The following is a 57122-nucleotide window of genomic DNA, read 5'->3' as shown; positions in this document are numbered from 1 at the left end:
GTGCCTTCACGTGCCCGTCCTCCTGTTGTGAACAACGGCACGCCACCTGCCCCTGCGCTGCTGCCCAACTCCGCGCCTGTCGTGCTAGTTTTCCAAGTGATGCATTTCGTCGAACCGTCCCGAGAAGTCCTGGCCGAAACCCTGCTTGCGGCCGGCCCTGATGCGCCCACTCTGTGCAAGGGCTGGCGTACCAGGGACCTTGCCGCGCACCTTTACCTGCGCGAGCGGAAGGCCGCCGTCGGGCTCGGTTTGATCATCAAGCGCCTGGCCAAGGCCTCGGACCAGGCAACCGCCAAGCTGGCAGCCAAGCTGACCACCAACGAGGACTACGCCCGGCTGGTCAACACCTTCCGCGCCGGTCCACCGGCGCTGTCGCCGATGAAGATCAAGGCACTGGACGAAAGTTCCAACCTGATCGAATACTTCGTGCACACCGAGGATGTCCGGCGGGCCGTGGACCGGTGGGCGCCCAGGGCACTTGATGAAGCGTACTCTGACGCACTGTGGGACGAACTGGTCAAGCGTGCCGCCATCCTCTACCGCGGCGTGGACCTGGGCATTGTCCTGGTCCGTCCGTCCGGTCCGCGGCATGTTGCCAAGCGCGCCCCCGTTTCGGTGGCGATCGTCGGCGAGCCGGGCGAACTGCTGATGCACGCCCACGGCCGGACACGCCACGCGCTGGTCACCTTCGAAGGCCAGCCCGACGCCGTCGCCCTCCTCCAGTCAGCCGAAGTAGGCCTCTGACCCAACTGGGTCGCAGTTGTTGTCGTTATGAGCGTTCATAACGACAACAAATGCGAGTCAGTCGGGTTAGCGGACTTCGAAGCCGGCTTCCCGGATCGCTTCCTTGACCTGGGACATCATGTTGTCCGGTCCCCAGTGGAAAATCGAAGCCGCCAGGACGGCGTCCGCGCCGGCTGCGACGGCCGGCGGGAAGTGTGCGGGCTCTCCGGCACCGCCGGACGCGATGATCGGGACCCTGACGGCCGCCCGGACCAGCTTGATGAGTTCGAGGTCGAACCCGTCCTTGGTGCCGTCGGCGTCGATGGAGTTCAGCAGGATCTCCCCCACCCCGCGGTCAGCCGCTTCCCTGGCCCACTCAATGGCGTCGATGCCGGTGCCGGTGCGGCCGCCGTGGGTGGTCACTTCGAATCCCGACGGCGTGGGCTGGGACCCCGGGCGGGTGCGGCGGGCGTCAACGGACAGGACGAGCACCTGGGAACCGAAGTGCCGGGTGATTTCGTCGATGACGTCGGGCCGGGCCACGGCCGCGGTGTTGATGGAGGCCTTGTCGGCGCCGTAGCGCAGGAGCTTGTCCACTTCCGCCACGCCGCGGACGCCGCCGCCCACCGTCAGCGGGATGAATACTTCTTCGGCCGTGCGGCGGACAACGTCGAACGTGGTCTCGCGGTTGCCCGAGGAAGCTGTGACGTCAAGGAAGGTCAGTTCGTCGGCGCCGGCGTTGTCGTAGCGGTGGGCGAGTTCCACGGGGTCGCCGGCATCGCGCAGGCCCTCGAAGTTGACGCCCTTGACGACGCGTCCGGCGTCGACGTCGAGGCAGGGAATGACGCGTACTGCTACTGCCATGGGGTACTCCTGGAGTCTGTGTTGGTTGCTGCGGGGCCGGCTCAGATGCGGCAGGCGTGGATGCTGCTGACCAGGATGGCGCGGGCGCCGAGGTCGTACAATTCATCCATGATGCGGTTGGTTTCCTTCTTGGGAACCATGGACCGGACGGCCACCCAGTCGGAGTCGCGCAGCGGCGAGACCGTGGGCGATTCGAGGCCAGGCGTCAGGCCGGCCGCCTTCTCCACGAGTTCCTTGCGGATGTCGTAGTCCATCAGCACGTACTGGCGTGCCACCAGGACGCCCTGGAGCCGGCGGATGAGGACGTCGATTTCCTTGGCGGTGCCGTTGGCGGCGCCCCCGTTGCCGGTGCGGCGGATCAGGACGGCCTCGGATTTGAGGATGGGGTCGCCGAAGATTTCCATGCCGGCGGCCTTGAGGGTGTTGCCGGTTTCCACGACGTCGGCGATGGCGTCGGCGACGCCCAGGCGGACCGAGGATTCAACCGCGCCATCCAGCCGGACCACCTTGGCGTTGATGCCGCGTTCGGCCAGGTAGTTGCGCAGCAGTCCGTCGTAGCTGGTGGCCAGGCGCTTGCCCTCGAGTTCCTCCACCTTGCTGAAGTCGCCGACGGGTCCGGCAAAACGGAAGGTGGAGCCGGCGAAACCCAGCGGCAGCAGCTCTTCGGCTTCCACGCCGGCGTCCAGGAGCAGGTCGCGTCCGGTGATGCCGACGTCGAGCGTTCCCTGGCCGACATAGACCGCAATATCGCGGGGGCGGAGGAAGAAGAACTCGATCTCGTTGTCAGGGTCCACCATGACCAGTTCGCGCGTGTCGCGGCGCTGGCGGTAGCCGGCTTCGGAGAGCATGGCGGAGGCGGCTTCGGACAGGGAGCCCTTGTTGGGGACGGCTACTCGCAGCATGGGAAATTCTTTCTGGGGTGGAAGGTCTGGGTTTTCAGGCAGTGCAGGCCACGGCGGGCCCGGCGGCAGTGCGCCGGACCGGTGGCTACAGATGCTTGTAGACGTCTTCCAGGGTCAGGCCTTTGGCGAGCATCAGAACCTGCAGGTGGTACAGCAGCTGGGAGATTTCCTCGGCCGCGGCTTCATCGGATTCATATTCGGCAGCCATCCACACTTCGGCTGCTTCCTCAACGACTTTTTTGCCGATGCCGTGAACACCGGACTCCAATTCAGCGACGGTGCGGGAGCCTTCCGGGCGGGTGGCTGCCTTCTCGCTGAGCTCAGCGAACAGCGTCTCGAAATTCTTCACGCCCTCCAGCCTACTTGGTGCAGCCGCAGCGGCGCTTCCCGGGCCGTTGCATGACGGGCGCGATGTGAGCGAATACACACACCGCGCCCGTGCAACAACCTGACGCCGGGTCCGGTGCTGCGCCTAGCTCCGGTACTGCTTGAGGACGACGGCGGTAGCCAGCGCAGCTGTCACGGCCTCATGGCCCTTGTCTTCCTTGGAGCCGGGCAGGCCTGCCCGGTCCAGCCCCTGCTGTTCGTTGTCGCAGGTGAGCACGCCGAAGCCCACCGGCACGCCCGTGGACACGCTGACGTCGGTGAGGCCCGACGTCGCGGCCTGGCAGACGTAGTCAAAGTGCGGGGTTCCGCCGCGGATCACGACGCCGAGGGCAACAACGGCGTCAAAGTGCCGTGCCAGCCGCGCCGCGGCAACCGGGAGCTCGAAGCTGCCGGGAACCCGCAGCACCGTGGGCTCGGCGATGCCGGCATCCTTGGCGGCCCGGAGTGCGCCGTCCAGGAGCCCGTCCATGATCTGTGTGTGCCAGCTTGCTGCGATGATGGCCAGTTTCAGCTGCGACGTCTCGGCCGGGTTGAGGGTGCTGAGGTCGATGTCGGGGGCGCCGTGTCCACTCATGGGTTCTTGTTCCGTTCAGTCTTGTTCGTGGTCGAAAGGGGTTTCAGGGGCGGGCACGGGCACGGGAGCCACGCCGGTGTCCAGCAGCAGCCGGTGTTCCATGCGGTCCTTCTTGGTGCGCAGGTAGCGGATGTTCTGTTCGCGGGACGGCACCTCCGTAGGCACCATTTCCACGACCTTCACGCCCGCCTTGGCCAGCCTGTTCTGCTTGTCCGGGTTGTTGCTCAGCAGCCGCACCTCATGCAGGCCCATTTCGGCCAGGATCTGGGCTGCGGCCTTGTAGCACCTGGCGTCAACGGGGAGGCCCAGCTGCTCGTTCGCCTCAACTGTGTCGAAGCCGGCTTCCTGCAGGGCGTAGGCCTTGATCTTGTTGGCCAGGCCAATGCCGCGGCCTTCCTGCCCGCGCAGGTAGAGCAGCGTGCCGCCGTTGTCCCGGATCAGTTCCAGCGCGAAGGCAAGTTGTTCGCCGCAGTCGCAGCGGTAGGAACCGAAGACGTCGCCGGTGAGGCACTCGGAGTGCAGCCGCACCAGTGGTGCTTTACCGTCAGTGGGAGCGTTGGGGGAACTGACGGCGAGGTGTTCCACACCCGTCACCAGGTCCGTCCATGCCTGTGCCACGAACTCGCCGAAGGCCGTGGGCAACTGTACAACCGGCCCTCCGCTGACGGGATGGGGCGCTGCGCCGGACACCGTGTGGTGTTTCCGGTGGCCGTTCTGGTGGCTGTCGTCGGTGGCTGCCGCTGCCGTCATCGCTTCTCCTTCTCTTCGCCCGGCGTTACCCGGACATCCTCACGCTGGGTTCCCCCGGCCCCGGCTTCAAGATACGCCACCAGGTCCTCGATGGAGATCAGGGGGCATCCATGTTCAGCTGCGAACGAACGGAGCCCGTCCAGGCGCATCATTTCACCGTCGTCATACACCACTTCCGCGATCACCCCGACAGGCTCCAGGCCTGCAAGGCGGCACAGGTCCACCGCGGCCTCGGTGTGCCCCTGGCGTTCCCGCACTCCACCGTCAACCGCGCGAAGCGGGAAAATATGCCCCGGGCGGGTCACGGATGCAGGACCGGCGTGCGGGTCGGCCAGAATCCGGGCGGTCAGGGCCCGGTCCGTGGCGGAGATTCCGGTGCTGACGCCGGTGGCGGCGTCGCAGGACACCGTGTAGGCCGTGCCTTTGGCGTCCTCGTTGATCGCCGTCATGGGAGGCAGTGCCAGCGCATCCGCGCGGTCTCCGGTCAGCGGCACGCAAATGACGCCGGAGCTGTACCGGATGGTCCAGCCCATCAGGGCGGGCGTGGCGTGCTGGGCGGCGAAGATGATGTCGCCTTCGTTTTCGCGGTCCTCGTTGTCGACGACGAGCACGGGCCGGCCGGCGGCCATGGCCCGGACTGCGTCCTCAATGGAGTCCAGTCCCACGGCAGGCGCGGACGTCCGTCCATCGGTCACAGTGACAGCCTCCGCGGATGCGGCGGGTTCCAGGCGTACGGCGGCGTTCACCGTGCACCTCCTGCAACCGCGGCGCCACCGGTACCGGTTGCTGCATCCGCGTCGCGGAAGGCCAGCAGCCGCTCGGTGTACTTTGCCAGCACGTCGACCTCCAGGTTCACCCGGCTGCCGGTGGTTTTGGTCCCCAGGCCCGTTTCTGCCAGCGTGGTGGGGATCAGGCCTACCTCGAACCAGGGTTCCTGCTCCGAAGCCGGGCTGACGGCCGTCACGGTGAGGGAGACGCCGTCGATGGCGATGGAGCCTTTCTCGGCAATGTAGCGGGCCAGGTTGGCGGGGACGCCAAAACGCAGCCGCTCCCAGTTGCCCTGGTGTTCGCGTTCCAGCAGGACCCCCACGCCGTCCACGTGGCCCTGGACCACGTGTCCGTCCAGCCGGCCGCCCGCGGGAACACAGCGCTCCAGGTTGACCGAATCGCCGGCTGCGAGTTCGCCGATGGTGCTCCGGACCAGGGTCTCCCCCATGACGTCCACGCTGAACTCCTTGCCGTCGATGGCGGTTGCCGTGAGGCAGACCCCGTTCACGGCGATGGAGCCGCCAAGTGCCAGGCCTTCGGTGGAGCCGGGGGCGTGCAGCCGCACGGTGGCGCTGGTGTTACCGTCACGCTCGACGGACAGCACCTGCCCCTGCTCGGCAATAATTCCGGTGAACATCAGTAGCCTCCCTGGGCTTGCTCCGCGCTGCCGCGGGTTGGTGGGTGGTCGAGTGCAACTTTCCGTTGCGGTCTGAGGTGAAGCCTGAGGTCCCGGCCGAGCGTCCGGACGGCGCCGCCGTCGGCCTCGTCCCATTCCCATTGCTGGGCGTCCGGGAGGCTGGTGATGCCCAGCCCGTTCAGGGCGGGGGTGCCGGATCCCAGCAGGGTGGGGGCAAGGTAGACGATGAGTTCGTCTACCAGGCCGGCAGAGAGGAAGGAGCTGAGGATCCGTGAGCCGCCTTCCACCATCACATGCCGGATCCCGGCTTTGTACAGCAGGGTCAACGCTTCGCGGGGGTTCCGGGTGGGGAGGTGGACAGCCAGGCCGTCATCGCCGTGGATCGCGGCGTCGTCCGGAATTCCGCGCAGTCCCATGACGGCCCGTACCGGCTGTTTGGGTGCGGGGTCTCCGGAGGGTTCCCGGGCGGTCAGGCGGGGGTTGTCCACCAGCACGGTCTGGGTGCCCACCAGGATGGCGTCGATGCGGCCGCGGATTCCGTGGTTGTCTGCCAGCGACTCAGGGCTGGAGATCCATTGGCTGGTGCCGTCTTCGGCTGCTATCCGGGCGTCCAGGGTCTGGGCGATGTGGAGGGTGACGAACGGGCGCTTGGCGGCGACTGCCTCAAACCACTGGCGGTTCAGGTCCAGGGATTCGTCGGCGCCGAGGCCACTGCGGACCCGGACGCCGGCCGCCCGCAGTGTTGCTGCGCCACCGGCCGCCGGGTCATGGGGGTCGTCGACGGCGTACACCACGTCCGTGATGCCGGCGTCGATGATCGCCTGCGTGCACGGCCCGGTGCGGCCCACGTGGTCGCAGGGCTCCAGCGTGACCACCATGGTGCAGCCGGATAGATCAAGGCCGACGGCGGCGGCCTGGGCGATTGCGTCCGCTTCGGCATGCGCGGTGCCGGCGCCGCGGTGGTAGCCGGTGACAAGTTGACGCCCGTCAGGACCGACGACGACGGCGCCCACCAAGGGATTCGCTCCGCGCGGACCCTGCAGGGCTGCCTGCAGAGCGTGCTCCATGGCGCGGGTTTCGTCGGCGCCGAAGGCGGTGACAACCCCGGCCGCGGGCCTCAGTTCCACCGGGCCCGTCATGCGGCGGCCGGGACGGATGGGGTGCCTGCCTTGGAGGCGGCAGTATTTTCGGCGGTTAAGAGCCATCGCTGGGGGTTCATGCGTGTCGTTCCTTCCCTGTCGAACCGCGATGGCTCCGGGGATACGACAGCAGAACGTTGCGGACCCAACGGGCCCACTGATACAGCTGTACGTGCTTCTCTCATCCAGACTTTAACTGTCGGTACCGGAATTCCACCGGTTCAACCGTCCGCCGGAATCCTCCTGGGAGGAAGCCGGCTCGCGGGTCGCGGACTGTCACCGCCGGTTCGGACTTACACCGACCCCGGAGCACGTATGTGTGTTGTTATTGTGCCACAACCGGCAGGGGCACCCGGTTATTCCGTCGCCCCGCGTAATGTCCGGCTGCCCTTGTGGCGCAGCAGGTCGATGGCTGCGGCGGGGTCATCGGCGCCGTAGACGGCAGAGCCCGCCACAAAGACGTTGGCGCCGGCCTCGGCGGCGCGGGTGATGGTTTCCTCGGTGATCCCGCCGTCCACCTGGATGGCTACTCCCAGCCCGGAGCCTTCCACGGCTTCGCGGGCCCGGCGGATTTTGGGGAGCGTGACGTCCAGGAACGCCTGGCCGCCAAAGCCCGGTTCCACTGTCATGATGAGCAGCATGTCCAGTTCCGGCAGCATGTCGAGGTACGGCTCCACGGGGGTGGCCGGGCGAAGCGCCATGCCCGCTTTGGCCCCCCTGCTGCGCAGTTCCCGCGCCAGCTTGATGGGCGCAATGGATGCCTCGGCGTGGAACGTAACCGATGCCAGGCCTGCGTCGGCGAACCCGGGGGCCCAGCGGTCCGCGTCGGCAATCATCAGGTGGGCGTCGAGTGGAACCGGGCTGACGGCCTGGATCCGCTGCACCACCGGCAGCCCGATGGTCAGGTTGGGGACGAAGTGGTTGTCCATGACGTCCACGTGCACGGCGTCGGCGTTGCTGATCCGCCGCAGTTCGGCCTCAAGGTTGACGAAGTCGGCGGAGAGGATGCTCGGGTTGATGCAGCATTGCGTCACAGGGTTGCCTTTCGGATGAACATGCGTTGGTCGCAGCGAAGTTCCAGCCCGCTGCAGGGAGCGGGCGGGGCTGGTAGCCGCAGGTCGGGAAGCCGGGAATTCTTCCTGATCAGGTTTCTTTGCCTGTCAGGGTTTCTTCTCCTGTCAGGATTTTTCTGTATCAGGGCCAGGAACATGGCATCGGTGTGGTGGATGTGGGGCCAGAGCTGCGCGGTCAGTTCATGGCCCGCGCCAAGGCTTCCAGTGAGGCTGACTGCGTCAAGTGCGGCGCCGGCATCGAGGAGTTCCAGGTCGCCGCGCTTCCGGAGCACGTCGGCCACAACAGCTGTGGTCTCTGCCGGGTGCGGTGAACACGTCACGTAGGCCACCACTCCCCCGGGCCGAACCGCGGCCAGGGCAGAGTTCAGCAGCTCGCGCTGCAGTGGGCCCAGGTCTGCAATGTCCTTGGGCGAGCGACGCCACCGGGACTCGGGCCTGCGCCGAAGTGCCCCCAGGCCGGTGCAGGGAACGTCCACCAGGACACGGGAGTATTGCCCCGGCTGTTCGGCGCCTACATCCCGGCCGTCGCCGGTCCGGACCTGCCAGCTGTCCTGCGGTACGGCGGACAGTGCCTGACTGACAAGCTTTGCGCGGTGCGGGGCGGGCTCGTTCGCAAGAAGCGTGGCCCCCGCTGGTGCGCAAGGGCACCAAGGAGTGCCGCCTTTCCACCCGGGCCTGCGCAGAGGTCGAGCCACGCTTCACCGGCACCATCGGCCGCCTGGCCGAGGTTCACCGCGGCCAGGGCCCTGGCCACCAGCTGGGAACCGACATCCTGCACCCGGAGGGTACCGGCGCGTACGGATGCCAACCGCCCCAGGTCACCGCCGCTGGAGAGCGCGGAGCCTTCCACCAGTTCCCCGGGGGTGGCACCGTTTTCCAGCGCTTCGTCGAGGCTGCCCAGCCCCGGCAGGGCCACAAGGTTGACCACAGGGGCGGCGTTGTCCGCTTCGAGCAGGTCGTTGATCTCGGCTGCGGGCCGGCCATGGGCCACGAGCGACTGGCGCATTGCCCGGACAATCCATTCGGGGTGGGCGTACCTGAGCGAGGCAATCTTCGTCTCGTCGGTTTCGCCCTCCACCAGCAGGTCCAGCCATTCCTCAAGGGGGTGGGCAGTGACCTTGCGGAGGACGGCATTGATCAGCGCCGAGGGTCCCGCCCCGATGACGGCACGGGCAAGTCCAACCGTCTGGTCCAGTGCGGCGTGCGCGGGGACCCGCATGGCCAGCAGCTGGTGGGCGCCGATACGGAGGGCGTCGAGGACGGCGGGGTCAAGCTGGGCCAGGGGCCGGTCCACGCACCGCGCCAGGATGGCGTCGTAGGTGCCTTGGCCGCGCAGGGCTCCGTAGCTTAGTTCCGTGGCGAATCCGGCGTCGCGTTTGTCCAGCCGGTGGTGCCGGATCCGCGCGGGCAGCACGAGGTTGGCGTAGGCGTCCTCCTCAGCCACGGCACGCAGCACTTCGAAGGCCACCAGGCGGGCTGGATCGGCGCGCCTGGTCCGCTGCGACGGCGCCTGCCCGGTGAAGTTCCGCTGCGGCCCGCGGTTGCGTTCCCGCCCTTTGGCATCCCTTCTGCTGGCATCCCGGGGTCCGCCCTTGCCGCGGCCGCCTCCTCCGGCGCTTCCCCCTCCGCCGGTGTTTGGTCCGCCCGTGTTCCGTCCACCTGTATTACCGCCGGACACGCTCATTCGAACACCACACCCTCCAGTGAAGCCATGCCGCGTGCCCAGTCGGCTGCAGCCATCATCTTTTTCCCAGCGGGCTGGACCCGGGTGAGTTCCACGGCGTGTGAACCTGTTCCCACCAACACGGCTTTCCCCTGCAATGCCACTGAGCCAGGGGCAAGTCCTGAAATATCCGGCCGGAGCCGGACAGGTTCGAGCTTGACCCGCTGCCCGTCCAGCAGGGTCCAGGCGCCGGGCTCAGGGGTGACTCCGCGTGCCTGCCTGTTGATGGCAAGGGCCGGGTGGGACCAGTTAAGGTGTCCGTCCTCCAGAGTCAGTTTGGGTGCCAGGGAGATCTCTCCGGCCTGCGGCTGCGGCGACGCTTTTCCGGCCTCGATGGCGGACAGTGTCTGCGCCAGCAGGACGGCACCGCTGTGGGACAGCCGCTCAAGCAGGTCTCCTGCCGTGTCCTGGGGCCTGACCGCCTCGGTGAGGGTGCCAAAAACAGGACCGGTGTCGAGTCCCTCTTCAAGCTGGAAGGTCACGGCACCTGTGACATCGTCTCCGGCAATGACGGACCGCTGGACCGGTGCCGCGCCTCTCCAGGCCGGCAGCAGGGAGAAATGCAGATTGACCCAGCCGTGCGCCGGTATGCCCAGGGCCGCAGGGGGAACCAGTCCGCCGTAGGCAACGATGGCCGCGACGTCCGGCTGCACTGCGGCGATGGCGGCGACGGCGTCGGCGTCGACCCGGGCGGCACGGATGACATCAATGCCCAGTTCCCCGGCCCGTTGTGCCACCGGCGACGGCGTCAGTACGCGTTTGCGGCCTACCGGGGCATCGGGACGGGTCAGGACCGCGACCACGTTGAAGCCGGCATTGACGAGGGCGTCCAGGGATGGCACGGCGACGGCGGGCGTCCCCGCGAAGAGGACCCTCACCCTGCTCCGCCAAAGCTGGAGCCGGGGGTGCTGGTTTGGCCAAAGCCGGCACCGCCGAAACTCGATCCCACGTTCTTGGCGCGCTTGGCTGTGGTCCGCCCGGCGACGGCGTCGTAATTGGCGTTGCGGATGGACCGCAAGGCAGCCTTCCGGTCTTCGCCTTCGAGGCGGTCGGTGTAGAGGATGCCGTCCAGGTGGTCATTTTCGTGCTGGAAGCAGCGTGCCAGCATGCCCTCCCCGTCGATGGACACCGGGTGTCCATGCATGTCCACGCCGGTGACCCGGGTGGCGCGGAAGCGGCGGACAGGGAAACCGAGGCCCGGAATGGAAAGGCAGCCTTCCACCTGGTCCGGCTGGTAGTCCCCGCTGTTCTCCAGGACCGGATTGATGATGTGCCCTTCCACACCGTCGATGCGGTAGGTGAAGACGCGCTTGCTGACGCCGACCTGCGGGGCGGCAAGCCCTGCACCGTCCACGTCCTCCATGGTTTCGGTCATGTCGGCCACCAGTTTGGCAAGCTCGGGTCCGAATTCCGTCACGGGATCGGCAACTGTGCGCAGCACAGGATCACCGATGATGCGGATATTCAGAATAGCCATGCGCTTTTTGTCCTCACGGTTGGCGGCAAAGGGAACCTATCCAGTTTAGGTGCAGTCTCTCCGGGTCCATCCGGCGCTTAGGCGGTACGGGCCTGTGCCAGCGGCGGGGGTGCGATGGGCAGCAGCGCGGTGCCTGCACTGATGGTGTCCGCCGACAGTTCCCAGACCCGGCGCAAGGCGCAGAATTTCCACCAGTGGTGCTTGAGGACTTCGGGGTTGGCACGGACGGGCCGGACCTCCGTCTCCCCGATGGCGACGGCCAGCAGGACCGGGTTTTCGCCGTACTTCCAGGGCTCCCAGGTTCCCGCCTCCGCATCCACCAGGCTTTCCTCCGCCTTCATGCCGGCCACCAGCTGCATCACTACTTTGTCGTCCAGCGGTTTGACCAGGCCGTCGCGCGTTGTGCCCTTGGTCTTGTAGTCGATCAGGCAAATGCGTCCGTTGATCCGGGCCACAAGGTCAAGGGTGCCGGCGTAGCCCACGGTGTTGTTCCAGACCGTGATCTCGGGGGCGATGGGCTCCACCTGGAAGAGCTCCCACCACTCGTCGAAGCGGACCGCGAACGCTTCCTCCCCGTTGGCGGCCAACGCCTCACGGGCCTCCTTCATGGCGTGGGGACGTCCCAGCGCGCGCAACGCCACCTGCTCGCAGTAATTGTGGACGCGGTCCCCGCGCCGGGCGGCATCATCACGATAGGTTTCCGCAGCCTTGGCCGCACGGTTGATGGCCTGCTTGATTTTGGCCGGGCTGCCCAGGCAGTCCGACAGCAGCGGATCATTGGCCAGGCTGCTGGCACCCATGTAACCGAACCAGCCATCAAGGCCATGCGGCTGCTGGCTGATAACCGTGGTGATGGAAGGTACGGAAAACTGCTCAGACGTTGACCGTGCGTACATCCGGCCGTATTCGGTGGCGTGGGCGAGAAGCGGATCAGTCATACAAAAGACTCTTTCACAGGGGGCCGACAAAAGCTCCGGGAGGCAGGCGCTGCACATGAAAAAGGCCCGTCTCCGCTGCTGATGAGCGGAAACGGGCCTCTGCGGTGGGCGATACTGGGTTCGAACCAGTGACCTCTTCGGTGTGAACGAAGCGCGCTACCACTGCGCCAATCGCCCCGATGCATTTGAATGCTAGCCCACCTCTGCCCTATTTCAAAAATCGAACAACACACCCCGCTGACCGGTACCGCGCCGCCGCCTCTGCCTGGCCGGGAATCCTCGAAAGCAGACCGGCGGGACACAGCCTGCCGCCCCCGGGCGCCCCTGCCGCCGTCGGAAATTACACACCTGTAACTCGCAAAATCCGCGTGATTACAGCGATCTGGAGGCACACAATGGGCGCAGGGCCGGAGCGATTTGGAGAATCCCGGAACCTCCGATATTGTTTTTACTCGTTGGAACGCGAGGAAATGCCGGAAACGGCAGGGAATCAACCCTCCAAAATGCGGACGTAGCTCAGCTGGTAGAGCACCACCTTGCCAAGGTGGATGTCGCGAGTTCGAATCTCGTCGTCCGCTCGCAGGACACTGTCACAGCAAAGGTTCTTCGGAATTGACGCTAACACGGTGGGTTGGCCGAGAGGCGAGGCAGCGGCCTGCAAAGCCGTATACACGGGTTCGAATCCCGTACCCACCTCGGTGAAAACCATGGTTTCCGGATCCTTCGGATGCAATGGGCGATTGGCGCAGCGGTAGCGCGCTTCCCTGACACGGAAGAGGTCACTGGTTCGATCCCAGTATCGCCCACTGGCAAGGCAACTTGCCCGCAGTACCACCGGTTTACCGGTCCATCCTGCACACGCGGACGTAGCTCAGCTGGTAGAGCACCACCTTGCCAAGGTGGATGTCGCGAGTTCGAATCTCGTCGTCCGCTCTCTTACATCCCACAGCCGGTCTTCCGGTTCGGGGCGATTGGCGCAGCGGTAGCGCGCTTCCCTGACACGGAAGAGGTCACTGGTTCGATCCCAGTATCGCCCACCATGTAAAGCAGCTCTGCGGAGCTGCTTTTTCGTATTCCCGATCCGCTGCAGGCGAAGTCCCTTGGCACACCTTTCACGCCCGGATAGGATCGAAGGCGCGAGGAGCGACCTGGCTCCGCGACAGAAGGGAGGTGCTCGTGGGTTTGATTGACGATCTAAAGGGCAAGGCTCAGGGTCTCATCCGCGGCAACGAGCAGGCCATCAAGGACGGCATCAGCAAGGCCGGCGATTTCGTCGACACGAAGACCGGCGGCAAGTACGCAGGCCACGTCGACAAGATCCAGGATGGCGCTTCCAAGCTCATTGACAAGAACGGAACCCCGGGCCAGGCACCTGCCCCCGGACAGGTTCCCCCGGCAGCTCCTGAAAATCCGGTTCCGCCGGTGGACAGGGCTCCGTAAAGGATTTGGCCGGGGCCTTGCCCCAGCACGTCAACGGGGCGCGGGTCCCGCCGCGAGGCGGCGCCCGCGCCTTTGGCGTTTAAAAGTGCCCTCGGCCGCCCGGCCAGTCTGCCTTTGGCAGCCCCGATTGCCGGTTCCCAAACCCGCGCCGGTAACCTGCCGGGTATGCCCAACTCCCCCGCACCCTCCAGGACAACCAAGGCCGGACTGCCGCGGTTCGACTCCCGGCCCGTTGTCGCCGGGATCGTTACCGCCCTGGTGGGCTTTACCTCGTCCTTTGCCGTAGTCCTCGCCGGCCTCAAGGCGGTGGGCGCCGATTCCACCCAGGCCGCGTCCGGCCTGCTGGCGCTGACCCTCGCCGTCGGGCTGGGCGTCCTGGTCCTCGCCTGGCGCTCCCGGGTTCCGGTGACTCTGGCCTGGTCGACGCCGGGTGCGGCGCTGCTGGCGGCAGCGGGAATGCCCGACGGCGGGTGGCCGGCCGCCGTCGGCGCCTTCCTGGCGACAGGCCTGCTGTTGGCCCTGACCGGCATGGTGCCGGCGCTTGGCAGGTTGATGGCGCGGATTCCGTCCCCGCTGGCGCAGGCGATGCTGGCGGGAGTCCTGCTCCAGCTTTGCCTGGCCCCCTTCAAAGCCCTGGGCACGGTTCCCGGTTTTGTGGCGCCGGTGATCCTGTGCTGGCTGGTGATGATGAAGTTCGCTCCGCGGTGGGCGGTGCCCGCGGCTTTGCTCATGGCCCTGGGCGTGATCGGAATTTCCCTGGCGTCCGCCGGGACGCCGGTGGATGCGGGAGGCCTTATGCCCGCACTCGCCTGGACCACGCCGGCGTTCAGCCTGCAGGCCCTGGTGGGCATCGCCGTCCCCTTGTTCGTGGTGACCATGGCGTCGCAGAACGTTCCCGGGGTGGCTGTCCTGCGGTCATTCGGATATGACACTCCGTGGCAGCCGGCGATGCTGGTCACGGGAGCGGGGACTGTTGCGGGGGCTCCCTTCGGCGGCCACGCCATCAATCTTGCAGCGCTCAGCGCGGCGCTGGCCGCGGGCGGGGAAGCAGGCGGGGACCGGAGCAGGCGGTGGGTTGCCGGCTTCACCTCCGGGCTGGCCTACCTGGTGCTTGCCGCTTTTTCCGCTGCCTTGGTGGCGGTGGTGAACCGGGCGCCGGGCGGGATGCTCGAAGCAGTGGCCGGGTTGGCCCTGCTGGGAACCCTTGCGTCGGCGATTTCGGCTGCCCTGGCGGACACGGAAGACCGCATCGCCCCGGCCGTCACGTTCCTGATGGCGGCCTCAGGCCTGGCATTTGCCGGAATCGGTTCCGCGTTCTGGGCGCTCATTGCCGGGCTGGCGGTGCGGTGGGTGCTGCAGCCACGGCGCAGCGGGACCGCCTCTTAGGACGGTTCGTGGTTCTGCCCTTCACGCGCCAGGGCGGTCAGGCGGGACACGGCGCGGAAGTATTTCTTCATGTACCCGCCGGTCATCATTTCCTCGGTGAACAGCTGGTCGAAGGGGACGCCGCTGGCCAGGATGGGAACGTCCTTGTCGTAGAGCCGGTCCGCCAGGACCACGAACCGCAGCGCCACAGCCTGCTCCTTGATGGTTTCCACGTTGCGCCACACCACGCCGTCAATGCCGTCGATCAGTTGGCGGTAGCGGCTGGGGTGGACACCGGCCAAGTGGTGGATGAGGGTGGAGAATTCGTCCTGGGCAACCGTCTTGCCGTCGAACTCCGCCTTCATGTGGGCGTTAAGTTCGCTGTTTCTCAGCGGGGCCGGTGCGGCGGGGAGGCCGCGGTGGCGGAAGTCCTCGCCGTCGATGCGGATGACCTCGAACTGGTCCGCCAGGACCTGGATTTCGCGCTGGAAGTCTACGGCGGCAAAGCGGCCGTCACCCAGGGAACCCGGCAAGGTGTTGGACGTGGCGGCGAGCTTGACGCCGGCGTCGGCCAGTTCCCGCATGAGCCGGGACATCAGGACGGTGTCGCCGGGATCGTCCAGTTCGAATTCGTCGATGCAGACCAGCTTGTAGCTGCTCAGGGCGTCAACGGTCTTGCGGAAGGACAGGGCGCCCACGAGGTTGGTGTACTCCACGAACGTGCCGAAAGCCTTGGGGCCCGGCGAGGCATGCCACAGCGAAGCGAGCAGGTGGGTCTTGCCCACGCCAAACCCGCCGTCAAGGTAGATGCCGGCACGGGAATCGTCCTTTTTGCCGAACAGCTTCTTGAACAGCCCGCCTCCGTTGCCCGACCCCACGCCGTCGGCAAACCCTTCCAGTTCGCGCACGGCAGCGGCCTGGCTGGGCTGCTTGGGGTCCGGGCGGTAGCTCGCAAAGGAGACCTCCCCGAACCGCGGCGATGGGTAGAAGCCCTTGAGGAGTTCGTCCACCGAAACTGCCGGAGTGCGGGCGGCAAGCTGTTCGATCTGTACCAAGGTGGTCCGTTCTGCTGGTGGTTGGTCCCCAGAAAGGATACCGGCAATGCGGACCGGACCCGGGCTGGTTGCCTACCTCCCGACCGAGGGCGTGACGAAGGCAACATTTCGTCCTATTAACGGAATACGGACAACGTCATGGGCGCTGGCTAGGGTGGGAACAGGTTCCAATGCATGTTCCACGGTTTCCCGTGCTCTTACTGAAAGGCCAAGCCATGCCCTACCCGGTTGAACAGAATGAGAAGTTCGCAGCCTACGCCCACCCGGAGCGGCTCGTTTCCACGGAGTGGCTCGCGGCTGCCATCAAGGACGGCGCAGTGGCCAATGGCGGGCTGGTGGTGGTGGAGTCCGACGAGGACGTGCTGCTGTACGAGACCGGCCATATCCCCGGTGCCGTCAAGATCGACTGGCACACCGACCTGAACGACGAAGTGTCCCGCGACTACATTGACGGCGCGGCCTTCGCTGAGCTGGCGGCGTCCAAGGGCATCTCCCGGGACAGCACCGTGGTCATCTATGGCGACAAGTCCAACTGGTGGGCCGCATACGCGCTCTGGGTCTTCACGCTCTTTGGCCACCAGGATGTCCGGCTGCTCGACGGCGGCCGGGACAAATGGATCGCCGAAGGCCGCGAGCTGACCAAGGACCGGCCTGCCCCCGCCCGGGGCAGCTACCCGGTGGTTGAGCGCGACGACGCCCCAATCCGCGCCTTCAAGGACGACGTCCTGGCTCACCTGGGCAAGCCCCTCATCGACGTCCGCTCCCCCGAGGAATACACCGGCCAGCGCACCCACATGCCTGCCTACCCGGAGGAGGGCGCCCTCCGCGGCGGCCACATCCCCACTGCGGCATCCATTCCCTGGGCCCGTGCCGCCGCAGCTGACGGCACCTTCCGCAGCAGGGAGGAGCTGGAGGCCATCTACCTGGGCGAAGCCGGGCTGTCCGAGGGTGACGACGTCGTGGCGTACTGCCGCATCGGCGAGCGGTCCAGCCACACCTGGTTCGCCCTGAAGTACCTCCTGGGCTTTGATTCCGTCCGCAACTACGACGGATCGTGGACCGAGTGGGGCAACGCCGTGCGCGTGCCGATCGTCAAGGGCGCCGAGCGTGGTTCCGTTCCCGCCGCCGTCGGAGCCTGACGCAGGACCACCCGCGTAGACTTGGAACGATGACTACTCAAGCTTTGCCTTCCGCCCTGGCGGCAATCGTGGACGACTTCCAGGCCCTGTCCGAACCCGAGAGGCTGCAGCTGCTGCTGGAGTTCTCCGAAGGACTGCCGGAGCTCCCCGACCGGCTCAAGGACCACCCCGAACTCCTGGAGCAGGTGGTGGAGTGCCAGTCGCCGCTGTTCCTCACCATCGAGACAGAGAAGAACGACGCCGGTCCCGCCGGCGCCGTGCGGCTGTACTTCAAGGCCCCGGCTGAGGCTCCCACCACCCGGGGTTTTGCCGGCGTCCTGCACGAGGGACTGGACGGCCTGTCCGCGGAGGAGATCCTGTCCGTGCCGGACGACATGCCGGAGCTGCTGGGGCTCACCCGGGCCATCACCCCGCTGCGCATGAGGGGCATGACCGCCATGTTGGGAAGGATCAAGCGCAAGGTGGCCGCCGCCGCCAAGGTCGCCTGACCCCGCCTCCATGGCACGCAGGAACGGCTCCCAGGGAACACCGGCCACAGCGGCTTTGACCGCGGCCGGGGTTCCCTTTGTGCTCCACCCCTACACCCACGATCCGGCGGCCGCGAGCTATGGCACCGAGGCCGCCGAGGCCCTCGGCATTGATCCGTCCCGCGTCTTCAAGACGTTGATGGTGGACGTGGAGGGCCGGCTGGCCGTGGGCATCGTACCTGTCAGCGGAACCCTCGACCTGAAGGCAATGGCTGCCGCACTCGGAGCCAAGAAGGCTGCCATGGCTGATCCCGCAGCGGCCCAGCGGCGCACAGGCTATGTGCTGGGCGGCATCTCCCCGATCGGCCAGCGCCAGCCCTCCCCCACGGTCCTGGACTCCTCCGCGTTGCGGCTGGAGACGATGCTGGTGTCCGGGGGCGCCGCGGCCTGGACATCGAGCTAGCTCCGGCCGACCTCATCCGGCTGACGGAAGCTGTTGCGGCGCCCATTGGTTCGCCGGCTGCGGGCAACTCCCGTCCATAGCAGTGCAGGGGCTGGGAGCCTCTGGCTACTCGATGACGTACCGCTGCATCATGTCGTTGTCCTCGTGCTCCAGGATGTGGCAGTGCCAGACGTATTCACCCGTGAAGGATGAGCCGATGGCCAGTGGGTCACCTCCTGCAGCGGCTGCACCGAAGGGGACGCGGATCCGCGTCACTTCGCCAGGCATCGCCACCACGGTGTCCTTCCATCCCTGTTCATTGGCCGGCGCGGCCTTGGGACGGCCGATCAGGAAGGGCTTGACCGGTACAGCGCACCCCCTTCCGGGCGTGACGAGTCCGGTTTTGGGGTCCACGAAGTCCGTGGCCTCCAGGTAGTCGGCCGCATCAAACCGTTGCCGGTCCAGGACCTGGAACTGGGTGAAATGCAGGTGGATCGGGTGGGCGTCCTCGGTGGTGTTGATGAGCTCCCACTGTTCCAGCGTGTCCCGCTGCACCACCGTGATGTCAGGGCTGTCAAACATCCTGTTGTTCAGCAGCGCCATGGTGGGGACGTCATCCGCATTCGCCACCTCCACCAATGCCATGGACCGGGTGGCTACGGTGGGCCGATCCACGAGCCGGGTAAGGGGCCGGGAGCGGAGCTGGGCCGGCAGCGGCACCGTATAGCCGGGCTCGGAGAGGACAGTGAACTGCATGATCTGAGGGAGCGGGATGGCGCCGCGCTGGACGGACTCCGGCCCGTTCGGGAACGGCACCCGGGCGCTGTTGGCCAGGACCACCTTCGAGCCCGCCTTAAGCCCGGCGAAGTCAACCACGATGTCTGCCCGCTCGCCTGGTCCCATGACCAGCCTGTTGAGCCTGACGGGAGCGTCCAGCAGGCCGCCGTCGGACCCTATCTGGTGGAATGTGACCGCCATGCCGTCCGCAAGGAACTTGAAGTCGTAGAACCGGGCGTTGGAGCCGTTGAACATCCGGAAGCGGTACTTGCCGCGGGCCACGTCGAGGTTGGGCCAGCATTTTCCGTTCACGGTGGCCACGTCGCCGAAGAACTCGGGGGCCCAGGGGCGGGCGGTGCCGTCAGCGCCGACTAATTCAGGGTTGGGCGGGTAGGCAAAGGAACCGTCCGGGTTGAACATGCGGTCCTGGAAGACCAGCGGCAGTTCATATGGGGGCGGTGGAAGGTGTGTCCCGTCCCCGGTGTCGATGCCTGTGCCGCCGGGGCCCGGGGTGTCCCGGAGCAGGTAGCTGCCAGCCAGCCCGGCGTAGACATTCAGGCGGGTGATACCCAGCGCGTGGTCGTGGTACCAGAGACCGGCCGCATCCTGGTTGTTGCCATAGTGGTAGGTGTACGAGGCGCCGGGCCGGAAAGTCTGCCCAGGCCCGCCGTCGGACGTCGGGGCGGTGTTGCCGCCGTGGAGGTGGACAGCCGTCCTGGGAAAACGGGCATCGTTGCCGCCCTGCGGTACCAGTTCGGGGTCGATGGCGAAGGCAAGAGGATGCCGCCCCATATCGTTGTGGACGGTGAGGCTCAGGGGCGTACCCTTCTGGGCGATAATGACCGGGCCCAGGTAAGTCCTGGATGATCCGGCGTCCTGGTACGTCAGGGTGTCGGTCAGGCCCATCCGGGCCTGGAAGCGGTGGCGGGAGTTGCGGGCCCACAACTCAAGGTTGCCGCCGGACCGCATGTCGATAACCCCCAGGTCGGCGAGCGTGGGAAGCTGCTCCGTAAAGATGCCGGGCGGGGGAACGGGGGCCGCCAGTCCCGGGCTAGCCCCGGATCCATAAGCCTGGGTCAGAACACCTGCACCGGCCACAGCGCCGGCCTGCAGCAGTTGTCGTCTTGTAATGCGCATTTTGGGGCCCCATTTCTTCGCAGCGGTATCCCCCTTGGGCAGCAGGATAAACCTGTGCTTTAGTCCGTCATAGGGGCACGGGTCCCCTCTGTAAGGGGGTGGACCACCCCGGTATGCCCTCCAGTCCGCCCCGCGGCCCGGCCGGTGAAATGGTCCATGGTTTGGTTGACCCCCAGCACGTCCATGACCCGGTCGAAGACGCCAACCGGAAGGACCCGCAGGGCCGGCAGCAGGTTCACGATGGGCGGCAGGACCAGCTTTCGGCGCCCGGCTTCGATGGCATCCAGGACCTTGGTTGCCACCTGCTCTTCCTGGAGGATGGGAAGAAGCAGGGGCCAGCGCGTCCGGACGCCGTCGAACATCCCCGTGTCGATGTAATAAGGGCACACCGCCAGCGTATTGACACCAATTTTTCCAGCGCGGAGCTCGGCACGGAGTGATTCGTTGAAACCGAAGGCGGCAAACTTGCTGGCGGAATAGTCTGTCTGGCGGGCGACGCCCACCAGGGCTGCAGCACTGGCAATGGTGACCACGGTTCCCCGCCGGCGGTCTACCATTCCGCCCAGGAAGCCGCGGGTGACCCAGTACAGGGCCATGACGTTGACCTTCATGGTCCTTTCGATGGCTTCTTCCGTGGCGTCGAGGAGTGCCAGGCCGCTGACCACTCCGGCGTTGTTGACCAGGATATCCACGGGTCCGGCAACAGCCGCCGCGGCCTTCACGCCCCCGCGGTCCGTGACGTCCACGGCATGGGCTTCGGCCAAACCGCCGGCAGCCCGGATCTCGTCGCGCACCGCCGTGCCGCGTTGGACGTCCACATCCCAGATCACCACCCGGCTTCCGCGCCGGGCTGCTCCAAGCGCCAGGCGGCGGCCCAGCCCGCTGCCGCCTCCCGTGATCAGCACAGTTGCGCCGGAAAGCATGGTTCCCTGGGGCATATCAGTCCTCCTGCGATGTTGGCGGCGCGTGTCCCGGCGCCACGGGCAGTGTCCTTTGACGGCTTCGGGGTACGCGGCCCATCACCCTGATGGCCCCTTTCATGATCCGTGCGTAGGTCCGGTTGGACATGCCGGGAAGGGGTGCAACACGGAGCAGCCGCTGCACGGCGATGGTCTGCGGCTCGGTGTACTTGAGGATGCCTTCCCGGCCGTGGCGGCGGCCTGCGCCGGACTCCTTCATGCCCCCGATCGGTGCATCATGGGATGCCCAGGTGGCTGCGTAGCCTTCATTGACATTGACCGTTCCAGTCAGAAGCCTGCGGGCCACTGCCTCGCCCCGCCGGGCCGACCAGACGCTGGCATTCAGTCCGAAGTCGGAATCGTTGGCCAGGGCAACGGCTTCGTCGTCGTCCGTTGTGCGGTAGACGGCCACCACCGGCCCAAAGGTCTCTTCCCTGGCAAGGAGCATCTCCTGCGTGACTCCCGTCAGGACCGTTGGCTCGTAGAACAGCGGCCCCAGATCCGGCCGGTGCCGTCCGCCGGTGACCAGTTGGGCTCCTTTGGCGAGCGCATCCTGGACGTGGCGGTCAACCCGTTCCAGCTGCCCCGGGCTGATGAGGGATCCCATGCCGATGTCCCAGTCCGGTCCGGGAGCCACGCGGATGCCTTTCACCGCGGCCGCGAAGGCGGCCAGGAAGCTGTCATGGACGTCTGTGTGCACGTAGATCCGTTCGATGCTGACGCACAGCTGTCCGGAGTTGGAAAAACAGGCGTGTACCGCGCCGGCGGCGGCTTTGCCCACATCCGCATCGGCCAGGACCAGCATGGGGTTCTTGCCGCCGAGTTCGGCCGAGAAGCCGATCAGCCGCTCACTGCACTGCCGCGCCACCGTCTTGCCGGTCTGCGAGGATCCGGTGAACATCAGAAAGTCGACCCGCGCGATCAAGGCAGGGCCAATTGCAGTGCCGGGCCCTGTGACCACTTGGAACAGGCCTGCGGGAAGCCCCGCCTGCCGGAGCAGTTTGAGCATCAGCAGGGCGGTGAAGGGCGTCTGCGAATCCGGCTTCAGGACGATGCCGTTCCCGGCCAGCAGGGCCGGGACGGCGTCCGAGACCGCAAGGGTCAGCGGGTAGTTCCAAGGGCTGATGACCCCCACCACTCCCTTGGGAAGACGGTGTTCGGTGGTGCGGGTCAGGACCGGCGCGGCGCCCTTCCGGCGGCGCGGCCCAAGGTGCCGTTCTGCGGTGCGCGCGTAGTAGTCCGCCGTCAGGACCACGTCCGCAAGTTCCTCAAAGGCGCTCAGCCGGGACTTGCCGCTCTCTGCCTGCACCAGGTCCAGGATGTCCTGCTCCCGGTCCAGCACCAGCCGGCGGAAGCGCCGGATCACGCTGCAACGGTCTTCGACGGAAACGCCTGCCCAGTACCGCTGCGCCACGCGGGCAGTTCCGACGGCGGCATCAACGTCGGGTGCGCTGCACACGGGCACTTCGCCCACAAGCGTGCCGTCAAAGGGTGCGTGCGAAGCCTGCGTCGGGGCGCCCGGTGCTGCCGCAACCAGCCTTGACAGTCCCGCGGCGAGATCCCGGCCCCGCGCGCTCAAGGCCGCCGTCCCGGGCTGTTGTTCGTGGAGTTGGTCCGCCATGTCACGCCCCCGCAGCGGTGTGCCCGGCCAGCGTTCCAGGGGTGAGCCCCGTGCCGGGGTTGAGGCGCGGAGCGAGCTGCTGCCGGAGCCAGGCCTTAACCAGCCGTTCCCAGCGCTCGGGGTCCACATTCCATTCCTTGGTGTGCCGTGCGTGGTTGAACGTCTCGAACGTGACCATCTCCGGGTTCCGTTCGGCCAGGAGCGCGGACGGTCCGTAGGGCACGTACTCGTCGTCAACGCTGTGGATGATCAGCGTGGGTGTCCGCAGCTCCACGGCCCGGGACACCCAATCCATGACCTTCAGGTCCACCGGTGCCGACAGGCCGGTCAGGCGGCGCCCCAGCGGGTGGCCCAGCATCAGCTGCCCGTAGCGGCCCACCAGCGACGGAATCCGGTTCAGCTGTGCATGGTGCGCCAACACGGTCACCCAGTCGATCACGGGTGCGTCAAGCACCATGGCCCGGATCAGGTGCCGGTACCGGGAAAGGTCCGCGGTCTGCAGGCAGATGGCCCCTCCCATGGACCAGCCGAACAGGACAATTTCCTCGGCCCCCTCGGCCAGCGCATACTCAATGGCGGCTTCGATGTCCTGCCACTCCGTGGAGCCCAGGCCGTACCGTCCGTCATCGGCCGACGGCGCCAGCCCGTCGTTGCGGTAGGACACCAGCAGGCTGGTCAGGCCCAACTCCAGTGCCGGTCCCACCGCCCGCAGCGCTTCCTGCCGGGTGGCTCCGCGGCCGTGCACCATGATGGCCCAGGTGCGGGCTGTCCCCTTGGCCCGGACCAGCCAGGCCGGCGCTCCCCCGCGCTCCACGGGTATCAGTACGTCCTCGGCAGGAATTCCGACGGCGGCCGGGTCAGGGTAGGTCGCGCCGCTCCACCATCCCCAGCGGGCCGTGGACAGGTCGCCGCTGTAGACGGCTTCGACCTCGCGCAGGACCGTGCGTTCGGCCGGCGAGTAGGAGATGATGCGGCCGATCCGCGCGTGGCCCTTGCCGCCGTCGAAAAAGAATCCGTAAACCCCATCCACGGTGGTGTCGTCGTTGGCGGCCAGGATCACCTGCTGCTTCTGCCCGTCCCGGATTACGGCCAGCAGTTCCTTGTCCGCTGCCCGTTGCCGGGCCGGGGTAATGACGCGGCGGGCAAAGTACACGGCGAGCGCGGACGAACCGGCGCCCAGCAGGCTGGCCACGGAGCCGCCGGCGACGGCTCCGCCGATGGCCCACTTCGCCCCCGGTGACATTCCGCCGGAATCCCTGGTGGTTGCAGTCATTGCAGGGCGCGCTCGCCGGAAAGGTGCCATGGGACTATTCTTACCGGCGTTGCCGCCGATACCCGCATTCCCGGGCAGGAACGGCACGGCGGCGCACGGCTCTCCGGTCGTGTTCCGGCACTTTCTCCAAGTGCGGTGCGGGCGCCCCCGAGCGGCGCTAGGCTAAGGCCATGAGTGATCCGATCATCATCCTGACCGAAGAACCCCTGGGCGCGGACGACCGCGTGAACATTGAACGGCTGGTGGATGGGTCGGACAGCCGGCTGCTGGTCCTGGTCCCTGCGAACACCGAGCGCCACCTGCTCGTGGACTTCCTCGAAAACCTCTCCATGCTGGACGTTGCCAAGGCATTCCGGGAACTCGCCGGCCGCAACCCGGACGCCGCCGCCGAGCGGGCGCACGCGGATGAAACGCTCGCCACCTCGCTTGCCGCGCTGGAGGGCCTGGGCTCGGGTGTGAGCGGCCAGGTGGTGGAGGGGAAGGCGGTGGACGGCCTTGTGGCGAAGGTCCGGGAAACCGGCGCCTCGCAGGCCGTAGTGATCACCAGGCCGCATGCCGTGGCCGATACCTTCCACACCGACTGGGCCAACAAGGCGCAGGACCAGCTCGGTGTCCCTGTGCTCCACCTGTACGCGGGCTCGGGATTTATCGGCGACTCCTGAGCGTTGGGAATGCTATGAGCATCTTTGGAAACAGCATCTTCGGTAACAAGTCGGCAGGCGTTGTTGGCGGGGCACCGGCCAATGCCACGCAGGACCCTGCCCGGCATGACCCTGCCACACAGGACACCCCTCAGCAGGACACCGGCATCCCGGAAACTGTCGTCAGGAAGAGCGATGAACAGTGGCGGGAGGAACTGACGCCGGAGGAGTACCACGTGCTGCGGCAGGCCGGAACCGAGCGCCCTTACACCGGTGAGTACTGGGATACCCACACAGAGGGTGTGTATCAGTGCCGGGCGTGTGGCGCCGAACTGTTCACCAGCAACGAAAAGTTCGACTCGCACTGCGGCTGGCCTTCCTTCTGGGCTCCGCTGGCTGAGGGGAATGTGCGCTACATCCACGACAGGACCCTGGGCATGGAAAGGATTGAGGTGCGGTGCGCGTCGTGCGACTCGCACCTGGGCCACGTCTTTGAGGGCGAGGGGTATGGAACGCCCACCGACCAGCGCTACTGCATCAATTCGGTGTCACTCCGGCTGGTGGCCCGGGATGATGCCGGGGACAGCACGCCGGAAAGCTGAGCCGGAGAGGGCAGCGTTCCGGGACTGATCCCACAGCGGAGGGACAGTCTCGATCCTTCCCGGAAACCATCGAGGCTAAGCGTTTCTTACGAATGAGTCGTTTTGGCATAAGTCCTGCTGGTTGCTTGTTACGCTCACCGGAGAAGCAAGCAACCAGAAAGGCAGCCGACGATGACAGAGACCCTGACCACCGCCGTCACCGGGATTTCCGCACAGGACCACGACTGGCTCCGGCTCAAGGCCGCCGCCACCGCACTGCAGGCGCTCCAGGTCCAGGACGGGTCCGTCCCCAACCCCGCGGACCACGGGGAGGCAGCGCAGTACGTGGATGCCATTGTGGCCGCCATCCGGGCCCTGGCCCCCGCCTTTCCGCACGACGCCGACTACCTGGACGCCGCCTGCAAAGACTTCGAGGCATGGGCCGCCGGCGGCTTTCCTGTCCCCGACTTCCTCTCCTCGCTCCTGGCCTTCCAGCCGCAGGAGCACCGCCGCGACGGGCTGCAGCACCTTGTGGTGTTCCCGATGTACACCCAGAACGGCAGCAGCAACAGGCTGGTGGAGGCTGTGCTGGTGGAGGTCATCTGGCCCGAATTCATCGCCGGACTGGAGGCCGGGGACTACTCGAACAAGCTGTTCGTCCCCATCCGGTTCGTCGACTTCACTCCCGGCTACGACACGAACTCGGCCGTCCTCTTCCCCGAGACTGTGGCCGTCAGCCAGACCCCCACGTTCACATGGGGCGCCATCTTTGCCGACCGTGAAGCCGCCCGGTTCCGCCGCGTGCTGAAGGCCGCCGCGGAGATCACGGCCCTGGAGCTGCCGGAGGCCGCCGCGGAACTGCTCGCGGACCAGGACCTCACCGAGGCCACCTTCGTGATGTGGGACCTGATCCACGACCGGACGCATATGCGCGGGGACCTGCCGTTCGATCCGTTCATGATCAAGCAGCGGATGCCCTACTTCCTGTATTCGCTGGAAGAACTGCGCTGCGACCTCACGGCCTTCCGCGAATCGGTGCGGATCGAAAGGGACGACGACGCCGACCCCGACGCACGGCGGCACGCGAAGCTCGTACAGTACGCAATCATCTTCGACCGCATTTTCCGCTTCGCCATCACCGGCAGCCGGGTCCGCAACTACGATGGCCTGGGCGGCCAGCTCCTCTTTGCCTGGCTGCACCAGCACCACGTGCTGCACTGGACGGATACCCGGCTTACCATCGACTGGGATGAGGTGGCGGACGCCGTGATCGCCCTGGGTGCCAGCATCGACGAACTCTACTGGCGGTCCATTGACCGTCCCAAGACCGCCCACTGGCTGGCGGCCTACCAGCTGGTTTCGGCCACCGTCACGCCCAACCCCGCCTCCGTCTGGGCCAAGGGCCCGGACGCGCTGCCGTTGGCGGGGACGCCCCGCGGACTCACGGACCAGGTGCTGGACGACGAGTTCCCGCTGTCCATGTTCTACGAGGCACTGGAGAAGAAGATGCGCCCCGTCATTGAGTCCACCGCCGGGATCACCGGCCGCACCGCGCTGTGAGCAGCGCCGGTCCGGCCGGGGGCGCGCCCTCCGCCCGGCCGCTCACTGTCCTGGTGGCCGGCGGCAGCGGCGCGTCGGGAATCGCCGTGGCGCGGGCACTTGCCGCCGCGGGGCACCGGGTGGCCACGGCGGGCTCCGACCAGGCCCGGATCACGGAGGCAGCGCGGAAAGCGGGCGACGGCGTCAGTCCCTTTGCGTGCGACCTGGCGGTTTTGGCGGACGTCCGGCGGCTGCGCGACGACGTCACCGGCGCCTTGGGGGCGGTGGACGGCGTGATCCACCTGGTGGGCGGCTGGCGCGGGGCCAAGGGCATCGCGGACCAGTCCGACGACGACTGGGACTTCCTGGAACGCGGCGCCATCACCACGCTGCGCAACGTGTCACGCGTCTTTTTCGACGACATCGCCGCCTCCACGTCGGGAAGGTTTGCGATGGTTTCATCCACTGCCCTGGATCAGCCCGCCGCAGCGGTCGCCAGCTACGTGGCGGCGAAGGCCGCCGCGGAAACCTGGACCATGGCCATGGCCGATGGCTTCCGCCAGGCCTCAGGGAGCAGCGGGAGCCCGGCGGCCGCCACCATCCTGGTGGTCAAGGCGCTGGTGGACGATGACCTGCGCCGCGCCCATCCCGAGCGGAAATTCCCGGGGGCAACGGACGTAACTGACCTGGCTGCCGCCGTCGTCCGGCTTTTCACCACTCCGTCCGCCGAACTCAACGGCGCCCGGCTCCGGCTGGCGGACTGACCGCCTGTCTGGCTTTGCCTGGCGTAGCAGTACCTAAACTGAAAGCGTGAGCAACCCTATGACCACCACAGCAGAAACCCGTGCGGCGCTGCGGCTGCATGATCCCAACGTGCGCGGATTTGCCTCCGACAACTACTCCGGGGTCCACCCGGAAGTCCTGGCGGCCCTTGCCGCAGCCAATGGCGGACACCAGGTCTCCTACGGCGAAGACGACTACACCGCGCGGCTGCAGGAACTGATGGTTGACCACTTCGGCCCAGGCATCGAATGCTTCCCCGTCTTCAACGGCACCGGCGCCAACGTCCTGTCGCTGCAGTCCCTGCTCCCCCGCTGGGGTGCCGTGGTATGCGCCTCCACCGCCCACATCAACATGGACGAGAACGGGGCACCGGAACGCATCGGCGGCCTAAAACTCCTGCACGTACCCACGCCGGACGGGAAACTGACTCCTGAACTGATCGACCGGGAGGCCTGGGGCTGGGGTGACGAGCACCGAGCCCAGCCGCTCGCCGTCTCCATCACCCAGACCACGGAACTGGGCACCTGCTACACGCCGGAAGAAGTCCGTGCCATCGCCGACCACGCGCACGCCAGGGGCATGAAGCTGCACATGGACGGGGCGCGGCTGGCCAACGCGGCAGCCCACCTGGGCGTGCCCCTGCGCGCCTTCACCCGGGACGCCGGCGTCGATATCCTGTCCTTCGGCGGCACCAAGAACGGGCTGCTCTTCGGCGAAGTAGTGGTGGCACTGAACCCGGAAGCCGCGCATGGCCTGGTCTACCTGCGCAAGATGGACATGCAGCTGGCCTCCAAGATGCGTTTCATGTCCGCCCAGTTCATCGCCCTGCTGGAAGGCGACCTGTGGCTGCGCTCGGCCGCACACGCCAACGCCATGGCCACCCGGCTGCGTGCCGCCGTCGACACCATTGAGGGCGTCCGGCCCACCCAGGAAACCGAATCCAACGGAGTCTTCGCCATCCTTCCCCCGGCACGGCGGACCGTCTGCGCAAGTCCTTCCGGTTCTACGACTGGGATGAGGCGAAAGGGGAAGTCCGGTGGATGTGTTCCTTTGACACCACGGAGGAGGATGTCGATACCTTTGCTGCCGCGATCCGCCATGAGCTCCGGGGATACCGCGCCAGCCAGGCCGGGTGAGCGGCCCCGACGGCGAGCCTTCCTGCCCCGGCCCGTCCCGCCCCGTAATCTGCCAAGGTGAACGCACTGGACCAGGTTCCCCCGGATTTTCTCCACGCCTTGGGAACCCTCAGGAAAGCCCGCTGCCGGAAGGAACTTCGCCTCGCGGAGATCCCAGCCCCTGCGCGGCTGGCACCCTTCGCCGTCGCGCTGGGCGCAGAGGTGATGGCACCGGGCGCCGCAACCCCGGCCACGCCGGTCCACGGACCTGCGGCCATGGCGTTTGCCGCCGCATCCGGAACGGCCGCCCCGGGACCGGCGGACGAGGACGAAACGGAGCTGGCTACCGGACGCTTCATCCTGCTGCACGATCCGGATGGCTCGGCGGTCTGGGACGGCGAGTTCCGGATTGTCACCTACATCCGTGCAGAGCTGGAACCGGAAATGGGCAACGACCAGATGCTGGGAACCGTGGCGTGGACCTGGCTGGTGGAGGCGTTGGAAAACCACAAGGCGGCATACCGGGCCGCCGGCGGCACCGCCACCCGCGTCCTCTCCGAAAGCTTCGGGACACTGGCCGGGCGGCCCGGGTCCATCGACATCGAACTCCGCGCCTCCTGGACGCCCGCTTCCTCCGATGTCCAGGCCCACCTTGAGGCCTGGTCCGACATGGTGTGCACGTTCGCCGGCCTGCCGCCGCTCCCCGACGGCGTCACCGCACTCCCACCCCGTCGGCGAAGCCAGCAGAACGGTTATGGGGCAGCCCGGTAAACTGGGGGCATCATGACCCCAAACATTCCGGAAAACACCACGGCCGGCGTCCCGGCTGCTGCTGCCGCATCCCACATCACGGTGGAGGGCTTTGACAGCCCCATCCCCGAAATCATCGACCTTGACTCCCCCGGGACGGCGTTCCGCTGGTCATCGAAACTGCGTCCGGCCTGGAGCGGTGTGCCGCGGCCATTGCCGCCGGCACCGGACCCGCCGGCGTGGACGCCGAGCGCGCATCAGGTTTCCGCTACGGACAGCGCGCCTTCCTGGTCCAGATCCGCCGCGAGGGCGCCGGAACCTGGCTGATCGATCCCGAACCGTTCGAGAACCTGGACATCATCAACGACGCCCTGCGGGGCGTCGAATGGATCCTGCACGCCGCCACCCAGGACCTGCCCTGCCTTTCCGAGCTCGGGATGTGGCCGGACAAGCTCTTTGACACCGAACTCGCCGCGCGCCTGGCCGGGCTGCCCCGGGTAGGCCTGGCCGCCGTCATCGAGCAGCTGCTGGGATTCGGGCTTGCCAAGGAACACTCCGCGGCCGACTGGTCCACCCGGCCCCTGCCGGAGCCCTGGCTGCGCTATGCCGCCCTGGACGTGGAAGTCCTGACCGAACTGCGTGAGGAACTTATCGAGCTGCTGGAGGCGGACGGGAAACTGGAGTACGCCCAGCAGGAATTTGCGGCAATCCTCGCAGCGGGCATCGCTCCCCCGCGCGTTGACCCGTGGCGGAAGACCTCGGGCCTGCACCAGATCCGGGACCGCCGCCAGCTGGCCGCAGTCCGCGAACTGTGGCTGGAACGCGACTCGCTGGCGCAAAAACGCGATGTGGCACCGGGCCGGCTGCTCCCCGACTCGGCCCTCGTCGCCGCGGCGAAGGCCATGCCCGCCACCGTCCCACAGCTGCTCACCACCAAGGGGTTCCACGGGCGCGCTGCCCAGCGCGAAGCGCCGCGGTGGCTGCGCTGCATCGCGGCCGCCCGGGACCTGGAGGACCTGCCACCCCTGCACCTGGCCACCAACGCCCCGCCGCCGCCGCGGGTCTGGGCCGACCGCGATCCGGAAGCCGCTGCCCGCCTGGCCACGGCCCGGCCCCTGCTCCAGGCGAAAGCCGAGGAATTGAACCTCCCGCTGGAGAACCTCCTGACGCCCGACTACCTCCGGCGCGTGGCCTGGCGGCCGCCCGCGGACGTCACTGAAGACTCGATTTCCGCGGAATTGCGGACCCTGGGCGCCCGCCCGTGGCAGGTGGAACTCGCGGCTCCGCTGATCTCCGCCGCCTTCCTGGACCCGCAGCCGCTTCCACCCAAGGAACCCAAACAGGCCGCTGCGGCGGCCGGCCAATAACCTTTTCGCGTCAGCCCTTGCAGGCTAAGTTACTCACGAGTAACATCGGTGTGACCGACGCCAGGTGAGTGCCGCACTCCGGCATGCGCCCGGCGCTACGTCTCGATGAGGAGTTACACGTGAGCCAGCACGGAAGCGGCGCATCCCCGCGCACTGTCCGCGACGTCGTCTTTGTGGACGGCATCCGCACACCCTTCGGCAGGGCCGGCGAGAAAGGAATTTACGCCGGAACCCGGGCCGACGACCTGATCGTGAAGTGCATCCGCGGCCTCCTTCGCCGCAACCCGTCCCTGCCTTCGGAGCGGATTGATGAGGTGGCCATTGCCGCCACCACCCAGACCGGCGACCAGGGCCTCACCCTGGGCCGGACCGCCGCGCTGCTGGCCGGTCTCCCCGGACGGTCCCCGGCTTCGCCATCGACCGGATGTGCGCCGGTGCCATGACGGCCGTCACCACCACGGCCGGCGGCATCGGATTCGGCGCCTACGACGTGGTGGTTGCCGGCGGAGTGGAACACATGGGCCACCATCCCATGGGCTCCGGCGCCGACCCCAACCCCCGGTTCATGTCCGAGCGGCTGGTGGACCCGGCAGCCCTGAACATGGGAAACACGGCCGAGAACCTGCACGACCGCTTCCCCGCCATCACCAAGCAGCGCACCGATGCCTACGCGGTGGCCTCGCAGGACAAGCTGGCAGCCGCCTACCGGGACGGCAGGATCCAGCCGGACCTGGTTCCCGTTGCCGCCCGGAAGCCGGGCGAGGGCTGGACCGTCCACAGCAAGGACGAACCGCCGCGCCCGGGCACCACCATGGACGACCTGGCCGCCCTGCGCACGCCGTTCCGGGCCCACGGCCGGGTTACTGCCGGAAACGCCGCCGGGCTGAACGACGGCGCAACCGCCGCTGTCCTTGCCTCCTCCGAGGCCGCCGCAGAGCTGGGGCTGCCCGTGAAGATGCGGCTGGTGAGCTACGCCTATGCGGGGGTGGAGCCCGAGGTGATGGGCATCGGCCCCGTCCCGGCCACCGAGAAAGCACTGAAGAACGCCGGGCTGACCATCGGGGACATCGGCCTGTTCGAGATCAACGAGGCGTTCGCCGTCCAGGTCCTGAGCTTCCTTGACCACTACGGCATCGCCGACGACGACCCCCGGGTCAACCGGTACGGCGGCGCCATCGCCGTGGGGCACCCCCTTGCCTCCTCCGGTGTCCGGCTGATGATCCAGCTGGCCCGCCAGTTCGAAGAGGACCCCTCCGTGCGGTACGGGATCACCACCATGTGCGTGGGCCTTGGCATGGGCGGCACCGTGATCTGGGAGAACCCGCACCACCCCGACTACAGCGGAACCCCCTCCGGGAAGACCGCCGCCGTTTCCGAAGGAGCCATGGCATGAGCGCCGCAGATTACCGCAAGTTGGCGGACCTTTTCCCCAACGAAACCGTGACCCACTCCTATGTGCAGGACATCGCCCTGCCAGGCACGGCGGGCAGGCCCAGCCCGGGCACCTTTGCCCTCGTCACCCTGGACAACGACCTGGACCACACCAAACCCACCACCCTGGGCCCCAACACCCTGGTGGAGCTCGGCACCGTCCTGGAGGGCCTGCGCGACCGTGCGGCCCGTGGCGAGATTGTGGGCGTCGGTGTGACCGGCAAGCCGCATTACCTGGTGGCGGGCGCGGACCTCTCCGCCGTGAAGTCGCTGGAAAAGCGTGAGCACGGGCTGTGGATGGCACAGCTGGGCCACGACGTCTATGCAACCCTGGCAAACCTTGGCGTCCCCAGCTTCGCCTTCATCAACGGCGCCGCGCTGGGCGGCGGCCTGGAAATCGCCCTGCAGTCCACCTACCGCACGGTGTCCACGGGGGCGGGTGCCCTGGCGCTTCCGGAAGCCTTCCTTGGCCTGGTGCCCGGCTGGGGCGGCGTCTACATCCTTCCCCGCCTGGTGGGCCCGGAAAATGCCGTAAAGGTCATGATCGAAAACCCGCTCAGCAACAACCGCCCCCTCACCGGTGCGCAGGCATTCGGCATGGGCATCGCCGACGCCCTCTTCGAGCCTGCCGACTTCCTGGAACAGTCGCTGGCCTGGGCGGCCGGTGTCATCTCCGGTGAGGTGGTCCCGGAGCGGGCCAACGCCGTCGACCCTTCCTCCCCTGACGCGGCAACCCGCTGGGCCGCCGCGGTGGACGCGGGGCGGGCCTTCGTCGAGGCCAAGACCTCCAACGCCTCCCCAGCCCCAGCCAAGGTCCTGGACATCCTCGAGGCAAACCGCACCATGATAGCGGCGGAGTCCGCCGCGCTGGAATGCGACACACTGGCCGGGCTGATGCAGACGGATGAGTTCCGCTCTACCGTCTACGCCTTCCTCGACCTGGTGCAGAAGCGTGCCAAACGCCCGGCCGGCGCCCCTGACCGCAAGCTGGCCCGGCCCGTCACCAAGGTGGGCGTGGTGGGCGCCGGACTGATGGCCGGCCAACTGGCCCTGCTTTTTGCCCGCCAGCTGAAGGTGCCCGTGGTCCTGACCGACATCGACCAGGCGCGCGTGGACAAAGGCGTTGCGTACGTCCACGCCCAGGTGGACAAGCTGCTGGCCAAGCAGCGCCTAAGCCAGGACGCGGCCAACCGGACCAAGGCGCTGGTGACGGGCTCGGTGTCAAAGGACGCCTTCGCTGACGCCGACTTCGTGATCGAGGCCGTCTTCGAGGAACTGCACATCAAGAAGCAGGTCTTCGTCGAGCTGGAAGGCATCGTGGCGCCGGAGTGCATCCTGGCCACGAACACGTCCTCGCTCTCCGTGACGGAAATGGCCGCGGACCTGCAGCATCCCGAACGGCTGGTGGGCTTCCACTTCTTCAATCCCGTGGCTGTGATGCCGCTGCTGGAAATCGTGCGCGCCCCGCGCACGGACGATGCCGTGCTGGCCACCGCCTTCGAACTGGCCAAGGCGCTGAAGAAGAACGGCGTGCTGGTCAAGGATGCGGCCGCGTTCGTGGTCAACCGCATCCTGCTGAGGCTCATGGGGGAAGTCACGGCGGCCTTCGACGAGGGCACCCCGGCGGAGGTGGCGGACGCCGCGTTGCGGCCCATGGGGCTGCCCATGACGCCGTTCACGCTGCTGGCCATGGTGGGCCTGCCCGTTGCGCAGCATGTCCAGGAGTCCCTGAACGCCGCCTTCGGCGACCGCTTCCCGGTCTCCGATAACCTCAAGAAGCTCATCGACAACAACGTCAAAGCACTGTGGGAGACCGCCCCGGACGGTTCGCGGACCATCCCCCAGTCCACGATTGAGCTGCTGTCCTTTGGCTCCAGCCCGTCCACGGCGGAGCAGGTGCTGCACCGCGTCCAGGATGCCCTGGCTGAGGAAATCGGCCTCATGCTGGACGAGGGCGTCGTCGCCGGACCCGAGGACATCGACCTGTGCATGATCCTGGGCGCGGGCTGGCCCATGTTCCTGGGTGGCATCACGTCGTACCTGGACCGGGTGGGGGCCGCGGAGCGGGTCAACGGCAGGCGTTTCCTGGCACCGGGCGTCGCGTCCCCCGCCGCAGGGTAACCGGCACCAGGCCGGCAGCCAGGACGGTGGGTGCTGCCTGTCAGGCCGGGGTCAGCCGGCCGCCGTCGAGCGTCAGGAGCCGGTGCGCCGCCGTCCGTGCGTAGCCCAGGTCATGGGTGACCAGCACGACGCCGGCGCCCGCCGCTGCTGCCGATCCGACGGCGGCGTCCAGCAGGGCCAGCCCGTCCCCGTCCAGTGCCACGGTAGGTTCGTCCAGCGCCAGGACGGCGGGCCTGCGCGCCAGGACGGTGGCCAGCGCCAGGAGGCGCTGGGCGGATGCCGGCAGCTCGGCGGGGTGCTCGTCGGCGGCCTCCGCCAGCCCGACGGCCTGAAGCGCCGCGGCGGCGCGGCCGGCAACCATGTCCCGGCCCACCAATCGCTCCAGCCCGAAGCTGACCTCCCGCAGTACGGTCCGTTCAAACAGCTGGTCGCGCGGCTGCTGGAACAACAGGCCCACGGATGCAGCGGTCCGTCCGACGGGGTCGCTTGAGATGTCGCTGCCGCTGACCAGGACAGTTCCCGCGGTGGGTCGCAGCAGCCCGTTGAAGTGCCGCAGGAGCGTCGATTTTCCGGCGCCGTTGGGCCCGGTGACCGCCACGATCTCCCCCGGGTGGACCTGCAGGCTGATGTCCTGCAGCACTGGGGTGCCTGTGTTCAGGCCGCCCGCCGGTGCCGCCCTGCCCCATCTTCTGCGGCTTTCTTTTCCGCGAACCTGCGGGTCCGGGTAAGCGAAGGAGACGCCGCGGAGCTGCAGGGCAGCCGGCCCCGCCTGCCGGGCTGCAGGCCGCCTTGGCGGTACCGCGGACTCCGGCACGGCAGGACGCCTGATTGCCCGGGGCAGCACTGGCGGGACACCGCCATCGTTGGCATGCCCCGCTCCCATACCGGCGGGATGCCCCGCTGCCGTGACCATGCCCCCAGCGAGTACCACCCATGTGTCTGCGTCCAGGAGCAGGGCGTCGACCACCTGGCTGAGGATTACGACGGCGGTACCCCGCTTCAGCAGGTCCAGGACCAGGGTGGCAAGATCCTCCGCCCCTGCCGCGTCCAGGGAGGCGAAGGGCTCGTCCATGACCAGCACAGGAGGTCCGGCGATGATGGCGCAGCCGATGGCCAGCCGGCGGAGCTGGCCACCGGAAAGCGTCCCGGGGTCCTGGTCCAGCAGGCCCTGAAGTCCCAGCAGCCCGGCCGTGCGCTGCACCGCCGCCTGCATGTCACCACGCCCCGTACCGGCATTCTCCAGTCCAAACGCGAGTTCCTCCGCAACCGTGGCGCGGACGGTGGACAGCACGGCGCCGGGGTCCTGGGGGACAAAGCCCACGTGGCGGCCCCACTGGGCGGGATCGATCCGCGGGTCCCCCGCGCCGCCGGCAAACTCCAGGCGCGTGCCGGACAACTCAAGGAACCCTGCCAGCGATCCGTGGCCGCCCGGAGGCAGCCACCCGGCCAGCAGGCGGCCCAGGGTGGACTTCCCGCTTCCGGAGGCGCCCAGGATGGCCGTGAAGGAGCCCGGTGCAAGAGATATGGCGACATCCTGCAGGGCCGGGACCTGCCCGTCGTGGAAGGTGAAGTGCCGGATCCCGGCGGCCAGCACCGGCTTGCCTGACGTGGCCGCATTACTGGCATTACTGGCATTGCCCGCATCACTGGCATTGCCTGCATTACTGTCATTGCTGGCATTGCCCGCATTACCGGCGTTGCGTTGGCCGCGGGACACCATGGGCTCAGCCACCTGCGCCCGCCTGCACTACCCGGAGAACCACTGCCGCCAGGGCAGCGAGCACCAGCACGATGCGTACTGTCCGCTGCCGGCCGGAATCAGGCACCTCGCGGTAGCTGGTCCGCGGCCCGGTGTTGCTGAGTCCCCGGGCTTCCAGGGCGGCAGCACGGGTGCCGGCATCATCGATCAGGGAGAGGACCAGCGGAACGGCCTGCAGCCGGAACGCGCCCAACCTGGACACCAGGCTGCGGGAGACCACCAGGCCGCGTGATTCCTGGGCCTGCCGGATACGCTGCGCCCGGGCGGCGATGGCAGGCAGCAGGGTCAGGGTGGACGCCAGTACGAAGGCGAACCGGCCCTGTACGCCGCGGGCGGACAAGGCCGCCACGAGGTCGGGCACGCGGACGCTGAAGGAGAACAGCAGGAGGGCCAGGACCACGGCCGCCAGCTGCAGGAACCGCTGCCCGGCGAAGGCCAGGCCCTCCTGGGTGATACGGGCAGGTCCCCACTCTGCCAGGACGGTCCTGCCCTCCGGGAAGAACAGTCCGTGCAGCCACAGCAGCGACAGGCCAAGCGGGACCAGGACTGCCGCAGCCGCCGGGAGCACCCGCCGGGCCGTGCCGCCCGCCACGGACAGGCCAAGGCAGGCGGCAACCACGGCGAGGGACAGCGGCCAGGTGCCGGCCGCCGTCGTAATGGCCGCCGTGGCCGCGGCAGCCGTCAGCGACGTCAGCGGGTTAAGGCGTTCCCGCCTGGCCGACGCTGCCGTCCTGCCTGCCGATGATGCCGTCACAGCGTTGCGGTCAGCCCTTCCGTGCAGAATCCGGGGAGGTGCCCTGCGCGGGACCGTGCCCGGGCCCCTGTGCGGGAGCGTCAGCCGCGGCCTCCACGGGGGTGTTGCCGGCCAGGACCCGGTGGCGTCGCACGAAAGGGAACTGCAGGCGTGCCCTGCGGGGCAGCGCATAGACCAGGATGGCCACGACTGTGAACACGATGGCCTTGTCCATAGGGTCGGAGATCAGTGCCTGCTTGGTGATCGCGGCCAGGAGGGTGTCCCCCATGGCCCGGAAGGCGCTGACGATGGCCCCCGTGGCCACGCCGGAGGTGCCCCCGAAGACGAAGGCGGCCACCGGGGCGGACACCACGCCGGCGATGATTCCGGTGGCGAAACCGGCCACGGGAGCCAGGTAGAAGCGGCGGAAGAGGCCGTAGCGTGCTGCCAGCCCGGCGAGGCAGCCAATGAGCGCGGCGCCGGCTGCGAACGGAAGCACCGTGGGGTTGAAGAAGGACCAGACGATGCTGCTGAGCGCTCCGGTGGCGGCACCGGCGGCCGGGCCGGCCAGGACCGCGATCAACACCGTGCCGATGGCGTCGAGGTAGAAGGGAACCAGGGTGCTGCCAACGAACTGGCCGAGCACGATGTTCAGGACCAGGGCCACCGGAATGAGCACCAGGGTGGACGCGGGCAGCGTGGGCAGGACGGCGACGATCAGCAGGACTGCGCCTGCCAGGAAGCCGGTGAGGGCGATCAGGGCCGATGCGCTGCCCGGACCTCCGGTGATGTCTGCCGGCTGGTTGAGCACCAGGTAGACATAGGTGGCCGCGATGGCCAGGGCGCCGAGGATCTCCAGCAGCCGGCGGCGGGCCGCCGGGCGTTCCTGGGACGGAAGCGTCAAAGAGGGCGATGACATGGGGAATGTTCCTTTGGGTGCAGGCAGTGGCCCGGCAGTGCCGGGCCGGAGTGTGGCTGCCTATGTCACCTCGGCAGCAGCCGGCGGCAACTGCGCCGGGCCGGTCCGTGGCCCATTCTACCGGCCATCGTCCGGCAGCGTCCCGTGCCGGGTGGCCCGGTCATGACGGGTCCGCCCCTGCCCTGTCAGCCAACCCGGCGGGCCAGGCTTCCGATGGCGGACACGAGTTCGCGGAACGCCTGCTCCGGGTTGTTGCTGTCGACAATCCTGGCGTTTGGGGGTGTGCCCCAGAGCCCGCGGAAGTCGGCCACAGTGGTTCCCGCCAGGAGCGGCGAATCCGTTTCGACGTCCACGGTGGCGGTCCGCGCCGTGTACTCGAGCGTGCCTGCCGCGACTCCTGCGGCGAAGAAGTCGTGGACGTGGGCCAGGTATCCCTGGTCGTAGAGCCGGTGGAATTCAAAGTAGAACCGCAGGGCATCTGAAAGGTGCCTGATGAGGGTGTTGTCGGAGGTGCTGCGCCGCCCTTCCGGCTGTTCCGGGAGCAGCAGTTCGGGAACGCCGGCACCCGCGGCCCGGGCCAGCGCCGTGACGTGGGCCGGGTGCAGTTCCATGCGTTCGGTGGTGTCAAGGGAGCAGACGATGGGGAGTTTCTCCAGCGGCCTTCCCCGGTACGCGGCGTAGACCTCCTTGGCGGCGTGCGGATCCACGTGCGTGTTCCACTCGGCGGTGGGGGTGGTGTTGCCTTGGTGGTAGAAGGCGCCGCCCATGATTACTGCCTTGGCCAGTAGGTTGGGCAGTTCCGGTTCCTTGCGCAGGGCCAGGGCGAAGTTGGTCAGCGGTGCGGTGATGAGCGCGGTGAGCTCGCCTGGCCTGGCCCTGGCATGTTCGATCCAGAGGTCCACGGCGTCCCGGTCGCAGAGCAGCCCGGCGGGTTCGGGCAGCACGGCGTACCCGATCCCTTGCGGTCCGTGGGTCTCAGGGGTGGTGAGCAGCGGGATGGACAGGGGCTGGCGGGCACCAACCGCCACCTGGACCCCGGACCTGCCGCACAGTTCCAGCAGGGCCAGGGTGTTGCGGGCAACCTGGTCCGCGTCCACGTTGCCGGGAGAGGCCGTGACCGCCACGATCTCCGTGTCCGGGAGGGCGGCCAGGTAGGCAAGGGCCAGGGCGTCGTCGATCCCGGTGTCAACATCCAGGAGGTAGGCGGGCACGGCGGCCTAGAAGAGCGCGACCTTGGGCACTGCCGGGAAGATCCCGTCCAGGTCAGCCAGGTCTTCGGGCGTGGGGACCCAGTTCGCCGCTTCCGCGTTCTGCCTGACCTGCTCCGGCCTGGTGGCCCCGGCGATGACGCTGGCCACCGAGGGCTGGGCGGCAAGCCAGGAGAAGGCCACCTCGATTTCAGTCAGCCCGCGTTCCTTCGCGAAGGCGCTGAACCGGCCCAACTGGTCCCAGTCGGCGTCGTCCACCATGTTGGTGCGGGTGTGGCTGAGCCGGGACCCCTCCGGGGCATGGCCCGGTGAGTACTTGCCGGTGAGGAGTCCGTTGGCCAGCGGGAAGTACGGCAGGACACCGAGCCCGAACTCCTCCGCGGCGGGCGTCACCTCGAGCTCGGCACGGCGGTCCAGGAGGTTGTAGTGGTTCTGGGTGGAGATGAAGCGGGCCGTGCCCAGTTCGCGGGCCACGTACTCCGCCTGGGCGATCTGCCAGCCGGAACGGTTGGAGTGGCCGATGTAGCGGACCTTGCCGCTGCGGACCAGGGTGTCCAGCGCCGCGAGGGTCTCATCGATGGGGGTCAGCGGATCCGGGGTGTGGAACTGGTAGAGGTCGATCCAGTCCGTGCCGAGGCGCCGCAGCGAGGCCTCCACCGCCTGGATGATGTAGCGCCGCGACCCGCGGGCGCCGAAGTCCGGCCCGCTGCCGCCCTTCATGTCCATGCCGAACTTGGTGGCCAGGACGACGCCGGAGCGCTTGTTTCCGAGAGCCTTGCCGAGCATGGTTTCGCTCAATCCGGGCTCCCGCCCATAGGTGTCGGCAACGTCGAAGAGGGTGATGCCGGCATCCACCGCTGCGTGGACGACGGCGTCCGTGGCGTCCTGCGTCTCGGTGGCGGTATTGGCGCGGCCAAGGTTGTTGCAGCCAAGGCCCACGGTGGAGACGGTCAGGCCGGATTTTCCAACGCGGCGGTAACTGGTCAAGGACGCCTCCTAGAGGGTGAAGTTGCTGGCGGGCTTGGCTGAGTGCTTGAGCTTGAAGTGGTCAGGGTCGCCGTAGGGGGCGGCGCCGATGCTGAGCTTGGTGAAGTCAAGGTCCTCGCCGCGGGCGCAGACTTTGATGGCGTTGACGGCCTTGTTCACGTCCGGGCAGAGGCAGAAGATGTTGAGCTTGTAGTCAGTGAATTCGGACCGCTCCACCGTGCCCAGGCCGCGCCAGGCGAGGTGGCTGATCAGGGCGTCCGTGGCCTTCTGCTCCAGGTAGCGGTCCCGGTCGGTGCCCTCCCTGGTCTTGAGCGCGAACTGCGCCACCACCCAGAACTGTTCCTCGGTGGGGATCTCGGCGTAGCCGTCCTCCGCGCACTGGGCTGCGAAGGCGTCCAGGAGGCCCTCCGCGGCAGCAGCATCCGGGACGTCGGTTTCCTCGGTTTTGCTCTGGTGCCCCACGGCTCCGAAGTTCATGACGAACTGGGAGTACTCCTCGTCGAACCAGGCCTCCCGGAAGTGGAGGGTGCCCTCGTCGTCGCGCTTGTAGACCCTGACAATGCCGCTCATTTACGTCCTTCTGTAAACCATTCGACGTCGGTGCCGTCGAATGGCGCCTGCTGTGCCTTCACGGCGTGGTAAAGCCCGTCCGCTGCGGCTTGGATGTCCTCAATCAGTTGCTGCGGGTAGCGCATGGAGACGCTGTGTTCGGCGAACTCGTCCTGGTCGTCGATGAAGACGCCGCGGTCAGCCGTCCGGATGACGTCCAGGTCCATGTCGATCACGTGGAACTCGGTCACCGCCGGCCGGATGTGTGTCCATTCGTGGCCCACCGCCAGGTCGATGTAGACCCGTACTCCCGCCGGATGCGCGGAGTCGTAGAACGTGGCCACCCAGTCACCCTCGCGCGGCACCAGCAGGACGGCGTCGGAGCGCGTGTAGAAAGCGGCGCCGGGGCGGGAGCAGAACTCGTTGGTGCCCTGGAAGATCCACCACCCGTGCCGGTCTTCGCCCAGGTACCGGCCCGGCACCACCCAGTGGGCCTTGCCGTTCCACTTCCGGTTCCGGGAGACCACCAGCTGTCCCGGCTTTAGACCGTTGGGAACGCGCGTGGTGGTGGTGTGCAGGACCGGTCCGGACTCCCCGGCGGGGCCGGGATACTTCAGCTCGTCCTCGTCCCTCACAGGATCGGGAGGCTGCCGGTGGTGGGGTGCTGCTGCCCGGGCAGGGGCCGCGCAAACGGAACCTTGGTTCCCAGGACCTGCGCAACGACGTCGTGAGTGATCTGCTGGGCGGTCAGCCCAACGCGCTCCAGCACCTGGTTGCGGGTGCCATGCTCCAGGAACTCGACGGGCAGGCCAACCTCGTTCAGGGCGGTGTCCACGCCTGCCGCCCGCATCTCCTGCCGGATGCGCGATCCCACGCCACCGGCGCGGACGCCGTCTTCGATGCAGATCACCAGCCGGTGGTGCGAGGCCAGCGCGATGATGGAATGGCGGACCGGGAGGACCCAGCGCGGATCCACTACGGTGGTGCTGATGCCCTGCGCCCCGAGCCGGTTGGAAACGTCGAGGGCCAGCTCGGACATCGCGCCGACGCTGACGATCAGGACGTCGTTCTCGGTGGAGCCGGAGGGGCGGCGGGCAAGGATGTCCACGCCGTCGCTTAACCGCTCCAGCGCCTCGACCGCCGGACCAACGGAGCCCTTGGAGAAGCGGACCACGCTGGGGGCGTCGCTGATGGCCACCGCTTCGCGCAGTTCCTCCCGGAGCCGGGTGGCGTCGCGGGGCGCTGCCAGGTGGAGGCCGGGGACGATCTGGACCATGGCCATGTCCCACATGCCGTGGTGGCTGGCGCCGTCCGGGCCGGTGACCCCCGCGCGGTCCAGGACAATGGTGACGCCTGCCTTGTGCAGGGCCACGTCCATCAGCAGTTGGTCGAAGGCACGGTTCAGGAAAGTGGCATAGACGGCAACCACCGGATGCAGCCCGCCAAAGGCCATGCCGGCGGCCGCGGTGAGCGCATGCTGTTCGGCGATCCCGACGTCGATGACGCGCTCGGGGTGCTTGGCCGCAAATTTGTGCAGGCCCACCGGGATCAGCATGGCGCCGGTGATGCCGACAATGTCCTCGCGCTCGTCGGCGATGGCGGCGATCTCATCGGCGAAGACGGAGGTCCAGGACTGGGCGCCCCCACTGCCGGTTGGTTCGCCGGTCTCGGGGTCGATGATGCCGACGGCGTGGAACTGGTCTGCTTCATGGGCCCGGGCAGGAGCGTAGCCGTGGCCCTTCTCCGTCATGGCGTGGACGATGACGGGGCCGCCGTAGTTCCTGGCGGTGGAGAGCGCGTGTTCCATGGCCTGGAGGTTGTGGCCGTCCACCGGACCGATGTATTTCATGCCCAGGTCCTCGAACATGCCCTGCGGGGCCCACCAGTCCTTGATGCCCTTCTTCATGGCATGCAGGCTCTTGTAGGTGAACTGGCCCACCGGGCCGCCGTTCTGGAGTTTCTTCTTCCACCAGTCCAGTGCGCCCTCATACGCCGGCGCGGCGCGGAAGGAGTCGATGGTGGGGCGCAGGGAGGCAAGGTAGTCGGCGAATCCGCCGACGGTGGGTGCGTAGGAGCGGCCGTTGTCGTTGACCACGATGACCACGCGGCGCTTCTTGTCCGCGGCGATGTTGTTGATGGCTTCCCAGGCCATCCCGCCGGTGAGGGCGCCGTCGCCCACGATGGCGACGACGTGCCTGTCGCCTTCTCCCGTGAGCTCGCGGGCGCGGGAGATGCCGTCGGCCCAGGACAGGGAGGAGGATGCGTGGGAGCTTTCGACGATGTCGTGCTCCGATTCGGCCCGCGCGGGGTAGCCGGAGAGTCCGCCTTCCTGGCGAAGGGTGCTGAAGTCCTGGCGTCCGGTCAGCAGCTTATGGACGTAGGACTGGTGGCCCGTGTCGAAGACGATGCTGTCGCGGGGCGATTCGAAAATGCGGTGCACGGCCAGCGTCAGCTCCACGACGCCGAGGTTGGGTCCGAGGTGGCCGCCCGTCTGGGAAACGTTAGTGATCAGGAATTCCCTGATCTCCGAGGCCAGCTGTTCCAGCTGTTCCTCGGTCAACTCGTTCAGGTCCTGCGGATTCCGGATGGTGTCCAAGATTCCCAATGACCCCTCCTTCGGGTGGTAGACGTGCCGTTTAACTCTAACGCCTTGGCTTGGCTGCAAAGCCGAAGCCCCGGCTGGTCGGTGACCGGCCGGGGCTTCGGGAGGATGGTGCCTGCTGGCAGGTACCGCTAGTTGGCGGAGATCTGGCGCAGCACGTACTGCAGGATGCCGCCGTTGCGGTAGTAGTCCGCTTCACCCGGCGTATCGATGCGCAGGACGGCGTCGAACGACTTCGAGGAGCCGTCCTCGGCGGTGGCGGTGACCTTCAGGGTCTTGGGCGTGGTGCCCTCGTTCAGGGCAGTGACGCCCTCCACCGAGAAGGTTTCCGTGCCGGTCAGGCCCAGGCTGGCAGCGTTCTCGCCGGCCGGGAACTGCAGCGGCAGGACGCCCATGCCGATCAGGTTGGAGCGGTGGATGCGCTCGTAGCTTTCGGCGATGACAGCCTTGACACCCAGCAGGGCGGTACCCTTGGCGGCCCAGTCACGGGACGAACCGGAGCCGTACTCCTTGCCGGCCAGGACCACCAGCGGGGTGCCGGCTGCCTGGTAGTTCTGCGCGGCGTCGTAGACGTAGGCCTGCGGGCCGTCAGCCTGGGTGAAGTCGCGGGTGAAGCCACCCTCAACACCGTCCAGGAGCTGGTTCTTGATGCGGATGTTCGCGAACGTACCGCGGATCATCACCTCGTGGTTGCCACGGCGCGAGCCGTAGGAGTTGAAGTCCTTGCGCTCCACGCCGTTGGCCAGCAGGTACTGGCCGGCGGGGGTGTCGGACTTGAACGAACCGGCCGGGGAGATGTGGTCGGTGGTGACGGAGTCGCCGAGCTTCAGCAGCACGCGGGCGCCGGTGATGTCCTTGACCGGTTCCGGCGTCGCCTGCATGCCCTCGAAGTACGGGGGCTTCCGGACGTAGGTGGACTTCTCATCCCAGGCGAAGGTGTCGCCGGCCGGGGTATCGAGGGCCTTCCAGCGGTCGTCGCCATCGAAGACGCCCTCGTAGCCGCGGGCAAACATGCCCTTGTCGATCGAGGAATCGATGACCTGCTGGACCTCGACCGGGTTGGGCCAGATGTCCTTCAGGAAGACGTCGTTGCCGGCTTCGTCCTGGCCCAGTGCGTCGTTCTCGAAGTCGAAGTCCATGGTTCCAGCCAGGGCGTAGGCGATGACCAGCGGCGGGGAGGCCAGGTAGTTCATCTTGACGTCCGGGTTGATCCGGCCTTCGAAGTTGCGGTTGCCGGAGAGGACTGCGGTGACGGAGAGGTCGTTGGCCTGGATTGCCTCGGAGATCTCGGCGTCGAGGGGGCCGGAGTTGCCGATGCAGGTGGCGCAGCCGTAACCCACGATGTAGAAGCCGAGCTTCTCCAGGTAGGGGGTCAGGCCCGACTTGTTGTAGTAGTCGGTAACAACCTTGGAACCGGGGGCAACGGAGGTCTTGACCCACGGCTTGGCGGCGAGGCCCTTTTCGACGGCGTTGCGGGCCAGCAGTGCTGCCGCCAGCATCACGGACGGGTTGGACGTGTTGGTGCAGGAGGTGATCGAGGCAATCGACACCGCACCGTGGTCCAGCTCGAATTCGCGGCCGTCAGCGGTCTTGACGGCCACCTTCTTCGTCGGGCGGCCGTTGGACTTCGGTCCGTGGGCGTGCGGGGCTTCCTCGGTGAGGTGGGTTGCCGTGGCGGTGAACGAGGGTGAGTCTGACGCCGGGAAGCTCTCGTCGATCGCTTCGTCCAGGCTGCCGTCGGCGAGGTCCACCTTGACGTAGTTGCGGAGGTCTTCGCGGAACTGCGCCTTGGATTCGGTGAGGATGATGCGGTCCTGCGGGCGCTTCGGGCCGGAGATCGACGGAACGACGGTCGACAGGTCCAGCTCGAGGTACTCGGAGAATTTGATGTCGCGGGAGGGGTCGTGCCAGAGGCCCTGTTCCTTCGCGTAGGCCTCGACCAGGGCGACGTTCTCATCGGACCGGCCGGTGAGGCGCAGGTAGTCCAGGGTGACGTCGTCGATGGGGAACATGGCGGCGGTGGAACCGAACTCGGGGCTCATGTTGCCAATCGTGGCGCGGTTGGCCAGCGGCACTGCTGCGACGCCTTCACCGTAGAACTCAACGAACTTGCCCACCACGCCGTGCTGGCGCAGCATTTCGGTGATGGTCAGCACTACGTCCGTTGCGGTGGCTCCGGCGGGGATGCTGCCGCTGAGCTTGAAGCCCACGACGCGCGGGATCAGCATGGAGACGGGCTGGCCGAGCATGGCGGCCTCGGCTTCGATGCCGCCCACGCCCCAGCCCAGCACGCCCAGGCCGTTGACCATGGTGGTGTGGGAGTCGGTGCCCACGCAGGTGTCCGGGTAGGCGCGCAGGACGCCGCCCACTTCGCGGGTCATGACGGTGCGGGCCAGGTACTCAATGTTGACCTGGTGCACGATGCCGGTTCCCGGGGGTACCACCTTGAAGTCGTCGAACGCGGTCTGGCCCCAGCGCAGGAACTGGTAGCGCTCACCGTTGCGCTGGTATTCGATCTCCATGTTGCGCTCCAGCGCGCCGGAGTTGCCGAAGGCATCGATCTGGACCGAGTGGTCGATGACCATCTCGGCCGGCGCCAGCGGGTTGACCCGCTTGGGGTCGCCGCCCAGTTCCTTGACGGCTTCACGCATCGTCGCCAGGTCAACCACGCAGGGAACGCCGGTGAAGTCCTGCATGATCACGCGTGCCGGCGTGAACTGGATTTCTGTATCGGGCTCCGCATTCGGATCCCAGCCTGCCAAAGCGCGAACGTGATCGGCAGTGATGTTCGCGCCGTCCTCGGTCCTCAGCAGGTTTTCAAGCAATACCTTGAGGCTGAACGGAAGGGCTTCTGCACCTTCAACGGAGTTCAACCGGAAAATTTCGTATTCGGTTCCGGCTACATTAAGTTTGCCTTTTGAACCGAAGCTGTCCACAGTGCTCATCGCAGGACTCCTCTCGCAACAGTTTCATCTTTGTCGCGCGGTTGACCGCCTGCTAGTTAGGACGCCCTAAGTAGTTACAGGGCCCGAAAATTGCACACGGCCGGCCGAGAATTCGGGCGCGACGTGGGACTACTACGGTCATCGTAGTCCAAAACCGCGGCCGCATCACGGAGCCGGAGCCAGCAGTGCCACGGTCTCAAGGTGGTGGGTGTGGGGGTACAGGTCGAAGGCCCGGAGGCCGGCGAGGTCCCACCCTGAGCGGCGGAAGTAACCCAGGTCACGGGCGAACGACGCCGGGTCGCAGGACACGTAGGCAATGGCACGGGGCTGCGAGGCGACGAGCTGGCCGACGACGGCTTTCCCGGCTCCGGCCCTGGGCGGGTCAAGGACCAGGGCGTCGAAATTCCGCGGTTTCTGGCGCAGGACCCGTTCCACGCGGCCCTGGACCACTTCCACCTGCGGCGCGGAGTGCAGGTTTTTCCGGGCGTCGCGGCTGGCGCCGGGCGCCCCTTCGACCGAGAGCACGGACCCGGTCTCCCCCACGGCGTCGGCCAGGACAGCGGTGAAGAGCCCGGCTCCTGCGTAGAGGTCGGCCACCACGGCTCCGGGGTGGAGGAAGTCTCCATGCCGGAGGAATTCTGTGACAGCCCCCACAAGTGTCCCGGGCGCGTCGCGGTGGATCTGCCAGAAGCCCTCTCCGGTAACGCGGAAATCGTGTCCCTCGGCGGACTCCTGCACCCAGGTCCGGCCGCGGAGCTGTGTCACGTCACCGGTCAGCGCATCAAAGGCCGCCACGGAAACGTCCCCCGGCACTTCCGCAGCAATTGCCCTCAGCCGTTTGTCCTTTGTCCCGGGCGCGGGCGCAAGGAGCACCAGGGGCCGGGAAGCGTTGGCCGGAGCGGCCACCTCAACCCGCTCGATGCCCTGGAGGTCAAGGTCCCACAAGCGCAGCGCGTTGATGGCGCCGCTGGCCAGGGGCATCTCCCGCACCGGGATGATCTGGTTGGAACGGTGAGCGTGCATTCCCAGCCTGCCGCCGGGGGTGACCGAAAAGCTGGCCCGTGTGCGCCACCCAAGGCCGGTGCCGCCGTCGTACTTTTCCCCTACCGCCTCCACGCTGCCCGCCCAGGCGGCGGGCAGTTGCTCAAAGCCGGCCAGCCGGGTGAGCTGTTCGGCCAGGACATCCGCCTTGAGGCTGCGCTGCCGGGCCAGTGTCATGTGCCCGAACTCCGCACCCCCCACAGGCGGGTGACCGTGGCCCCATGCCCGGCGGGAATCCGCAGGATGCCAAAAGTGCTCCACCCGGTCGGGGGAAGCCTCGAGCACCTCGATGACGTCCGCCCGCCAAAACTTGGCGTCGTCCGCTGCATCGGTCAGCCGGACCCGGACTTTCTCTCCCGGGATGGCGTGCCGGACAAAGATGACCCTGCCCTCATGCCGCGCAACACAGTGCCCGCCATGGGCCACGGGCCCGACGGCGAGGACCGCCTCTTCGCCTGCGTGCCCGGCAGCGTCCGGTGCCTGCGGCGCGGCTGTTGAAGTTCTTGCGGTCACTGGACGTCCTGGAGGTTCTTTGCTTCTTCGGATGATTTGAGCTGCCACGGAACACTGGCCACCATGACTCCGGGTTCGAAGTGCAGGCGGGTCTTGATGCGCAGGGCGGTCTGGTTATGCACCAGCTGCTCCCACCACTTGCCCACCACGTATTCCGGGATGTAGACCACGATCAGGTCCCGCGGGGAGTCCAGGCGCATTTGCTTGATGTACTCCATGATGGGCGTGACCGTCTCGCGGTAGGGGCTGGCCAGGACGGTCAGCGGGACCGGGATTTCGAGCTTTTCCCAGTCGGCGATGGTGTGGGCCGTTTCCTCCGCGTCGATGTCCACCGTTATGGCGTCCAGCCGGGAGGGCCGGGACGCACGGGCGTAGGCCAGCGCACGCAGGACGGGTTTGCGGACGTGGGACACCAGCAGGACGGCGTGCACCCTGGTGGGCAGGGCCCGGGGTGAGGAGTCCTCATCCACCGCGAGTTCCTTGGCCACGTTGTCGTAATGCGCCCGGATACTCCACATGATCAGGAAGAGGACGAACATGGCCAGGAGGGCGATCCAGGCGCCCTGTTCGAACTTGGTGATGAGGACGATGACCAGCACCAGCCCGGTCATGCCGAAGCCGATGCTGTTGATGGTGCGGGACTTCATCATCCGGCGCCGGACGGCTTTGTCCTTGGCAAGCTTCAGCTCGCGCCCCCAGTGCCGGATCATGCCGAGCTGGCTGAGGGTGAAGGAGATGAAGACGCCCACGATGTAGAGCTGGATGAGCTTGGTGACGTCCGCGTCGAACGAAATGATGAGCACCAGGGCGCCTGCCGCGAGGGCAAGGACACCGTTGCTGAACGCAAGCCTGTCGCCCCTGGTCCGGAGCTGGCGGGGAAGGTAGCCGTCCTGGGCCAGGATGGAGCCGAGGACCGGGAAGCCGTTGAAGGCCGTGTTGGACGCGAACACCAGGATGACGCCGGTGGCCGCCACCACGATGTAGAACGGGATGCTGCCCGGGCCGAAGATGGTCTGGGCAATCTGGCTGATGGCCGGGTTCTGGACGTATCCCTCCGGCAGCGGGTTCCCGTCGAGCAGGAATTCCGTGGCCGGATCCAGCACGATGTGGACCTTGGTGGCGTTGGCCAGGTAGATGATGCCGGCCAGCATCGCGGCGCCGATCACCCCCAGGAGCAGGAGGGTGGTGGCCGCATTCTTGCTCTTTGGGTGCCTGAAGTTCGGCACGCCGTTGCTGATCGCTTCCACGCCCGTAAGCGCTGCGGCGCCGGAGGAGAAGGCCCGGAGCAGCAGGAACGCGCCGGCCAGGCCCACCAGGCCCTGGTCGAAGCCTTCCGTGGGGACGATGGTGAAGGCCGCCGACGGCGCCTCCCCCAGCTGCCCCGTTGCGGCCTGGAACACGCCCACCGCGGTCATGCCCAGGATCGATGCCATGAAGATGTAGGTGGGGACGGCGAATACGCTGCCCGCTTCCTTGATGCCGCGCAGGTTGACCAGGGCAAGGATGACGACGCCGATGGTGGCGATGACGGCCTGCTCACCGTGCAGTGACGGTACAGCAGTGGTGAGGTACGCCGCTGCCGAGGACATGGACACGGCAACGGTCAGGACATAGTCCACCAGGAGGGCCGAGGCTACCGTCAGCCCGGCGTACTTGCCGAGGTTTACGTTGGCGATCTCGTAGTCGCCGCCGCCCGACGGGTACGCGTGGACGTTTTGCCGGTAGGAAGCGACAACGGTCAGCAGGACCACCATCACCGCCAGTCCCACCAGGGGCGAGATCGCCACGGCGCTCACACCTGCCAGGGCAAGGGTCAGGAGGATCTCGTCCGGCGCGTAGGCTACGGAGGAAAGGGCGTCGGAGGCGAAGATCGGCAGTGCGATCTTCTTGGGAAGCAGGGTATGGGCCAGCCGGTCGTTCCGGAACGGCCTGCCCACCAGCACGCGTTTGACGGCGTTCAGTATTGTCAACACCCCACAAAGCTAGTCTGAATCGCGGACGATGTCATGACGGGCCCCGGCCGGGCCTAACCAGGGCCGTGCCGGTAGAGTTCTAGCTGCACGATCCTGACTTACATATGGAGGAGATACGGTGGCGCATTTCGTGATCATGGGATGTGGCCGGGTGGGGGCAACGCTGGCGCACACGCTGGAGGATGCCGGACATTCCGTGGCCATCATCGACCAGGACGACCGCGCCTTCCGCCGGCTCCGCCAGGGCTTTACCGGACGGAAAGTCACGGGCATTGGCTTTGACCGGGACACCCTCAAGCAGGCCGGGGTGGGCGAGGCCTATGCCTTCGCCGCGGTCTCCAGCGGGGACAACTCCAACATCCTGGCCACCCGGGTGGCCCGTGAGACCTTCCACGTCCCGCACGTCGTCGCAAGGATCTATGACCCGGGACGCGCCGAGATTTACCAGCGCCTTGGCATTCCCACCGTGGCGGCCGTCCGCTGGAGCGCCGACCAGGTGCTGCGCCGCATCCTTCCCGAACAGCACCTCGCGGGCGACTTCCGGGAGCCCTCAGGACGCCTGGTCCTGGCCGAACTGGACCTCGACGCCGGCTGGATCGGGCACCGCATCAGCAGCATTGAGAAGGCTGCCGATGTGCGCGTGGCGTACCTGACCCGCTTCGGCGAGGGCCTGCTGCCCGACGCCGGAACCGCCTACCAGGATGGCGACACCGTGCACGCCATGCTGCAGGTGGACCGCAGCGCCCAGATCGCCCAGATCCTCGCCAAAGCCCCCGCCAAGGAGTATCAGTGAAAGTCGTTATTGTCGGCGCCGGCAGCGTCGGATCGTCCATTGCCCGCGAACTGCTGGCGCACAAGCACGAAATCCTCCTTATCGACCTCAAACCGGAAGTGATCGGGCGCAGCGGCCTGCGGGGCGCCCACTGGCTGGTGGGTGACGCCTGCGAGCTCTCCACGCTGCAGGGCGCGAAGGTGGAAGACGCCGACGTGGTGGTTTCCGCCACGGGCGATGACAAGGTGAACCTGGTGGTGTCCCTGCTGGCCAAGACCGAGTTCGGGGTTGGCCGGACGGTGGGCCGGGTGAACAACCCCAAGAACGACTGGATGTTCAACGATTCATGGGGTGTCGACGTCGCCGTGAACACCCCGCAGCTGATGACGGCCCTGGTGGAAGAGGCAGTGGAGATCGGCGACCTGGTCCGGCTGCTGACGCTTCAGACGGGCGTGGCGTCGCTGGTGGAATTCACCGTCCCGCATGATTCGCACGTGATCGGCATGACCGTGGGCGACATCCACTGGCCGGAGGACGCCACCCTGGTGGCGATCCTGCGGGACCAGGCACCCATTACCCCCAGCCGCGACGACGTGATCGACGGCGGCGATGAACTCTTCTTCGTCACCACCATCGCCGCCGAGGACCGGCTGCGGGAGCTGCTTTCCTCCGCACCCGGCAGCATCGACACCGCCGGCATCAACGGTGGAGAGCAGGCGGGCGGTAGCGCCCAGCCGGCCACCGCCAGCGGATACGGCCCGGTCCCGGAGGACGACGGCTTCGACGGCTAGGTCCGCCGCTGCCCGGGGAGAGGCCAAGGGGGCGGCCTGGCCGTCAGGCGGGCTGGTCTGTCAGGCGGCCTGGTCTGTCAGGCGGGCTGGTCTGTGCCGGCTTCAGGCTCCGCCGGGGCAGGCCGGGTCACCAGCCAGGCCACCCAGACGCCCAGGATGTACAGGGGGCGCCCATAATGAGCCGTGTGGTGGCGAGGGCGGCCAGGCCGTCGGTGCCCATCAGGTAGAGGGGCACCTGCACAATGAGCCGGAGCGCCAGGACGCCCACGATGATCCAGGTGCCCAGGCGGTACGCCTTGACCCGGTCAGGTTCCTTACGCCATTCCACGCCCTCGTTGCGGATGAAGCCAAAGAGGAGCCCGGCCACGGGCCACTTCACGGCAATAGAGATGACCATCGCCAGGATGTAGGCGGCGTTGGTGAAGAAGCCGGGGAGGTAGAAGTCTTCGGCCTTGCCGGTGGTGTTGGCCAGCCAGGCGGAGATGCCGACGCCGACAATCCCCGCCAGGGCCTGGGTCAGAGGCCGCCGCTGTATCAGGCGGACAACGGTGAACACGGCTGCCGATGCCAGGGCGGCCACCAGTGACAGCGTGAGCTCGCGGGTGATGGTGAACGCCACCAGGAACACCAGGCCGGGAACGATGCTCTCGGCAATTCCCTGCACTCCCCCGGCGCTGCGCAGCACGTCCACCTGCCCGTCGTGGGTGCGGTGGAGTCCCGCTTTGGCGGCGTACCCGGCGGCGAGGCCGGCAACGGGCGATGGACCGGGAGCCTGCGGCCTGCCCTGCTGTTCTCTGCCCGGATGTGCAGGGCCGGACGGCTGTTCGGGCTCTTGCGCGGTCATTCGTTCTCCTGGCGGGACAGTATCTCGTAGCGGGGATTGAATATGGTGGGCATGTCTTCGCCCCGGGCCAGCATCCCCTCAACCCGGATCCGCGCGCCCGCTTCGATGCCCGGCACGCGGCGGCGGCCCACCCAGACGACACGGAGCCGGGGCGGCCTGCCCCGCTTCGGACCAGGGCCCGGACGTTCGGCGTCATCCTCGGACAGAATGGCACTGAATTCCGGGGTCCGGTCGGCAGGAACAAAGGTCACCGATTCAATGTGCCCCTGGCACATGACGCGTCCCTTGTCAGGAAGTTGCTCCAGTGGGGTGATCCGGCCGGACGCATGGACCGGGTTGTTGTGGGGAGACTCAGCCGATCTGGGTAATTTCGGGACCACGTTCGGGCTCCTCCAGGGTGGGCGCGGCGGGCGGAGGAGTGGCGGAGGCGTCCTTCGGCAGCCTCAGCTGCAGGAGGTCCCGCGGGGGCATGGGGCTGTCGCCACGGACCACTACGACCTGCCGGAACAGTGCTTCGAGCGGTTCCGCGGCGGGGCGTTCCAGCGCCGCAGGTCCGCCCAGGACGCCGCGCAGGAACCAGCGGGGACCATCGACGCCGATGAACCGGGCCACGCGGTAGCCCTGGCTCCCGTCCGGGAGCCCGGCAGGCAGCTTGGCCACCAGCTCGGTACCGAAAGCCCCTTCCACCTCTTCAACCTGGCCGCCCTGCGCACCGACCGACTGGCCGATCTGTTCGCGGATCTCATTCCACAAGGTCTCGGTTTTGGGCGCTGCAAAGGCCTGCAGCTGGAGGCTGGAGCCGTCCAGGTCCAGCGTCACCGCCACCACGCGCTGTGTTGCCTCCTCGACTTCGAGGCGGAGCTGAAGGCCCTCGCTGGGCGTGATCAGCAAGGCACCAAGATCCACATAGCCGTCGCGGCTGCTGATCTCGGCCTCATCGAAGGGGCCGTCCTGGCGGCGGGCGGCGGTGGCGGATCCGCTTTCTTCGCCGTCCGCAACCGTGAGCTCGTCGGCCGGCTCTGCCGGCTCTTCACTCTTTGCTTTCCTGCCGAACCCAAAGACCATGGGTGACTCCTTAATTCTGGAAAAGTGCCAGTCCTGAAACCTGCCGGCGAAACTTTGGAGGTTCCGCCGTCGTGCATGCCGGCGTGGCTGCGGGTGCAGCCTAAAGGTCAGGCTCCGGGGACGCTGAACCCGCCGGTGGAACCGAAGCCTCCGGTGCCCCGCACGGATCCGCTCAGTTCGCTGACAGGAATGAATTGGGCGTGCTCCACCCGCTGGATAACCATTTGGGCAATTCTATCGCCGCGCCGGAGCTCAATGGGCTGGGACGAATCGGTGTTCAGCAGTGTTACCGAAATCTCGCCCCGGTAGCCCGCGTCAACGGTGCCGGGGGCATTCACGATCGTCAGGCCATGCTTGGTGGCCAGGCCGGAGCGGGGGTGGATCAGCGCCACGAACCCATAAGGAAGGGCAATGGCCACGCCGGTGGGAACCAATTTGCGCTCACCGGGCATCAGGACCACGTCCTCGCGGGCGCGGAGGTCTGCGCCGGCGTCGCCCGGATGTGCGTAGGACGGTGCTTCCAGCTCAGGATCCAGCATCTTCAACTGGACCTGCAGGGTGGGAGCGGCGGTGGCGGGCAAGGCTGCGTCCGGGACAAGGTCTACCGTGGCGGGATGATCAGTCACAGTCACTCACTCTAACCCGCGCCCCCAAATCACTCCTAGGGAGACTCCCGGGGAGGGCGGGCCGCAGAGCCTGTCCCAAGGTGAAATAGCCGGCCAAAGGTGGAAAGCTTGGGCTATGCCCGATTCAAGCTCGCCTGCGTCCGTTCCCAGCACACCCTCTGCCGGGACACCTGTTGTCTACAGGGAGAAGCTGTGGCCCAACGCCTGGATCTGGATCATCGCGGCCGGCGTCTCCGCAGCGGGCATCCTGGTTTTCGCCCCCATCAGCATGGCGGCAGGCTACACCGCGGCATTGGTGCTTTTCGCCATCATCGCGGTCCTCCTGGTTGTTTCCACCCCCGTCATTTCGGTCACGGCTGACACCCTCACCGTTGGAAGGGCCACCATCGAACGCCGTTTCGTCGGCGCTGTGCAGCAGTTCAAGGCCGGGGAGGCGACCGCGGAACGGGGCACCCGGCTCAACGGGCTCGCCTACCTGTGCATCCGCGGCTGGATCGATCCCGTCGTAAAAATCGAGATCACGGACCCCGCCGACCGGACCCCCTACTGGCTCGCCTCGACCCGCCATCCGGACCAGCTGACGGCAGCCCTTACGCGGCACTGACGCCGCCGGGGCCGCCGGTCCTTGCGCCCGCACGCACCTTTCGGGCCTGCTTCCAGCGGAAAATGACGGCGCGCCCTGCTCCTTGAGCCAATTCCCCGCCGCCGGGTGGCAGAGTTTCGATTGATAGTAATGCCAGGGTGGAGGATTTGTATGCAGGATCTACGGCTTGTAGGCGTGCACGACGACGGGACGCATCTCCTGTTAAGCGGGCCCGGCGGCGAGATGTTCCAGCTGCCGATCGATGAGGCCCTCAGGACGGCCAGCCGGTCCACGGCCAGGCCGCGGACGGAGAGGCCGGCCGTTCCCATGTCCCCCCGGGACATCCAGGCACGGATCCGTGCCGGTGCCACGGCTGCGGACGTCGCCGAGCTGTCCGGGATGCCGCTGGCCAAGGTGGAGCGTTACGAGGGCCCTGTCTTGGCGGAGCGCGAATATGTTGCCCAGCAGGCGCGGAAAGTTGAAGTCGCGGCGCCTTCCCCCGGCCACGACGTCTACCGGTCCGCCTTCGGCGACAACCCGGCAACGCTGGAGGACATGGTGGCCCACCGCCTGTCCGCCCACGGCATCGACCCCTCAACCGTGGAGTGGGACTCCTGGCGGCGCCAGGACGGTACCTGGACTGTCTCAGCAAGCTTCGAAGCCAAGCCCGGGGGTACCTCGGGAATCGGCGAAGAACCTCCTGCACTGTGGACCTTCAGCCCGGCACGGAAGTCCCTGCAGAACACCAACCGCTGGGCGCAGCAGCTGAGCGAACTTGAACCGCTGGACGGGCCCGTTCCTGCCCGCCGCCTCACCGCGGTTTCCGACCGCCCCTTTGATTTCGAGACGGACGCGGATGCGTCCAGGACGTCGCCGGCCGGCCAGGGAGTGCCCGTGCAGGATTCCGGCAAGGAATCCGACGGCCTCCTTGACATGCTCCGCTCCCGCCGCGGCCAGCGCCTGGGCGTAGATGAGGATTCCGACGACGCACTGGCGCTGCTGCTGACCCATGGCGTGCCCGCTGCCCACCCGCGCCCTTCCGAAGTGGCGGCTGAACCGGAGGCCGGGGAGACGGAACCGCAGGATGACCAGCGGGATGCGCCGGCAGCCCAGGGCGACTCCTTCATCAGGCGCAGGGACACCAGGCCTTCAATGCTGTCGAGGCTCAGCATCCTTCCGCCGCACCGTGACAGCCACGATGATGCGCTGCGGCTTCACGACGGCGTCAGCACCGACACGAGGGAAATCACCATTGCGGCGTCCCCGCAGAAGCCCGCCGGTCCGACTCCCGGGGCTGGTTCCGGAACTTCCGGCGGCGCCGGGCTGGACGAGCTGCTGGGCAGCAATCCCCGCCGCCCGGCGGCGAAGCAGGAAGACGCTTCCCCCTCCACCGGACAGCTGCCGGAGACTGAGGCGCCGGAACGGCCCGCACGGCCCAAGCGGTCCAGCGTGCCGTCCTGGGACGAAATCGTTTTTGGCACGCGGAGCGACTAGAAGCTCCCTCCCCGCACCGATGATGGCATTGGCCGCGTTACGCACGGGCGCGTGCTAGGCTCCCCACCACACGGCCGCTTCACATAGCGCAATCACCAGGAGGTCTGCGGTGCCGGACACAACCTGCCACATGTCCATCTCCCTGGACGGTTTCGTCGCCGGGCCGGACCAAAGCCGCGACAACCCCTTGGGTAGACGGGGCATGGAACTGCATGCGTGGCACCTGGGCGACCCCCGGGCGAACGACGCCGACAAGGTGGCCAGCGAATGGCTTATGCGCCCGCGCGGCGCTTATGTGATGGGGCGGAACATGTTCGGCCCTATCCGCGGAGACTGGGACGGGGAATGGAGCGGTTGGTGGGGACCCGAACCGCCCTACCACGCGCCAGTGTTCGTCCTCACGCATCATGCCCGCGACTCCCTCCAGATGGAGGGCGGGACGACCTTCCATTTCATCACCGACGGCTTCGATGCCGCCTACGCTGCCGCCCGTGACACCGCCGGGGACAAAGGCGTGGACATCGCCGGCGGGGCGTCTACCGTCCGGCAGGCGCTGATCGCGGGAGTAATCGACGAACTCACCCTCGACATCGCGCCGGTGCTGCTCGGGTCAGGGGAACGGATTTTCGACGGCGTTGAATCCTTCGGCTTTGAACCCGCCGAAGTGCTCCACTCGCCGCTGGCAACGCACATCCGCTATCGCCGCGTGCACTGACGGCCTCAACGTCTCCGTACGGCGACATGCTTCTAAGGCTCAAGCGCTGAGGTACTCCTGAAGTGCCTCTTCGAGGAGGCTCCGTTCGCCGGGCAGGAATCCTGGTGGCCACTTTGGTGGTTCCCAGTCCTGGTGTTCGCTTGTGTAGTGGCGGCCGGTGGGTGAGGTCCAGCCGGGTGGTTCGTTCGTGGTGGCCGGGGTGGGTCTCCAGCCGGTGGTGTGCCGGAGCCTGTGGTGTTTCGGGCAGGGCTGTCCCAGGTTGCTGATTCCGGTGGTGCCGCCGTGGTGCCAGGCGAGGAGATGGTCGGCCTCCGTGCCCAGGGAGGTGTTGCTGCAGCCCGGGAACGGGCATTTCCCGTCCCGCATCCGCAGCCAGGCCCGCATCGCCCTGGGAACCCGGTAACTCTTCCGGCCAATCTCCAACGGCGCCCCGTCCCGCGGGTCCACCAACACCCGGTAAAACGAGCCCGCCCCGTCCGCGACCAGTCGCCGCGCCATCGACGCCGGCACCGGACCATACCCGTCCAGCATCGCCGGTTCATCCGTCAAACCCATCAGCGCGAACACCGGAACCGTAACCAGCACCTCGGCGCGGACCGGCGACGGCCGGTGGCCAGTTCCCGATGCGGCGCTGGTCCCGCTCCTGCTGGTGCTGCCGCCCCGGGTGTCGCCGCTGCCGAGGATCGCTGCGGCGAAACTGTCGGCCCGCAGCTGGGGCATGGTCCTGTCCTCGCCCGGCCCTTGCAGGCCTCGTGCGGCAGCGGTGAGCCGGTTCCACCCAGCCTGGGCCTGGTCCGCGGGCAGGTAGGCGCCCAGCCACGCCATCCCGTCCCGGTCCGGCCGGAACTCCACCCGCCGCTCCGCCACACCCCTGGCGTGCCGCTTCTCGATCGATTCGGCGTGGTGGCGTTCCCGCCAGGTCCGGGCCTTGACCCGGAACCGGTGCGCCGGCATCTCCCCAACCGGGCAGCCCCGGGCGGCATCCTGTGCTTCAGGGTCCAGGAAATGCGCCTCCAACGCCGCCGCTCCCACCGCATCAAGGGAC

General features: G+C 67.5%; 48 protein-coding genes, 6 tRNA genes, 6 pseudogenes and 1 riboswitch (1 of these 61 only partly in view). Of the genes and pseudogenes, 25 read left to right on the top strand and 35 right to left on the bottom strand.

Features of this window, described 5'->3' with window-relative positions; all coding sequences use genetic code 11:
* Positions 1 to 99: 99 nt before the first annotated feature.
* Positions 100 to 744: a TIGR03085 family metal-binding protein gene (locus OUO20_RS05255; protein ID WP_018770779.1), complete on the top strand. Its 645-nt coding sequence runs from the start codon at positions 100 to 102 to the stop codon at positions 742 to 744.
* Positions 745 to 810: 66 nt separating this feature from the next.
* On the opposite strand, the gene hisF is transcribed toward OUO20_RS05255, so the two are convergent.
* From hisF to OUO20_RS05185, 14 genes and pseudogenes are all read right to left on the bottom strand, one after another.
* Positions 811 to 1587, bottom strand: a complete 777-nt coding sequence (gene hisF / locus OUO20_RS05250) for an imidazole glycerol phosphate synthase subunit HisF (RefSeq protein WP_018770778.1) — start codon at positions 1585 to 1587, stop codon at positions 811 to 813.
* 41 nt (positions 1588 to 1628) lie between these two features.
* Positions 1629 to 2489, bottom strand: a complete 861-nt coding sequence (hisG, locus tag OUO20_RS05245) for an ATP phosphoribosyltransferase (RefSeq protein ID WP_018770777.1) — start codon at positions 2487 to 2489, stop codon at positions 1629 to 1631.
* A gap of 85 nt (positions 2490 to 2574) precedes the next feature.
* Positions 2575 to 2838, bottom strand: a complete 264-nt coding sequence (locus OUO20_RS05240) for a phosphoribosyl-ATP diphosphatase (RefSeq protein ID WP_009358176.1) — start codon at positions 2836 to 2838, stop codon at positions 2575 to 2577.
* A 123-nt stretch (positions 2839 to 2961) separates the two neighbouring features.
* Positions 2962 to 3450: a 6,7-dimethyl-8-ribityllumazine synthase gene (ribH, locus tag OUO20_RS05235; protein WP_056393668.1), complete on the bottom strand. Its 489-nt coding sequence runs from the start codon at positions 3448 to 3450 to the stop codon at positions 2962 to 2964.
* 15 nt (positions 3451 to 3465) lie between these two features.
* The gene (gene ribA, locus OUO20_RS05230; protein WP_056393665.1) at positions 3466 to 4200 is read right to left on the bottom strand and encodes a GTP cyclohydrolase II; all 735 of its coding nucleotides are present in this window, start codon (positions 4198 to 4200) and stop codon (positions 3466 to 3468) included.
* Entirely contained in the window at positions 4197 to 4946 is a 750-nt protein-coding gene (gene ribB / locus OUO20_RS05225) for a 3,4-dihydroxy-2-butanone-4-phosphate synthase (protein ID WP_144599654.1), read from the bottom strand. The genes ribA and ribB overlap by 4 nt, the downstream gene beginning before the upstream one ends.
* Positions 4943 to 5605 carry a riboflavin synthase gene (locus OUO20_RS05220; protein ID WP_144599653.1) on the bottom strand — a complete coding sequence of 221 codons (663 nt, stop codon included), beginning with the start codon at positions 5603 to 5605 and terminating at the stop codon, positions 4943 to 4945. The genes ribB and OUO20_RS05220 overlap by 4 nt, the downstream gene beginning before the upstream one ends.
* A complete protein-coding gene (ribD, locus tag OUO20_RS05215; protein ID WP_268002957.1) occupies positions 5605 to 6744 on the bottom strand; it encodes a bifunctional diaminohydroxyphosphoribosylaminopyrimidine deaminase/5-amino-6-(5-phosphoribosylamino)uracil reductase RibD in 1140 nt (379 codons plus the stop codon). The genes OUO20_RS05220 and ribD overlap by 1 nt, the downstream gene beginning before the upstream one ends.
* A 168-nt stretch (positions 6745 to 6912) precedes the next feature.
* Positions 6913 to 7061, bottom strand: a riboswitch (FMN riboswitch).
* A 39-nt stretch (positions 7062 to 7100) separates the two neighbouring features.
* On the bottom strand, positions 7101 to 7778 hold the full coding sequence (gene rpe, locus OUO20_RS05210; protein ID WP_018770771.1) for a ribulose-phosphate 3-epimerase: 678 nt from the start codon (positions 7776 to 7778) through the stop codon (positions 7101 to 7103).
* 146 nt (positions 7779 to 7924) lie between these two features.
* Positions 7925 to 9501, bottom strand: a pseudogene (locus OUO20_RS05205) (RsmB/NOP family class I SAM-dependent RNA methyltransferase); the annotation flags it as partial.
* Complete coding sequence (gene fmt / locus OUO20_RS05200) at positions 9498 to 10418, bottom strand: methionyl-tRNA formyltransferase (RefSeq protein WP_268002956.1); 921 nt, start codon at positions 10416 to 10418, stop codon at positions 9498 to 9500. The pseudogene OUO20_RS05205 and the gene fmt, both read right to left, overlap by 4 nt.
* Positions 10415 to 11017 (bottom strand): peptide deformylase, encoded by a 603-nt coding sequence (gene def / locus OUO20_RS05195; RefSeq protein WP_018770768.1) that lies wholly within the window; start codon positions 11015 to 11017, stop codon positions 10415 to 10417. The genes fmt and def overlap by 4 nt, the downstream gene beginning before the upstream one ends.
* 77 nt (positions 11018 to 11094) lie before the next feature.
* Positions 11095 to 11955 (bottom strand): hypothetical protein, encoded by an 861-nt coding sequence (locus OUO20_RS05190; protein ID WP_018770767.1) that lies wholly within the window; start codon positions 11953 to 11955, stop codon positions 11095 to 11097.
* Between the two features lie 105 nt (positions 11956 to 12060).
* Positions 12061 to 12132: transfer RNA gene (locus tag OUO20_RS05185), tRNA-Val, on the bottom strand.
* Between the two features lie 328 nt (positions 12133 to 12460).
* Between OUO20_RS05185 and OUO20_RS05180 the strand changes: the two genes are divergently transcribed.
* The 7 genes from OUO20_RS05180 (at position 12461) to OUO20_RS05150 (ending at position 14781) form a co-directional block, all read left to right on the top strand.
* Positions 12461 to 12533: transfer RNA gene (locus tag OUO20_RS05180), tRNA-Gly, on the top strand.
* Positions 12534 to 12580: 47 nt separating this feature from the next.
* A tRNA-Cys gene (locus OUO20_RS05175) sits at positions 12581 to 12651 on the top strand.
* Between the two features lie 38 nt (positions 12652 to 12689).
* Positions 12690 to 12761, top strand: a tRNA-Val gene (locus OUO20_RS05170).
* Between the two features lie 54 nt (positions 12762 to 12815).
* Positions 12816 to 12888, top strand: a tRNA-Gly gene (locus OUO20_RS05165).
* 32 nt (positions 12889 to 12920) lie between these two features.
* Positions 12921 to 12995 (top strand) — tRNA-Val (locus tag OUO20_RS05160).
* 136 nt (positions 12996 to 13131) lie between these two features.
* Complete coding sequence (locus OUO20_RS05155) at positions 13132 to 13395, top strand: antitoxin (protein WP_026265999.1); 264 nt, start codon at positions 13132 to 13134, stop codon at positions 13393 to 13395.
* A gap of 165 nt (positions 13396 to 13560) precedes the next feature.
* On the top strand, positions 13561 to 14781 hold the full coding sequence (locus tag OUO20_RS05150) for a benzoate/H(+) symporter BenE family transporter (RefSeq protein ID WP_018770765.1): 1221 nt from the start codon (positions 13561 to 13563) through the stop codon (positions 14779 to 14781).
* On the opposite strand, the gene zapE is transcribed toward OUO20_RS05150, so the two are convergent.
* Positions 14778 to 15815, bottom strand: a complete 1038-nt coding sequence (gene zapE, locus OUO20_RS05145) for a cell division protein ZapE (RefSeq protein WP_018770764.1) — start codon at positions 15813 to 15815, stop codon at positions 14778 to 14780. The two genes, OUO20_RS05150 and zapE, sit on opposite strands and share 4 nt — an antisense overlap.
* A 215-nt stretch (positions 15816 to 16030) precedes the next feature.
* Between zapE and OUO20_RS05140 the strand changes: the two genes are divergently transcribed.
* From OUO20_RS05140 to ybaK, 3 genes and pseudogenes are all read left to right on the top strand, one after another.
* Positions 16031 to 16954 carry a sulfurtransferase gene (locus OUO20_RS05140; RefSeq protein ID WP_268002955.1) on the top strand — a complete coding sequence of 308 codons (924 nt, stop codon included), beginning with the start codon at positions 16031 to 16033 and terminating at the stop codon, positions 16952 to 16954.
* A gap of 29 nt (positions 16955 to 16983) precedes the next feature.
* A complete protein-coding gene (locus OUO20_RS05135) occupies positions 16984 to 17442 on the top strand; it encodes a SufE family protein (RefSeq protein WP_056393656.1) in 459 nt (152 codons plus the stop codon).
* Between the two features lie 10 nt (positions 17443 to 17452).
* Positions 17453 to 17964: pseudogene (gene ybaK, locus OUO20_RS05130) on the top strand (Cys-tRNA(Pro) deacylase).
* 25 nt (positions 17965 to 17989) lie between these two features.
* Here ybaK and OUO20_RS05125 read toward each other — a convergent pair.
* Genes OUO20_RS05125 through OUO20_RS05110 form a run of 4 tightly spaced genes read right to left on the bottom strand, consistent with a single transcriptional unit; the run spans position 17990 to position 23630 of the window.
* Complete coding sequence (locus tag OUO20_RS05125; RefSeq protein ID WP_268002954.1) at positions 17990 to 19777, bottom strand: multicopper oxidase family protein; 1788 nt, start codon at positions 19775 to 19777, stop codon at positions 17990 to 17992.
* 59 nt (positions 19778 to 19836) lie between these two features.
* Positions 19837 to 20715, bottom strand: a complete 879-nt coding sequence (locus tag OUO20_RS05120) for an SDR family oxidoreductase (protein WP_268002953.1) — start codon at positions 20713 to 20715, stop codon at positions 19837 to 19839.
* A gap of 1 nt (position 20716) precedes the next feature.
* Positions 20717 to 22357, bottom strand: a complete 1641-nt coding sequence (locus tag OUO20_RS05115; RefSeq protein WP_018770758.1) for a succinic semialdehyde dehydrogenase — start codon at positions 22355 to 22357, stop codon at positions 20717 to 20719.
* A 1-nt stretch (position 22358) separates the two neighbouring features.
* Positions 22359 to 23630 carry an alpha/beta hydrolase family protein gene (locus tag OUO20_RS05110; protein WP_018770757.1) on the bottom strand — a complete coding sequence of 424 codons (1272 nt, stop codon included), beginning with the start codon at positions 23628 to 23630 and terminating at the stop codon, positions 22359 to 22361.
* A 170-nt stretch (positions 23631 to 23800) separates the two neighbouring features.
* Between OUO20_RS05110 and OUO20_RS05105 the strand changes: the two genes are divergently transcribed.
* From OUO20_RS05105 to OUO20_RS05065, 9 genes and pseudogenes are all read left to right on the top strand, one after another.
* Positions 23801 to 24292: a hypothetical protein gene (locus tag OUO20_RS05105; RefSeq protein ID WP_018770756.1), complete on the top strand. Its 492-nt coding sequence runs from the start codon at positions 23801 to 23803 to the stop codon at positions 24290 to 24292.
* A 14-nt stretch (positions 24293 to 24306) separates the two neighbouring features.
* A complete protein-coding gene (gene msrB, locus OUO20_RS05100) occupies positions 24307 to 24873 on the top strand; it encodes a peptide-methionine (R)-S-oxide reductase MsrB (RefSeq protein ID WP_018770755.1) in 567 nt (188 codons plus the stop codon).
* Positions 24874 to 25044: 171 nt separating this feature from the next.
* On the top strand, positions 25045 to 26412 hold the full coding sequence (locus OUO20_RS05095) for a DUF6421 family protein (RefSeq protein WP_268002952.1): 1368 nt from the start codon (positions 25045 to 25047) through the stop codon (positions 26410 to 26412).
* A complete protein-coding gene (locus OUO20_RS05090; protein WP_134164357.1) occupies positions 26409 to 27155 on the top strand; it encodes an SDR family NAD(P)-dependent oxidoreductase in 747 nt (248 codons plus the stop codon). The genes OUO20_RS05095 and OUO20_RS05090 overlap by 4 nt, the downstream gene beginning before the upstream one ends.
* 58 nt (positions 27156 to 27213) lie before the next feature.
* Positions 27214 to 28310: pseudogene (locus OUO20_RS05085) on the top strand (threonine aldolase family protein).
* Between the two features lie 57 nt (positions 28311 to 28367).
* Positions 28368 to 29060, top strand: coding sequence for a DUF3000 domain-containing protein (locus OUO20_RS05080; RefSeq protein WP_056393644.1), 693 nt, complete (start codon positions 28368 to 28370; stop codon positions 29058 to 29060).
* 12 nt (positions 29061 to 29072) lie between these two features.
* Positions 29073 to 30406 (top strand): annotated as a pseudogene (locus OUO20_RS05075) (HRDC domain-containing protein).
* 119 nt (positions 30407 to 30525) lie between these two features.
* A pseudogene (locus OUO20_RS05070) lies at positions 30526 to 31799 on the top strand (thiolase family protein).
* Complete coding sequence (locus OUO20_RS05065) at positions 31796 to 33958, top strand: 3-hydroxyacyl-CoA dehydrogenase NAD-binding domain-containing protein (RefSeq protein ID WP_268002951.1); 2163 nt, start codon at positions 31796 to 31798, stop codon at positions 33956 to 33958. The pseudogene OUO20_RS05070 and the gene OUO20_RS05065 overlap by 4 nt, the downstream one beginning before the upstream one ends.
* A gap of 40 nt (positions 33959 to 33998) precedes the next feature.
* Here the strand turns inward: OUO20_RS05065 and OUO20_RS05060 are convergent, their stop codons facing one another.
* From OUO20_RS05060 to OUO20_RS05010, 11 genes are all read right to left on the bottom strand, one after another.
* Positions 33999 to 35690: an ABC transporter ATP-binding protein gene (locus OUO20_RS05060; RefSeq protein ID WP_268002950.1), complete on the bottom strand. Its 1692-nt coding sequence runs from the start codon at positions 35688 to 35690 to the stop codon at positions 33999 to 34001.
* Positions 35683 to 36471, bottom strand: coding sequence for an energy-coupling factor transporter transmembrane component T family protein (locus OUO20_RS05055; protein ID WP_268002949.1), 789 nt, complete (start codon positions 36469 to 36471; stop codon positions 35683 to 35685). Before OUO20_RS05055 ends, OUO20_RS05060 begins: the two co-directional genes overlap by 8 nt.
* Positions 36472 to 36481: 10 nt before the next feature.
* Positions 36482 to 37369 carry a hypothetical protein gene (locus OUO20_RS05050; RefSeq protein ID WP_056393637.1) on the bottom strand — a complete coding sequence of 296 codons (888 nt, stop codon included), beginning with the start codon at positions 37367 to 37369 and terminating at the stop codon, positions 36482 to 36484.
* Between the two features lie 185 nt (positions 37370 to 37554).
* Entirely contained in the window at positions 37555 to 38580 is a 1026-nt protein-coding gene (locus tag OUO20_RS05045) for a nucleoside hydrolase (RefSeq protein WP_268002948.1), read from the bottom strand.
* Between the two features lie 6 nt (positions 38581 to 38586).
* A complete protein-coding gene (locus tag OUO20_RS05040) occupies positions 38587 to 39564 on the bottom strand; it encodes an aldo/keto reductase (protein WP_268002947.1) in 978 nt (325 codons plus the stop codon).
* Between the two features lie 9 nt (positions 39565 to 39573).
* Entirely contained in the window at positions 39574 to 40134 is a 561-nt protein-coding gene (locus OUO20_RS05035; RefSeq protein WP_268002946.1) for a hypothetical protein, read from the bottom strand.
* Positions 40131 to 40748: a DUF402 domain-containing protein gene (locus OUO20_RS05030; RefSeq protein WP_018770741.1), complete on the bottom strand. Its 618-nt coding sequence runs from the start codon at positions 40746 to 40748 to the stop codon at positions 40131 to 40133. Before OUO20_RS05030 ends, OUO20_RS05035 begins: the two co-directional genes overlap by 4 nt.
* The gene (gene dxs, locus OUO20_RS05025) at positions 40745 to 42718 is read right to left on the bottom strand and encodes a 1-deoxy-D-xylulose-5-phosphate synthase (RefSeq protein ID WP_268002945.1); all 1974 of its coding nucleotides are present in this window, start codon (positions 42716 to 42718) and stop codon (positions 40745 to 40747) included. The genes OUO20_RS05030 and dxs overlap by 4 nt, the downstream gene beginning before the upstream one ends.
* A 128-nt stretch (positions 42719 to 42846) precedes the next feature.
* A complete protein-coding gene (locus OUO20_RS05020) occupies positions 42847 to 45660 on the bottom strand; it encodes an aconitate hydratase (RefSeq protein ID WP_268002944.1) in 2814 nt (937 codons plus the stop codon).
* 165 nt (positions 45661 to 45825) lie between these two features.
* Entirely contained in the window at positions 45826 to 47214 is a 1389-nt protein-coding gene (locus OUO20_RS05015; RefSeq protein ID WP_268002943.1) for a class I SAM-dependent RNA methyltransferase, read from the bottom strand.
* Positions 47211 to 49187 carry an APC family permease gene (locus OUO20_RS05010; RefSeq protein WP_043425214.1) on the bottom strand — a complete coding sequence of 659 codons (1977 nt, stop codon included), beginning with the start codon at positions 49185 to 49187 and terminating at the stop codon, positions 47211 to 47213. The genes OUO20_RS05015 and OUO20_RS05010 overlap by 4 nt, the downstream gene beginning before the upstream one ends.
* 118 nt (positions 49188 to 49305) lie before the next feature.
* Here OUO20_RS05010 and OUO20_RS05005 point away from each other — a divergent pair, with 118 nt between their 5' ends.
* Both OUO20_RS05005 and OUO20_RS05000 read left to right on the top strand, forming a co-directional pair.
* Positions 49306 to 49980: a potassium channel family protein gene (locus OUO20_RS05005; RefSeq protein WP_018770736.1), complete on the top strand. Its 675-nt coding sequence runs from the start codon at positions 49306 to 49308 to the stop codon at positions 49978 to 49980.
* Positions 49977 to 50750 carry a potassium channel family protein gene (locus OUO20_RS05000; RefSeq protein WP_018770735.1) on the top strand — a complete coding sequence of 258 codons (774 nt, stop codon included), beginning with the start codon at positions 49977 to 49979 and terminating at the stop codon, positions 50748 to 50750. Before OUO20_RS05005 ends, OUO20_RS05000 begins: the two co-directional genes overlap by 4 nt.
* Positions 50751 to 50827: 77 nt before the next feature.
* Here the strand turns inward: OUO20_RS05000 and OUO20_RS04995 are convergent.
* The 4 genes and pseudogenes from OUO20_RS04995 to dut form a co-directional block, all read right to left on the bottom strand.
* Positions 50828 to 51594: pseudogene (locus OUO20_RS04995) on the bottom strand (DUF3159 domain-containing protein).
* Positions 51591 to 51845 (bottom strand): hypothetical protein, encoded by a 255-nt coding sequence (locus OUO20_RS04990; RefSeq protein ID WP_326498069.1) that lies wholly within the window; start codon positions 51843 to 51845, stop codon positions 51591 to 51593. The pseudogene OUO20_RS04995 and the gene OUO20_RS04990 overlap by 4 nt, the downstream one beginning before the upstream one ends.
* 100 nt (positions 51846 to 51945) lie before the next feature.
* Complete coding sequence (locus tag OUO20_RS04985; protein ID WP_223994800.1) at positions 51946 to 52659, bottom strand: DUF3710 domain-containing protein; 714 nt, start codon at positions 52657 to 52659, stop codon at positions 51946 to 51948.
* A 107-nt stretch (positions 52660 to 52766) separates the two neighbouring features.
* The gene (gene dut, locus OUO20_RS04980; RefSeq protein ID WP_018770731.1) at positions 52767 to 53285 is read right to left on the bottom strand and encodes a dUTP diphosphatase; all 519 of its coding nucleotides are present in this window, start codon (positions 53283 to 53285) and stop codon (positions 52767 to 52769) included.
* A gap of 115 nt (positions 53286 to 53400) precedes the next feature.
* Here dut and OUO20_RS04975 point away from each other — a divergent pair, with 115 nt between their 5' ends.
* The 3 genes from OUO20_RS04975 to OUO20_RS04965 all read left to right on the top strand — a co-directional run bounded on the left by OUO20_RS04975 (position 53401) and on the right by OUO20_RS04965 (position 56077).
* Complete coding sequence (locus OUO20_RS04975) at positions 53401 to 53889, top strand: DUF3093 domain-containing protein (RefSeq protein WP_018770730.1); 489 nt, start codon at positions 53401 to 53403, stop codon at positions 53887 to 53889.
* Between the two features lie 150 nt (positions 53890 to 54039).
* Positions 54040 to 55362 carry a septation protein SepH gene (gene sepH, locus OUO20_RS04970; RefSeq protein WP_268002942.1) on the top strand — a complete coding sequence of 441 codons (1323 nt, stop codon included), beginning with the start codon at positions 54040 to 54042 and terminating at the stop codon, positions 55360 to 55362.
* 109 nt (positions 55363 to 55471) lie between these two features.
* Positions 55472 to 56077: a dihydrofolate reductase family protein gene (locus tag OUO20_RS04965; protein ID WP_026265995.1), complete on the top strand. Its 606-nt coding sequence runs from the start codon at positions 55472 to 55474 to the stop codon at positions 56075 to 56077.
* Between the two features lie 39 nt (positions 56078 to 56116).
* Here the strand turns inward: OUO20_RS04965 and OUO20_RS04960 are convergent, their stop codons facing one another.
* Positions 56117 to 57122, bottom strand: the 3' portion of a protein-coding gene (locus tag OUO20_RS04960; RefSeq protein ID WP_268002941.1) for an HNH endonuclease signature motif containing protein. 470 nt of this gene lie beyond the right edge of the window; 1006 of the gene's 1476 nt are visible here — the last part of the coding sequence; the start codon falls outside the window, past its right edge — the gene reads right to left on this strand; the stop codon is at positions 56117 to 56119.

Origin of the sequence: Arthrobacter sp. FX8 (assembly GCF_026723805.1) — a bacterium.
In the GTDB taxonomy this organism is placed as follows: Bacteria; Actinomycetota; Actinomycetes; order Actinomycetales; family Micrococcaceae; genus Arthrobacter.
The sequence above is the reverse complement of the archived record's forward strand: the minus strand, read 5'-3'. Positions and strand labels throughout refer to the sequence as shown.

Bases quoted from the DNA above. Each gene is read 5' to 3' on its own strand.
- OUO20_RS05255 (WP_018770779.1), top strand. From the start codon at position 100: ATGCATTTCGTCGAACCGTCCCGAGAAGTCCTGGCCGAAACCCTGCTT.
- hisF (WP_018770778.1), bottom strand. From the start codon at position 1,587: ATGGCAGTAGCAGTACGCGTCATTCCCTGCCTCGACGTCGACGCCGGA.
- hisG (WP_018770777.1), bottom strand. From the start codon at position 2,489: ATGCTGCGAGTAGCCGTCCCCAACAAGGGCTCCCTGTCCGAAGCCGCC.
- ribH (WP_056393668.1), bottom strand. From the start codon at position 3,450: ATGAGTGGACACGGCGCCCCCGACATCGACCTCAGCACCCTCAACCCG.
- ribA (WP_056393665.1), bottom strand. From the start codon at position 4,200: ATGACGGCAGCGGCAGCCACCGACGACAGCCACCAGAACGGCCACCGG.
- OUO20_RS05220 (WP_144599653.1), bottom strand. From the start codon at position 5,605: ATGTTCACCGGAATTATTGCCGAGCAGGGGCAGGTGCTGTCCGTCGAG.
- ribD (WP_268002957.1), bottom strand. From the start codon at position 6,744: ATGACGGGCCCGGTGGAACTGAGGCCCGCGGCCGGGGTTGTCACCGCC.
- def (WP_018770768.1), bottom strand. From the start codon at position 11,017: ATGGCTATTCTGAATATCCGCATCATCGGTGATCCTGTGCTGCGCACA.
- OUO20_RS05190 (WP_018770767.1), bottom strand. From the start codon at position 11,955: ATGACTGATCCGCTTCTCGCCCACGCCACCGAATACGGCCGGATGTAC.
- OUO20_RS05150 (WP_018770765.1), top strand. From the start codon at position 13,561: ATGCCCAACTCCCCCGCACCCTCCAGGACAACCAAGGCCGGACTGCCG.
- OUO20_RS05140 (WP_268002955.1), top strand. From the start codon at position 16,031: ATGCCCTACCCGGTTGAACAGAATGAGAAGTTCGCAGCCTACGCCCAC.
- OUO20_RS05135 (WP_056393656.1), top strand. From the start codon at position 16,984: ATGACTACTCAAGCTTTGCCTTCCGCCCTGGCGGCAATCGTGGACGAC.
- OUO20_RS05125 (WP_268002954.1), bottom strand. From the start codon at position 19,777: ATGCGCATTACAAGACGACAACTGCTGCAGGCCGGCGCTGTGGCCGGT.
- OUO20_RS05120 (WP_268002953.1), bottom strand. From the start codon at position 20,715: ATGCCCCAGGGAACCATGCTTTCCGGCGCAACTGTGCTGATCACGGGA.
- OUO20_RS05115 (WP_018770758.1), bottom strand. From the start codon at position 22,357: ATGGCGGACCAACTCCACGAACAACAGCCCGGGACGGCGGCCTTGAGC.
- OUO20_RS05110 (WP_018770757.1), bottom strand. From the start codon at position 23,630: ATGACTGCAACCACCAGGGATTCCGGCGGAATGTCACCGGGGGCGAAG.
- OUO20_RS05105 (WP_018770756.1), top strand. From the start codon at position 23,801: ATGAGTGATCCGATCATCATCCTGACCGAAGAACCCCTGGGCGCGGAC.
- msrB (WP_018770755.1), top strand. From the start codon at position 24,307: ATGAGCATCTTTGGAAACAGCATCTTCGGTAACAAGTCGGCAGGCGTT.
- OUO20_RS05095 (WP_268002952.1), top strand. From the start codon at position 25,045: ATGACAGAGACCCTGACCACCGCCGTCACCGGGATTTCCGCACAGGAC.
- OUO20_RS05065 (WP_268002951.1), top strand. From the start codon at position 31,796: ATGAGCGCCGCAGATTACCGCAAGTTGGCGGACCTTTTCCCCAACGAA.
- OUO20_RS05050 (WP_056393637.1), bottom strand. From the start codon at position 37,369: ATGTCATCGCCCTCTTTGACGCTTCCGTCCCAGGAACGCCCGGCGGCC.
- OUO20_RS05035 (WP_268002946.1), bottom strand. From the start codon at position 40,134: ATGAGCGGCATTGTCAGGGTCTACAAGCGCGACGACGAGGGCACCCTC.
- OUO20_RS05020 (WP_268002944.1), bottom strand. From the start codon at position 45,660: ATGAGCACTGTGGACAGCTTCGGTTCAAAAGGCAAACTTAATGTAGCC.
- OUO20_RS04985 (WP_223994800.1), bottom strand. From the start codon at position 52,659: ATGGTCTTTGGGTTCGGCAGGAAAGCAAAGAGTGAAGAGCCGGCAGAG.
- OUO20_RS04975 (WP_018770730.1), top strand. From the start codon at position 53,401: ATGCCCGATTCAAGCTCGCCTGCGTCCGTTCCCAGCACACCCTCTGCC.
- sepH (WP_268002942.1), top strand. From the start codon at position 54,040: ATGCAGGATCTACGGCTTGTAGGCGTGCACGACGACGGGACGCATCTC.